54 protein-coding genes, 2 tRNA genes and 1 pseudogene (2 of these 57 cut by a window edge) are annotated in these 56079 nt (G+C 67.1%); 26 read left to right on the forward strand and 31 right to left on the reverse strand.

Annotated features, from left to right (window positions below; translation table 11 throughout):
- Positions 1 to 179, reverse strand: the 5' portion of a protein-coding gene (gene gluQRS / locus BW38_RS00770) for a tRNA glutamyl-Q(34) synthetase GluQRS (RefSeq protein WP_032978691.1). 742 nt of this gene lie to the left of the window's left edge; 179 of the gene's 921 nt are visible here — the first part of the coding sequence; it begins with the start codon at positions 177 to 179; the stop codon falls past the left edge of the window.
- Positions 180 to 272: 93 nt separating this feature from the next.
- On the opposite strand from gluQRS, the gene htpX reads away from it, so the two are divergent.
- Positions 273 to 1139: a protease HtpX gene (gene htpX, locus BW38_RS00765; protein WP_032978694.1), complete on the forward strand. Its 867-nt coding sequence runs from the start codon at positions 273 to 275 to the stop codon at positions 1137 to 1139.
- A 227-nt stretch (positions 1140 to 1366) separates the two neighbouring features.
- Here htpX and BW38_RS00760 read toward each other — a convergent pair whose 3' ends face one another.
- Complete coding sequence (locus BW38_RS00760) at positions 1367 to 2194, reverse strand: inositol monophosphatase family protein (RefSeq protein ID WP_025876387.1); 828 nt, start codon at positions 2192 to 2194, stop codon at positions 1367 to 1369.
- Between the two features lie 120 nt (positions 2195 to 2314).
- On the opposite strand from BW38_RS00760, the gene BW38_RS00755 reads away from it, so the two are divergent.
- Genes BW38_RS00755 through BW38_RS00745 form a run of 3 tightly spaced genes read left to right on the forward strand, consistent with a single transcriptional unit; the run spans position 2315 to position 5626 of the window.
- The gene (locus BW38_RS00755) at positions 2315 to 3085 is read left to right on the forward strand and encodes an RNA methyltransferase (RefSeq protein ID WP_032978697.1); all 771 of its coding nucleotides are present in this window, start codon (positions 2315 to 2317) and stop codon (positions 3083 to 3085) included.
- A gap of 46 nt (positions 3086 to 3131) precedes the next feature.
- Entirely contained in the window at positions 3132 to 3503 is a 372-nt protein-coding gene (locus BW38_RS00750; RefSeq protein ID WP_032978699.1) for a hypothetical protein, read from the forward strand.
- A complete protein-coding gene (locus BW38_RS00745; protein WP_025876393.1) occupies positions 3500 to 5626 on the forward strand; it encodes an EAL domain-containing protein in 2127 nt (708 codons plus the stop codon). The genes BW38_RS00750 and BW38_RS00745 overlap by 4 nt, the downstream gene beginning before the upstream one ends.
- A gap of 4 nt (positions 5627 to 5630) precedes the next feature.
- Here the strand turns inward: BW38_RS00745 and epmB are convergent, their stop codons facing one another.
- A complete protein-coding gene (epmB, locus tag BW38_RS00740; RefSeq protein ID WP_032978700.1) occupies positions 5631 to 6671 on the reverse strand; it encodes an EF-P beta-lysylation protein EpmB in 1041 nt (346 codons plus the stop codon).
- Positions 6672 to 6768: 97 nt separating this feature from the next.
- Here epmB and efp point away from each other — a divergent pair, with 97 nt between their 5' ends.
- The 5 genes from efp (at position 6769) to BW38_RS00715 (ending at position 11084) form a co-directional block, all read left to right on the forward strand.
- Positions 6769 to 7335 carry an elongation factor P gene (gene efp, locus BW38_RS00735; protein WP_006379771.1) on the forward strand — a complete coding sequence of 189 codons (567 nt, stop codon included), beginning with the start codon at positions 6769 to 6771 and terminating at the stop codon, positions 7333 to 7335.
- 254 nt (positions 7336 to 7589) lie between these two features.
- Positions 7590 to 8933, forward strand: a complete 1344-nt coding sequence (locus BW38_RS00730; RefSeq protein ID WP_025876398.1) for a TRZ/ATZ family hydrolase — start codon at positions 7590 to 7592, stop codon at positions 8931 to 8933.
- Positions 8934 to 8959: 26 nt separating this feature from the next.
- Complete coding sequence (gene ubiG, locus BW38_RS00725) at positions 8960 to 9676, forward strand: bifunctional 2-polyprenyl-6-hydroxyphenol methylase/3-demethylubiquinol 3-O-methyltransferase UbiG (protein WP_032978702.1); 717 nt, start codon at positions 8960 to 8962, stop codon at positions 9674 to 9676.
- Entirely contained in the window at positions 9673 to 10368 is a 696-nt protein-coding gene (locus BW38_RS00720) for a phosphoglycolate phosphatase (protein WP_032978705.1), read from the forward strand. Before ubiG ends, BW38_RS00720 begins: the two co-directional genes overlap by 4 nt.
- Positions 10369 to 10379: 11 nt before the next feature.
- Positions 10380 to 11084, forward strand: coding sequence for a phytoene synthase (locus tag BW38_RS00715; protein ID WP_032978708.1), 705 nt, complete (start codon positions 10380 to 10382; stop codon positions 11082 to 11084).
- 89 nt (positions 11085 to 11173) lie between these two features.
- On the opposite strand, the gene BW38_RS00710 is transcribed toward BW38_RS00715, so the two are convergent.
- From BW38_RS00710 to yidD, 3 genes are read right to left on the reverse strand one after another with little or no spacing between them, the layout of a single operon-like run.
- Positions 11174 to 12022, reverse strand: coding sequence for a M23 family metallopeptidase (locus BW38_RS00710; protein WP_032978712.1), 849 nt, complete (start codon positions 12020 to 12022; stop codon positions 11174 to 11176).
- The gene (locus BW38_RS00705) at positions 12022 to 13368 is read right to left on the reverse strand and encodes a dihydroorotase (RefSeq protein ID WP_032978714.1); all 1347 of its coding nucleotides are present in this window, start codon (positions 13366 to 13368) and stop codon (positions 12022 to 12024) included. The genes BW38_RS00710 and BW38_RS00705 overlap by 1 nt, the downstream gene beginning before the upstream one ends.
- A gap of 1 nt (position 13369) precedes the next feature.
- Positions 13370 to 13624 (reverse strand): membrane protein insertion efficiency factor YidD, encoded by a 255-nt coding sequence (yidD, locus tag BW38_RS0121040; RefSeq protein ID WP_014037867.1) that lies wholly within the window; start codon positions 13622 to 13624, stop codon positions 13370 to 13372.
- Between the two features lie 273 nt (positions 13625 to 13897).
- Here yidD and dksA point away from each other — a divergent pair, with 273 nt between their 5' ends.
- Positions 13898 to 15118 (forward strand): RNA polymerase-binding protein DksA, encoded by a 1221-nt coding sequence (gene dksA / locus BW38_RS00700; protein WP_032978717.1) that lies wholly within the window; start codon positions 13898 to 13900, stop codon positions 15116 to 15118.
- A 559-nt stretch (positions 15119 to 15677) separates the two neighbouring features.
- Here the strand turns inward: dksA and BW38_RS00695 are convergent.
- Genes BW38_RS00695 through cysS form a run of 3 tightly spaced genes read right to left on the reverse strand, consistent with a single transcriptional unit; the run spans position 15678 to position 18806 of the window.
- On the reverse strand, positions 15678 to 16925 hold the full coding sequence (locus tag BW38_RS00695) for an MFS transporter (RefSeq protein WP_032978720.1): 1248 nt from the start codon (positions 16923 to 16925) through the stop codon (positions 15678 to 15680).
- Complete coding sequence (locus BW38_RS00690) at positions 16922 to 17374, reverse strand: SufE family protein (RefSeq protein WP_032978723.1); 453 nt, start codon at positions 17372 to 17374, stop codon at positions 16922 to 16924. Before BW38_RS00690 ends, BW38_RS00695 begins: the two co-directional genes overlap by 4 nt.
- Positions 17375 to 17429: 55 nt before the next feature.
- On the reverse strand, positions 17430 to 18806 hold the full coding sequence (gene cysS / locus BW38_RS00685; RefSeq protein WP_025876418.1) for a cysteine--tRNA ligase: 1377 nt from the start codon (positions 18804 to 18806) through the stop codon (positions 17430 to 17432).
- A 187-nt stretch (positions 18807 to 18993) separates the two neighbouring features.
- Here cysS and BW38_RS00680 point away from each other — a divergent pair, with 187 nt between their 5' ends.
- The 11 genes from BW38_RS00680 to BW38_RS00630 all read left to right on the forward strand — a co-directional run bounded on the left by BW38_RS00680 (position 18994) and on the right by BW38_RS00630 (position 30373).
- Positions 18994 to 19557, forward strand: a complete 564-nt coding sequence (locus BW38_RS00680) for a hypothetical protein (RefSeq protein ID WP_025876420.1) — start codon at positions 18994 to 18996, stop codon at positions 19555 to 19557.
- Positions 19558 to 19886: 329 nt separating this feature from the next.
- A complete protein-coding gene (locus tag BW38_RS00675; protein ID WP_025876421.1) occupies positions 19887 to 20897 on the forward strand; it encodes an N-acetylornithine carbamoyltransferase in 1011 nt (336 codons plus the stop codon).
- A 71-nt stretch (positions 20898 to 20968) separates the two neighbouring features.
- On the forward strand, positions 20969 to 22162 hold the full coding sequence (locus tag BW38_RS00670) for an argininosuccinate synthase (protein WP_025876423.1): 1194 nt from the start codon (positions 20969 to 20971) through the stop codon (positions 22160 to 22162).
- Positions 22163 to 22295: 133 nt separating this feature from the next.
- Complete coding sequence (locus BW38_RS00665) at positions 22296 to 23384, forward strand: acetylornithine deacetylase (RefSeq protein ID WP_032978726.1); 1089 nt, start codon at positions 22296 to 22298, stop codon at positions 23382 to 23384.
- A 74-nt stretch (positions 23385 to 23458) separates the two neighbouring features.
- Entirely contained in the window at positions 23459 to 24787 is a 1329-nt protein-coding gene (locus tag BW38_RS00660) for an acetylglutamate kinase (RefSeq protein WP_025876427.1), read from the forward strand.
- Positions 24788 to 24792: 5 nt separating this feature from the next.
- Positions 24793 to 25392, forward strand: coding sequence for a GNAT family protein (locus BW38_RS00655; RefSeq protein ID WP_025876429.1), 600 nt, complete (start codon positions 24793 to 24795; stop codon positions 25390 to 25392).
- 10 nt (positions 25393 to 25402) lie between these two features.
- Positions 25403 to 26359 (forward strand): N-acetyl-gamma-glutamyl-phosphate reductase, encoded by a 957-nt coding sequence (gene argC, locus BW38_RS00650; protein WP_032978728.1) that lies wholly within the window; start codon positions 25403 to 25405, stop codon positions 26357 to 26359.
- A 19-nt stretch (positions 26360 to 26378) separates the two neighbouring features.
- Positions 26379 to 27674, forward strand: a complete 1296-nt coding sequence (gene argH, locus BW38_RS00645; RefSeq protein ID WP_032978731.1) for an argininosuccinate lyase — start codon at positions 26379 to 26381, stop codon at positions 27672 to 27674.
- On the forward strand, positions 27674 to 27937 hold the full coding sequence (locus BW38_RS00640) for a YciI family protein (RefSeq protein WP_025876435.1): 264 nt from the start codon (positions 27674 to 27676) through the stop codon (positions 27935 to 27937). The genes argH and BW38_RS00640 overlap by 1 nt, the downstream gene beginning before the upstream one ends.
- A gap of 10 nt (positions 27938 to 27947) precedes the next feature.
- Positions 27948 to 29105 (forward strand): glutamate 5-kinase, encoded by a 1158-nt coding sequence (proB, locus tag BW38_RS00635; RefSeq protein WP_032978734.1) that lies wholly within the window; start codon positions 27948 to 27950, stop codon positions 29103 to 29105.
- Positions 29102 to 30373, forward strand: a complete 1272-nt coding sequence (locus BW38_RS00630; RefSeq protein ID WP_032978737.1) for a glutamate-5-semialdehyde dehydrogenase — start codon at positions 29102 to 29104, stop codon at positions 30371 to 30373. The genes proB and BW38_RS00630 overlap by 4 nt, the downstream gene beginning before the upstream one ends.
- A 527-nt stretch (positions 30374 to 30900) precedes the next feature.
- On the opposite strand, the gene pgaD is transcribed toward BW38_RS00630, so the two are convergent.
- From pgaD to BW38_RS00580, 10 genes are all read right to left on the reverse strand, one after another.
- Positions 30901 to 31392 (reverse strand): poly-beta-1,6-N-acetyl-D-glucosamine biosynthesis protein PgaD, encoded by a 492-nt coding sequence (gene pgaD / locus BW38_RS00625; protein WP_032978740.1) that lies wholly within the window; start codon positions 31390 to 31392, stop codon positions 30901 to 30903.
- Positions 31389 to 32642: a poly-beta-1,6-N-acetyl-D-glucosamine synthase gene (gene pgaC, locus BW38_RS00620; protein ID WP_032978743.1), complete on the reverse strand. Its 1254-nt coding sequence runs from the start codon at positions 32640 to 32642 to the stop codon at positions 31389 to 31391. The genes pgaD and pgaC overlap by 4 nt, the downstream gene beginning before the upstream one ends.
- Position 32643: 1 nt before the next feature.
- Complete coding sequence (pgaB, locus tag BW38_RS00615; RefSeq protein WP_025876446.1) at positions 32644 to 34551, reverse strand: poly-beta-1,6-N-acetyl-D-glucosamine N-deacetylase PgaB; 1908 nt, start codon at positions 34549 to 34551, stop codon at positions 32644 to 32646.
- A 1-nt stretch (position 34552) separates the two neighbouring features.
- Positions 34553 to 36592: a poly-beta-1,6 N-acetyl-D-glucosamine export porin PgaA gene (gene pgaA, locus BW38_RS00610; protein ID WP_032978746.1), complete on the reverse strand. Its 2040-nt coding sequence runs from the start codon at positions 36590 to 36592 to the stop codon at positions 34553 to 34555.
- A 371-nt stretch (positions 36593 to 36963) separates the two neighbouring features.
- On the reverse strand, positions 36964 to 38169 hold the full coding sequence (locus BW38_RS00605) for an MFS transporter (protein ID WP_032978749.1): 1206 nt from the start codon (positions 38167 to 38169) through the stop codon (positions 36964 to 36966).
- Between the two features lie 227 nt (positions 38170 to 38396).
- Positions 38397 to 38473 (reverse strand) — tRNA-Pro (locus BW38_RS00600).
- Positions 38474 to 38611: 138 nt separating this feature from the next.
- Positions 38612 to 38688, reverse strand: a tRNA-Pro gene (locus BW38_RS00595).
- A 56-nt stretch (positions 38689 to 38744) separates the two neighbouring features.
- Positions 38745 to 38858 carry a cytochrome bd-I oxidase subunit CydX gene (gene cydX / locus BW38_RS00590; protein ID WP_025876452.1) on the reverse strand — a complete coding sequence of 38 codons (114 nt, stop codon included), beginning with the start codon at positions 38856 to 38858 and terminating at the stop codon, positions 38745 to 38747.
- Between the two features lie 54 nt (positions 38859 to 38912).
- The gene (gene cydB / locus BW38_RS00585) at positions 38913 to 40067 is read right to left on the reverse strand and encodes a cytochrome d ubiquinol oxidase subunit II (RefSeq protein WP_025876453.1); all 1155 of its coding nucleotides are present in this window, start codon (positions 40065 to 40067) and stop codon (positions 38913 to 38915) included.
- Positions 40068 to 40082: 15 nt separating this feature from the next.
- Entirely contained in the window at positions 40083 to 41666 is a 1584-nt protein-coding gene (locus BW38_RS00580) for a cytochrome ubiquinol oxidase subunit I (protein WP_032978752.1), read from the reverse strand.
- A 228-nt stretch (positions 41667 to 41894) separates the two neighbouring features.
- On the opposite strand from BW38_RS00580, the gene cydD reads away from it, so the two are divergent.
- Both cydD and cydC read left to right on the forward strand, forming a co-directional pair.
- Complete coding sequence (gene cydD, locus BW38_RS00575; protein WP_032978754.1) at positions 41895 to 43640, forward strand: thiol reductant ABC exporter subunit CydD; 1746 nt, start codon at positions 41895 to 41897, stop codon at positions 43638 to 43640.
- On the forward strand, positions 43637 to 45316 hold the full coding sequence (gene cydC / locus BW38_RS00570; protein WP_032978757.1) for a thiol reductant ABC exporter subunit CydC: 1680 nt from the start codon (positions 43637 to 43639) through the stop codon (positions 45314 to 45316). Before cydD ends, cydC begins: the two co-directional genes overlap by 4 nt.
- Before the next feature lie 50 nt (positions 45317 to 45366).
- On the opposite strand, the gene BW38_RS00565 is transcribed toward cydC, so the two are convergent.
- From BW38_RS00565 to ccmA, 12 genes and pseudogenes are all read right to left on the reverse strand, one after another.
- The gene (locus BW38_RS00565; RefSeq protein WP_032978760.1) at positions 45367 to 45711 is read right to left on the reverse strand and encodes a DUF1294 domain-containing protein; all 345 of its coding nucleotides are present in this window, start codon (positions 45709 to 45711) and stop codon (positions 45367 to 45369) included.
- Complete coding sequence (locus tag BW38_RS00560) at positions 45711 to 46823, reverse strand: homoserine O-acetyltransferase (RefSeq protein ID WP_032978763.1); 1113 nt, start codon at positions 46821 to 46823, stop codon at positions 45711 to 45713. Before BW38_RS00560 ends, BW38_RS00565 begins: the two co-directional genes overlap by 1 nt.
- A gap of 153 nt (positions 46824 to 46976) precedes the next feature.
- Positions 46977 to 47966: a cytochrome c biogenesis protein gene (locus BW38_RS00555; RefSeq protein ID WP_051585177.1), complete on the reverse strand. Its 990-nt coding sequence runs from the start codon at positions 47964 to 47966 to the stop codon at positions 46977 to 46979.
- Complete coding sequence (locus BW38_RS00550) at positions 47960 to 48388, reverse strand: cytochrome c-type biogenesis protein (RefSeq protein ID WP_223497280.1); 429 nt, start codon at positions 48386 to 48388, stop codon at positions 47960 to 47962. Before BW38_RS00550 ends, BW38_RS00555 begins: the two co-directional genes overlap by 7 nt.
- Before the next feature lie 34 nt (positions 48389 to 48422).
- Complete coding sequence (locus tag BW38_RS00545) at positions 48423 to 49040, reverse strand: DsbE family thiol:disulfide interchange protein (protein ID WP_025876469.1); 618 nt, start codon at positions 49038 to 49040, stop codon at positions 48423 to 48425.
- Between the two features lie 9 nt (positions 49041 to 49049).
- Positions 49050 to 50969 carry a heme lyase CcmF/NrfE family subunit gene (locus BW38_RS00540; protein WP_025876472.1) on the reverse strand — a complete coding sequence of 640 codons (1920 nt, stop codon included), beginning with the start codon at positions 50967 to 50969 and terminating at the stop codon, positions 49050 to 49052.
- Complete coding sequence (gene ccmE / locus BW38_RS00535; RefSeq protein WP_025876474.1) at positions 50970 to 51431, reverse strand: cytochrome c maturation protein CcmE; 462 nt, start codon at positions 51429 to 51431, stop codon at positions 50970 to 50972.
- Positions 51428 to 51577 (reverse strand): heme exporter protein CcmD, encoded by a 150-nt coding sequence (locus tag BW38_RS00530; protein ID WP_327083168.1) that lies wholly within the window; start codon positions 51575 to 51577, stop codon positions 51428 to 51430. Before BW38_RS00530 ends, ccmE begins: the two co-directional genes overlap by 4 nt.
- Positions 51546 to 51629, reverse strand: a pseudogene (locus BW38_RS22215) (hypothetical protein); the annotation flags it as partial. The pseudogene BW38_RS22215 and the gene BW38_RS00530, both read right to left, overlap by 32 nt.
- Positions 51610 to 52374, reverse strand: coding sequence for a heme ABC transporter permease CcmC (gene ccmC, locus BW38_RS00525; protein WP_025876477.1), 765 nt, complete (start codon positions 52372 to 52374; stop codon positions 51610 to 51612). The pseudogene BW38_RS22215 and the gene ccmC, both read right to left, overlap by 20 nt.
- Before the next feature lie 43 nt (positions 52375 to 52417).
- Positions 52418 to 53113 carry a heme exporter protein CcmB gene (gene ccmB / locus BW38_RS00520; protein ID WP_032978766.1) on the reverse strand — a complete coding sequence of 232 codons (696 nt, stop codon included), beginning with the start codon at positions 53111 to 53113 and terminating at the stop codon, positions 52418 to 52420.
- The gene (gene ccmA / locus BW38_RS00515) at positions 53110 to 53811 is read right to left on the reverse strand and encodes a heme ABC exporter ATP-binding protein CcmA (protein WP_088101762.1); all 702 of its coding nucleotides are present in this window, start codon (positions 53809 to 53811) and stop codon (positions 53110 to 53112) included. Before ccmA ends, ccmB begins: the two co-directional genes overlap by 4 nt.
- Before the next feature lie 143 nt (positions 53812 to 53954).
- Between ccmA and BW38_RS00510 the strand changes: the two genes are divergently transcribed.
- The 3 genes from BW38_RS00510 to BW38_RS00500 form a co-directional block, all read left to right on the forward strand.
- Positions 53955 to 55103, forward strand: coding sequence for a pyridoxal phosphate-dependent aminotransferase (locus tag BW38_RS00510; RefSeq protein ID WP_032978768.1), 1149 nt, complete (start codon positions 53955 to 53957; stop codon positions 55101 to 55103).
- Between the two features lie 14 nt (positions 55104 to 55117).
- Positions 55118 to 55924, forward strand: a complete 807-nt coding sequence (locus BW38_RS00505; protein ID WP_032978771.1) for an amidohydrolase — start codon at positions 55118 to 55120, stop codon at positions 55922 to 55924.
- A 105-nt stretch (positions 55925 to 56029) separates the two neighbouring features.
- Positions 56030 to 56079, forward strand: partial view of a hypothetical protein gene (locus BW38_RS00500; RefSeq protein ID WP_032978774.1) — the beginning only. Its footprint extends 388 nt past the window's final position; only the first 50 of its 438 coding nucleotides appear in the window; the start codon lies at positions 56030 to 56032; the stop codon falls past the right edge of the window.

Below are 56079 nucleotides of genomic sequence, written 5' to 3' on the forward strand. Positions count from 1 at the left end.
TGCGCCTGTGCGGCGCCGGCCACCGTGCGGGGTGGATCGACGTCTTCGATGCGCAACCGCCACAGGCCGCCATGGTGGCGCGCAAGCAGCCAGCTGCCGAAGGCGGCAAGCAGCGAGCCGGGATGCAGCAGGCCGGTGGGCGAGGGCGCGAAGCGGCCGCAGGAGAGGGAGGAGGTCATGCAGCTGAATCGTCGGTCAGGTTGGCGCTTGAATTCAAGCTGACTGCACCGCAGATTGACGGATATCAACCCCCTTCCAAGCCGGAAATTCCCATGTTCACCCGTATTGCGCTGTTCCTGGCCACGAACTTTGCCGTGCTGATCCTCGCCAGCATCGTGATGTCGCTGATAGGGGTCGACCCCAGCCGGATGAGCGGCCTGCTGGTCATGGCTGCCATCTTCGGTTTTGGTGGTTCGCTCATCTCGCTGCTGCTGTCCAAGTGGATGGCCAAGCGCTCCACCGGTGCGGTGGTGATCACCGAGCCGCGCAACCAGACCGAGCGCTGGCTGCTGGCCACCGTCGAGCGCCAGGCCAAGGCCGCCGGTATCGGCATGCCGGAAGTGGCGGTGTATGACGGCCCGGAGATCAACGCGTTCGCCACCGGTGCCAACCGCAACAACGCGCTGGTGGCGGTGTCCACCGGTCTGCTGCACAACATGAGCGAGGACGAAGCCGAAGCCGTGCTCGGCCACGAGATCGCCCACGTCGCCAACGGAGACATGATCACCATGGCACTGCTGCAGGGCGTGCTGAACACCTTCGTGATCGTGCTGGCCCGCGTAGTCGGCGGCATCATCGACAGTGCTTTGTCGGGCAACCGCGAAGGCGGCGGCCGTGGCTTTGCGTACTACATCATCGTGTTCGTGCTGGAGATGGTGTTCGGCCTGTTCGCCACGATGATCTCGATGTGGTTCTCGCGCCACCGCGAATTCCGTGCCGATGCCGGCGGTGCATCGCTGGCCGGCCGTCAGAAGATGATCTCGGCGCTGGAGCGGCTGCAGCTCAACCACGGCCAGAGCACCCTGCCGACGCAGATCGCCGCGTTCGGTATTGCCGGGTCGACGGCGAAGAAGCTGTTCATGAGCCACCCGCCGCTGGAAGAGCGCATCGCCGCGCTGCGGGCGTCGACGGTGGCATAAGCCTCCGCTTGTAGAGCAGTGCAGGAACGCCTGGCCTCGCGCCGGGCGTTTTTGTTTGCTCGCCCACGCGTCGGTAGCGCCGGGCCATGCCCGGCGGATCGTTTCCGCGCCTGCGGAGGCGCGTCACTTTCTTTGCACGAGCAAAGAAAGTGACAAGCACGATCACTGCGGATACGAAAACGGCACCTTCGCAGGTGCCGTCTCCATGAACCGCTTTACGCGCGAACTCAGAACTTCGCGTCGAACTCGGCAGCGTAACCCGTGTTGACCAGCACCTTCTGCAGCGACTCGGCCACCTTCAGGTTGCCAGCCACGATCTGCTGGGTGTCCGGGCCACGGTTGTCCATGCGGGCCGGGGTCGCGCCCTTGAAGTCGCAGACCTTGCCACCGGCTTCGCGCACCAGCAGCACGCCGGCAGCGATGTCCCAGGCCTTCACGCCGGCCTCGAAGTAGGCGTCGGCGCGGCCACAGGCCACGTAGGCCAGGTCCAGCGCGGCCGAACCCGAACGGCGGATGTCCTCGGCGTGCACCAGCAGGGCGTCCAGCGACTTCAGCTGCGCACTGGCGCGGGCACGCTCGCGCGGGGCGAAACCGGTGTGGATCATGGTGCCTTCCAGATCCTTGCGGTCGGCCACGCGGATGCGGCGGTCGTTGAGCACGGCGCCGGCACCACGGCTGGCAGTGAACAGTTCATTGCGCAGCGGGTCGAAGATCACCGCGTCGGTCGGCTCGCCGTTCTCGACCAGGGCGATCGACACGCAGTAGTGCGGCACGCCGCGCAGGTAGTTGCTGGTGCCGTCCAGCGGGTCGATGACCCACATGTGGCGACGCTCGCTCTGCACGCCACCTTCTTCACCGAAGATGCCGTACTCGGGGTAAGCGCGCTTGAGTTCCTTGACGATCACCTTTTCCGCGTCCGCATCGACTTCGCTGGCGTAGTCCATGCGGCCCTTCTGGACTACATTCAGTGCCTCGAGCTTGTTGATGTTGCGCAAGAGGACGTTGCCGGCGAGGCGGGCGGCCTTGACCATGACGGTGACGGCGGGTTTCTGCATGGCATGGGCTCCCGGAAGGGCAGAAGAGAAGGGCTGGCGGGGGAAAAGAGCGGGTCCGGCGCAGTGGCCGGCCGCACAGTTTACCATTGGTCTTCGTCCAGCTCGACATTTTCCCTGTTCATGTCCCAGTTTCCTGTCGCCACCCGTCTCCGATTCGTCCTTGTCGGCACCCAACACCCCGGCAACATGGGGGCCGCCGCCCGTGCCCTGAAGACCATGGGCCTGGCCCGCCTGGTCCTGGTGGCGCCGGAGAAGCCGCTTGATGAAGAGGCCTTCCGGCGCTCGGCCGGTGCCGAGGACGTGCTCGGCGACGCACCGGTGGTGGCCACGCTAGCCGAGGCCGTGGCCGACTGCCGCTTCGTGCTGGGGTGCACCGCACGTGCGCGCCGGGTCCAGCTGGAGGAGTTCCTGCCGGCAGATGCCGCCGCCCGCGCAGTGGCCAAGGCCAGCGAGGGTGCCGAGGTGGCGCTGGTGTTCGGTCGCGAGCGTACCGGCCTGACCAACGAGGAGCTGCAGCTGTGCCATGCCGCTGTGCACATTCCGTCCGACCCGGAGTTCAGCTCGCTCAACCTGGCCGCCGCAGTGCAGGTGCTGGCCTATGAAGTGCGCATGCAGCTGCTGGGCGCACAGCCGGTGGCTGCGACCGAGCCGGACAACCGCGAGCAGGTTGCCAGCCACGATCAGATGGAGAGCTTCTTCGCCCAACTTGGCGAGACTCTGGACGAGATCGATTTCCACAAGGGACGCGCGCCCGAGTCGGCGATGCGCAAGCTGCGCCGCCTGTTCCTGCGCAGCGAACCCAGCGAGCAGGAAGTGCGCCTGCTGCGCGGCATCCTGGCCGATACCCAGCGCATGGCGCGGCTGGCGCAGAAGAACGGCAAGGACAGCTGACGACGGTCTCATTTTTTCGGGTAGTCTGTCCGGATACCCCGGGGGGATGATGCTTGTGTCGGGTCTGCGTAGGGCAATGCAGGGGGAACTGCTGCGCCTGGCCTTGGCCCTGCTGGCCGGGACGGCGCATGCTGCGCCCGGTTCACAGAAGGGGGCGTTGGGCAGCGATGAGGGGCAACTCGCGATGACGCAGGATCATGCGCCTGGCAGTGTGGACCGGGAGGGTGCCGGACCGGCGCCGACGGTGCCCGGCCGCGCGTCCGGCGTGCTGCCGCGTGTCGTCTGTCTTCGGCGGGTGCAGCGTGCGTTGCAGAAGGTGTTGGGGGCTTCCGGTTTCCGCCGCGTCGATGCGCATGCGCAGCCGTGGCGGGATGATTTGAAACAAGGGTCGACGCGCGTGCGGATGGAAGTGGAATGAAGTTGCTCGGCTCGGGGATGCAGGCCCGGTTCCTGCTTGCGATGGGCGGGGCGATGCTGGTGGTGGTGGCGATCCTGGCCGTGCTGCTGGGGCGGCAGGCTGCGATGCAGGGCGAGGTGAGGTCGCTCAGCAACGGCGTCATCCACGAACTGTTCGACCGCAGCGTGCGCAGCCGTGGCGAGGCCATGGTGCGCGAGCTGTCCGATGCGCTTGCCGGTCCGCTCCACAACAACGACCTGGACCAGGTCGGGGCGCTGGTGCGCAGCATTTCGCGGCAGCCGGTGGTGCGCTACGTACTGGTGTTCGACGACCGCGGGCGGCTGGTCCACGACGGCTCGGCCGGAGTGCCCGGATCCGGGCGGCCGATGACCGATCCATTGGCGGCCGGGGCGGTTGCCGCGCAGTCGCTGGTGGTGCAGCAGTCGCCCACGGTGCTCGACAACGCGATGCCGATCAGGGTGGGCAAACAACGCATCGGTGGTGTCCGCGTCGGCATGGCGCTGGATGAAGTGCTGCAGCGTGAGCAGGCGGCCAACGCGACCCTCGGCGAGCGGCTGCAGCAGATGGGAAGCCGGCATCTGGGCTGGCTGCTGCTGATGCTTGGCCTGCTGGTGGTGATCGGCGTGGTAGTGATCCTGTACGTACAGCGCACGCTGGTGGCGCCGATCCGCGAGCTGGCCGCGGCCGCCCGGCGCATCGAAGCGGGCGACTACCAGGCGCCGCTGCGGGAAAACACCCGCGACGACGAGGTCGGGGAACTGGTGCGCGGTTTTGCCCGCATGCGTGATGCGATCGCCCGCCACGACCGCGAAGTGCGGCGCATGGCCTACACCGACGCCTTGACCGGGCTCACCAACCGCCTGGCCTTCCGCGAGGCGCTGGACCATCGATTGATGGCCGCACGTGCGTCCAATCACCGGTTGGGTCTGCTGTTTGCCGATATCGATGATTTCAAGCGGGTCAATGACACGCTGGGCCATGAGGCCGGCGACGAGGCGTTGCTTCAGTTCGCCCAGCGCATCGGCCGCGCAGTGACCGAGGCCGGCGGCGACGATGCCGTGCTGGCGCGGTTCGGCGGCGACGAATTCGTGATCCTCGTTGGTGATGGCGATGTTGCGGCCAATGCGCGGTTGCTGGCCGAAGTGCTGGTGCGCGAGCTGGGCAAACCGCTGGTGGTGCAGGGCAGGGAACTGTTCCTGGGCACCTCGATCGGCGTGACCCTGTTCCCCGACGATGCCGCGGATGCGACGACGCTGCTGAAGAACGGCGACATCGCGATGTACCAGGCAAAGATGGCCGGCAAGAACTGCTATCGCTATTACAGCCGGGCCATGGATCACGCGGTCGAGCGGCGCGTGCACATGGAACAGGAACTGCGCGGCGCCTGGGAGCGCGGCGAGCTGCGGCTGGCCTACCAGCCGATCTTCCGCATGCGTGACCGCCGCATGGTCGGTGTCGAAGTGCTGCTGCGCTGGCAGCACCCGACGCTGGGCACGATTCCGCCATCGGTGTTCATCGAGGTGGCCGAGCAGAGTGGCCTGATCGAGATCATCGGCCCGAAGGTGCTGCGTGCCGCCTGCATGGAAGCGGTGCAGTGGCCGCGGGGCGTGGCCGGTGACGAGTTGTTCGTCTCGGTCAATGTGTCGCCACGGCAGTTGCGCGGCGGGGAGCTGCCGGCGTTGGTTGCACAGTGCCTGCAGGAGTCGGGCCTGCCGGCCTCGCGCCTGCACCTGGAGCTGACCGAGACGGCGGTGATCGGCGATGAGATGCTGGCCGCGCAGCTGTTGGACCGCCTGCACCGGGCCGGGGTGAAGGTGTGGCTGGACGACTTCGGCACCGGTTTCTCCGGTCTCAGCCACCTGCGGCAGGTGCCGGTGGACGGCGTCAAGATCGACAAAAGCTTCGTCGCCGACATGCAGCGCGACCCGGACGACCTGGCCCTGACCACGGCGATCATCGCCATGGCCCACGCACTGGGCATCACGGTGGTGGCCGAGGGTATCGAACAGGAGGCCCAGTTCGAGCTGCTGGCCCAGCGTGGCTGCGACCTGGGTCAAGGCTACCGGCTGAGCCACCCGGTCACCGCCACCGAAGTGGTGCGGATGATCGAATCGGGCGCGTGAGGCGCTACAGCGGGCGCTTGCTCGGGTCGCCGGGCAGCTCGCGGACCAGCTTGGGGACCAGGTAGCCGGACAGCCGGGCAGTGAGGCCGGCAATCAGGGACTTGGCCTGGATGTCGTCCACTTCGAAGTGGGCCACGCCCTCGACGCGATCCAACTGGTGCAGGTAATACGGCAGCACGCCGGCGGCGAAGCTGCGTTCGCTCAGGTCCTGCAGCGCCTGCACGCTGTCGTTGACTCCGCGCAGCAGCACCGCCTGGTTCAGCAGCTGGGCGCCGATGCCACGCAGGCGGGCCATCGCCATGTCGACGCTGGCGTCGAATTCATTGGCGTGGTTGGCGTGGACCACGATCGCCAGTGGCCACGGCAGGCTGCCCAGCCAGGCCAGCAGTTCCTCGTCCACGCGCTCGGGCAGCACGATCGGCAGGCGCGTGTGGATGCGCAACCGGCGGATGTGCGGGATCTGGCGCAGCGCATCGGTCAGCTCGGCCAGCTTGTGCGTGGCCAGCGACAGCGGGTCGCCGCCGGACAGGATCACCTCATCGATGTCCGGGTCTGCGGCGATGGCCTCCACTGCCTCCTGCCAGCCCCCCTTGGCGGCGTTCTCGGCGCCATAGTCGAAATGCCGGCGGAAGCAGTAGCGGCAGTTGATGGCACAGCTGCCGGTGGCCACCAGCAGGGCCCGGCCACGGTATTTCTGGATGACCCCGGTGGCCTTTTTGGCCGCGCCGTCGCCCACCGCGTCAAAGCTGAACCCGGGCGCCGGGCGCATCTCCGCGTCGATCGGCAGTACCTGCCGCAGCAGCGGATCGTGGGCGTCGCCACGGCGCATGCGGGCGACGAAACCCTCCGGCACGCGCAGCGCGAACTGGGCGATGGCCGCCTCCGATACGCCCAGCGCCGCGGCATCGAGATCCAGGCGGGCCAGCAGCGTCTGCGGGTCGCGCAGGGCCTGCCGCCACAGCTGCTGCCAGCGCGCGGGCGCGCCTGGCGACTGGGTCCGGGGGAAGGCGGAAAGCTGCATGGAGAGGGGGCCTGCGGTTATCATGGACACATAAACAGTTGCCCGCCGGGGTTCCGGTGGGCTTTCCATTCTATCCGGCTCGCCGCACGCGCGGCGGTTTCGCCATTTGAGGAGCTTGAGCATGGCCACTGCGGGCATGAACGATGTCAAGAACGGGATGAAGATCCTGGTCAACAATGAACCGGCCGTCATCTCCGAGACCGAGTTCATCAAGCCGGGCAAGGGCCAGGCCTTCACCCGCGTGCGCTATCGCTTCATCAAGTCGGGCCGCACGGTCGAAATGACCATGAAGGCGACCGACGACGTGGAAGTGGCCGATGTGGTCGATACCAACATGGACTACATGTACAGCGACGGCGAGTACTGGCATTTCATGGACCCGGAGACCTTCGAGCAGGTGCAGGCCGACAAGGCCGGCATGGGCGGCGCCGAGAAGTGGCTGAAGGGCGAGGAGTCCTGCATCGTGACCCTGTTCAACGGTTCGCCGATCTTCGTGCAGCCGCCGAATTTCGTTGAACTGAAGATCACCGAGACCGATCCGGGCGTCCGCGGTGACACCTCGGGCGGCGGCGGCAAGCCGGCCACCCTGGAAACCGGCGCCGTGGTGCGCGTGCCGCTGTTCGTCAACCAGGATGAAATCATCAAGGTCGACACCCGTTCGGGCGAGTACTCCTCGCGCGTCAAGTAATCCGGCGCAGCCGGATTACGGTAGTGCCGGCCGCTGGCCGGGTACGCGCCATCGCATTCGCGCTGGCGCTCCCACGATCCGCCATGGCGGATCGTGGGCCCCCACTCAGCAGCATCCACACCCCGCCGCTTCGCGGCCGCCCCTGACTCAGGGGCTTGCCTTCCAGAAGCCCAGCGGTAGCCGTTTGACCGGTGATCAGTCGCCAGGTCGGAGCCAAGGCTACGTATGGTCCTTCCCCCAGCCAGTGAGCCCGCATGAGCGATAGCCCGCACCTCCCCGAAGCCTGCGACCTGCTCATCGAAGCCGGTTATGTCGTTCCGATCGAGCCGCATGCGGTGGTGCTGGAAGATCATGCTGTGGCCATCCGTGGCAGCGAGATCGTGGCCATCCTGCCGCGCGCCGAAGCGCGTGCGCGGTTCCGCGCCACCCAGGTTGTCAGCCGCCCAGAGGCGGCGCTGATGCCGGGCCTGGTCAACGCACATACGCACAACCCGATGACCCTGCTGCGCGGCGTCGCCGACGACCTGCCGCTGATGACCTGGCTGCAGCAGCACATCTGGCCGGTGGAAGCGGCGGTGATCGGTCCCGAATTCGTGGCCGACGGCACCACCCTTGCCATCGCCGAGATGCTGCGTGGCGGCACCACCTGCGCCAACGAGAACTATTTCTTCGGTGACGTGCAGGCCGCCGTCTACAAGAAGCACGGTTTCCGCGCGCTGGTCGGCGCGGTCATCATCGATTTCCCCACCGCCTGGGCCAAGACCGACGACGAGTACTTCGCCAAGGCCGGTGAACTGCATGACCAGTGGCGCACCGACCCGCTGATCGGCACCGCATTCGCGCCGCATGCGCCGTACACGGTCAACGATGCCAATTTCGAGCGGGTGCGGATGCTGTCCGACCAGCTGGACATGCAGGTGCATCTGCATACCCATGAAACCGCGCAGGAAATCACCGATTCGATCAAGCTGCACGGCCAGCGTCCGCTGGCGCGGCTGGATCGCCTCGGCCTGGTCAACGACCGCCTGATCGCGGTGCACATGACCCAGCTGACCGAGGCCGAGATCCACTTGTGCGCCGAGCGCGGCGTCAGCGTGGTGCATTGCCCGGAATCGAACCTGAAGCTGGCCTCTGGTTTCTGCCCGGCCTGCGCCCTGCAGCGCGCCGGCGTGAACCTGGCCATCGGCACCGACGGCTGCGCCAGCAACAACGACCTGGACATGTTCAGCGAGAACCGCACGGCGGCGATCCTGGCCAAGGCCGTGGCCGACGATGCCACCGCGCTGGACGCGGCGACCACGTTGCGCGCCTCCACCCTGGGCGGCGCCCGCGCTTTGGGCTTCGGCGAGCGCATCGGCTCGATCGAGGTCGGCAAGCAGGCCGACCTGGTCTGTGTTGATCTGTCCGCGCTGGAGACCCAGCCGCTGCACAACGTGCTGTCGCAGCTGGTGTACGCCACCGGCCGCCAGCAGGTCAGCGACGTCTGGATCGCCGGCAAGCCCAAGCTGGTGCAGCGCGAGCTGGTCGGCATGGACCTGCCGGGCATCATCGCCAACGCGCGCCAGTGGCGCGAGCGCATCCGTCATATCCGCGCCTGAGTGCAGGCGCCGCAAGGACAACCGTCATGACTGCCCCCCACGCTTCTTCCAATTTCGATCAGGCCGAGCTGGACAAGTTCGCCGCGCTGGCCAACCGCTGGTGGGACGCCGACGGCCCGCAGAAGCCGCTGCACGCACTGAATCCGGTGCGCCTGCAGTACGTGGCCGACCGCGCGCCGCTGCGAGGTGCGCGTGTGCTCGACATCGGCTGCGGTGGCGGGCTGCTGAGTGAAGCGCTGGCCCAGGCCGGTGCCGAAGTGACCGCCATCGACCTGGCACCGGAGCTGGTCAAGGTTGCGCGCCTGCATGCCCTGGAAAGTGGCGTCAGCGTCGACTACCGGGTGCAGGCCGCCGAGGACCTGGCCGCCGAACAACCGGGCAGCTTCGATGTGGTGACCTGCATGGAAATGCTCGAGCACGTGCCCGATCCGGGCGCGATCATCGAGGCCTGCAAGCGCCTGCTGAAGCCGGGTGGCCATCTGTTCCTGTCCACCATCAACCGCACCGCAGCCGCATTCGCCGTGGCCATCGTCGGTGCCGAGTACGTGGCACGGCTGCTGCCGAAGGGCACCCACCACTACCAGGAATTCATCAAGCCGGCCGAGCTGGCGCGTTGGCTGCGCGAGGCCGACCTGCAGCTGGCCGATGTCAGCGGCATGGCCTATGAGCCGTGGCGCAACCGCGCCCGCCTGAGCGGCCGCACCGACATCAACTACCTGGCCCACGCGGTCAAGGCGCCGTGACCGCGGCCGTGTTCCCGCGTGCGGTGCTGTTCGACCTGGACGGTACGCTGCTGGACAGCGCCCCGGATTTCGTCGCCACCCTTGATGCGATGCTGGCCGAGCGCGGCCGCGCACCGATCGATCCGGCGCAGTTGCGGCCAGTGGTGTCCAAGGGTTCACGGGCGATGGTGTCGGCCGCGTTTCCAGAGCTGGAAGCAGCCGAGCGCGATGCACTGATTCCCGAGTTCCTGCAGCGCTACGAAGCCTCGATCGGCCAGCATGCCGTGCTGTTCGACGGCGTCGCCGGCATGCTCGATGCGCTGGACGAAGCCGGCACCGTGTGGGGCATCGTCACCAACAAGCCCGAATACCTGGCGCGGCTGATCGTGCCGCAGTACGGCTGGCAGCAGCGCTGCGCCGTGCTGGTCGGGGGTGACACCCTGGCCGAACGCAAGCCGCATCCGTTGCCGCTGCTGCACGCCGCGCAGCTGATCGGCATCGCAGCGGAAGACTGCGTGTACGTCGGCGACGATGAGCGCGACATCATCGCCGCGCGTGCCGCCGGCATGCCGTCGGTGGCGGCGCTGTGGGGCTACCGGCTGCACAGTGACGACCCCTTGGCCTGGCAAGCGGACGTGCTGGTCGAGAATGCCGAACTTCTGCAACTGGCCAGTCTCTGGCCGAGCCGGCCGGCGACCCCGGCCCAGCCGTAAGGAACAACGTAGTGAGCAGTACCGCGCTGGATAGTTTCCTCGACAAGTGGCGCAGCCGCTGGCCGGAATGGTCGGTGGCCGAGCCGTTCGTGGCCGAACCGCAGCGCCATGTGGCGCTGGCGTGGTTCGCCCTGCTGCAGGAATTCGACGACATGCTCAACACCGCTGGCGACCCGCTGCCGGCGGACGCCAAGCTGGCGTGGTGGGGCGAGGAACTGCGGAGCTGGGCCGCGCAGCGTTCGCGGCATCCGCTGGGCCGCGTGCTGGAGCCGGTGCGGGCACCGTGGGTGCAGCTGGCCGAGGCGCTGCCGGATCTGGTCGAGGCGCGCACCGTAGCGCTGGACTCTGCCGGCGCCGAACGTGCACTGGGCAACTATGCCGACGCGGTGGCTGCGGTCGAAGCCGTGGTGTTTGCCGACAAGCCGCGCAAGGGTGCTGGCCATGCCGTGCTGCTGCAGACCCTGGCCCAGCGCCTGCAGGACGCTGGCGTGGCCGGGGTTCCGCGCAGCCTGCTGGACGAAGATGCCGGCAACGCTGCACAGCGTTGGGCGCAGCAGTTGCTGAAAGGGTGGGGCACCCGCGTGCCCGGTCCACGTGCACGCCGGGTGTGGTCGAGCCTGGCGCGTGCACGTCTGGCGGCGCAGGCCGCCGGCAAACCGATTGAAGCCACGCCCGTGCGCACGTTGCTGCGCGTGTGGTGGGCCGCGCGCGGCTGAACCATCACATGGTAGTGCCGGCCGCTGGCCGGCAATCCGCATAGGTCGCTGAACACCATGAGGTTGCCGGCCAGCGGCCGGCACTACCGTTACTTGCGCTCCAGCACCAGCAGCGGATCGATGCGGGTGTCGAACCAGTTCATGCCCCAGTGCAGGTGCGGCCCGGTGGCACGGCCGGTGGCGCCGACGGCGGCGATCACCTGGCCCTGTTCGACGCGATCACCGACCTTCACGTCGATGCGCGACAGGTGCAGGAAGTTCGAACTGACACCGAAGCCGTGGTCGAGCAGCAGGGTGCCACCGGTCAGGTACAGGTCCGGACCAGCGAACGTCACCACACCGGCCGCCGGTGCCTTCACCGGGGTGCCGGTCGGCACTGCGATGTCCATGCCGGAGTGGCCGGCGCCGGGCTGGCCGTTGTACACGCGGGCGTTGCCGAAGCGGCCGCTGATGCGGCCCTGCACCGGCCAGATGAAGGTCTGGGTGAAATCGGTACGGTTGTCGTCGCGCGCACGCGCAGCGGTGACCTGCGCCTGTTCGCGCTTGATGCGCTCGGCGATGGCCGGCGGCGGATTGACCGTCTTCGGCGGTACGCCGTTCACCCGCTCGGTCGGCCAGTCGCGTGGGGTCACGGCGATGGCGGCCGTCTCGCTGCTGCCATCCGGTCGGCGGATCTGCACCTGCAGCGGGCCCTTCTCATCGCGACCGATGCCGAACACCACGCTGCCGTAGCTGCTCACGCGCAGGTCGCGGCCTGCATAGCGCACGCTGCTGCCGGCGGGAACCTTGCCGATCACCAGCGCGCCCTGCGACGCGCTGGCCGGGAACACCACGCGGCTGTCGATCAGGTCGCCGATGCCGTCCTGTGCCTGGGCCGCGGGTGCGGAGAACAGGGGCGCTGCCAGCAGCAGTGCCGCGAACATGAGTGCCGGACGCATCAGCGGTCGTAGGTCATGCGCTGGCCGGCGGGCTCGCCCACCAGCGTACTGCCGTCCCAGACCAGCTGGCCGTTGACCCAGGTGGAGGCCACGCGCGAACGGAACGTGGTGCCCTCGAACGGCGACCAGCCGCACTTGGACAGCACGTCCTCGCGCTTGACCGTGAACGGCACATCCTCCACCAGCACCAGGTCAGCGAAGTAGCCTTCGCGCAGGAAGCCACGCTCTTCCACATCGAACAACTGGGCCGGGGCATGGGCGAATTTCTGCACGACCTGCTCGCGGGTCAGCTTGCCTTCGTGCACGCGTTCCAGTGCGGCGACCAGCGCGTACTGCACCAGCGGCAGGCCGGACGGCGCCTGCGCATAGGGCTTCTGCTTCTCTTCCCAGGTATGCGGGGCGTGGTCGGTGGCCAGCACGTCCAGCACGTCGTCAGCCAACGCGGCGGTGATCGCCTCGCGATCGGCCACGTCCTTGATCGCCGGATTGCACTTGATCAGGTTGCCCTTGGTCGCATAATCCGGGCGGGCGAAGTGCAGGAAGTGCACGCAGGTCTCGGCGGTGATCTGCTTGCGGCTGCCGTCGGCGCGGATCAGCGGGCCCTTCTCGAACAGCGCCAGTTCGTCGGCGGTGGAGATGTGCAGCACGTGCAGGCGGGTGCCGTGCTTGCGCGCCAGCGACATGGCCAGCCGCGTCGACTTGATGCAGGCTTCGCGCGAACGGATGTCCGGGTGCATCTCCGGGGTCAGTGCGTCGCCGTACTTTTCCTGGAACGCTTTCAGGTTGGCATCGATCATAGGCGTGTCTTCGCAGTGCGTGATGATCGGGGTGGGGCACTCGCGGAAGATCGCGTCCAGGGTTTCGGGGTTGTCGACCAGCATGTTGCCGGTGGACGCGCCCATGAACACCTTCACGCCCGGCGCCTTCTTCGGATCGAGCGCACGGATGGCGTCGAGGTTGTCGTTGCTGGCACCGTGGTAGAAACCGTAGTTGGCCCAGGCACGGCCGCGCGCCAGCTCGTACTTGGCTTCCAGGATGGTCGAATCCAGGGTCGGCGGGTTGGTGTTGGGCATGTCCATGAAGCTGGTCAGGCCACCGGCCACGGCCGCGGCCGATTCGCTGGCGATGTCACCCTTGTGGGTCAGGCCGGGTTCGCGGAAATGCACCTGGTCGTCGATCATCCCGGGCAGCAGCCAGCGCCCGGCCGCATCCACCACCTGTTCGCCATCACGCGGAGTCAAACCCTTGCCGATCTGCGCGATGCGGTCGTTCTCGATACGCAGGTCGCCTTCGAAGGTGCGGCCTTCGTTGACCAGGCGGGCATTGGTGATGAGCGTGGAGGACATGTCAGTGTTTTCCTGTGCAACGGCAAGAGGGGGCGTTGGGAGATTCGGGCACTGGATCGAAGCCGCCGGGATGGAATGGATGGCAGCGGCCCAGCCGTCGCGCCGCCAGCCAGCTGCCGCGCAGCGGGCCGTGCCGGGAGATGGCATCCATGGCGTATTCAGAGCAGCTCGGCACGAAACGGCAGCGAGGCCCCAGCAGCGGGCTGATGAAGCGCTTGTAGAAGCGCAGCAGGGCGATGAGCAGGCGCGAGATCACGCAGTCATCTTAAGCCAGTTGGCATGAAGGCCGCATTTGTGCAGGATGGGCCGTTGGTCGCATGTCGTAGATGGCCTGCGACCGCTAGCGGCACCCCTCCAGGTGCCGGACAGGTTCCGTACCGCGCAAGGCGGTCCGTGTTCGTCGGACCGCACCTTGGACCCGTTGACTCCTGGACTGAATGGAGCGGGCCCCCAAGGTTGCTGCTGCGGGTCGGGTAGGCTATAAAGGCCCGCTTTCCCGGGCCCCGGGGAATCCAAGGAAGAGCGTTTCGTGGCTGCTAAAAAAACTGCAAAGAAGGCCGTCAAGGCCGCCAAGAAAACCGCCAAGCCTGTTGTGAAGAAGTTGGCGGCCAAGCCCGTTGCCAAGAAGCCGGCCAGCAAGCCGGCGACCAAGGCGGCATCCTCACAGCCGGCGGCCAGGAAGGCCACCGCAAAGAAAGCGCCGGTGAAATCCGGCAAGCCGGCAGTGGCGAAGAAGCCCGCTGCGCCGGTCAAGGCCAAACCTGCCGCTGCCAGCAAGAAGGCGCCGGTGGTGAAGAAGGTTGCCAGCAAGGCTGCGCCGGTGAAGAAGGCCGCTGCCAAGCCGGCACCGAAGAAGGCAGCAGCCAAGCCGGCGCCGAAGGCGGTGGTGAAGAAGTTTGCCGCCGCGCCTGCTGCCAAGCCGGCAGCAAAGAAGGTGGCGCCTGCCAAGCCGGCACCGGCCAAGAAGGTTGCCAAGAATGTCGCCCCGCCGGCCGCCAAGCCGACGCCGGCCCCTGTAGTGAAGTCCGCACCGAAGCCAGCTGCGAAGCCGGCCCCGGCCAAGTCTGTCCCGGCCAAGACCGCGGCAGTGGCGGCAGCCAAACCGGCCCCCAAGCCGGCCCCGGCCGCCGCTTCTGCAGCATCGACCGCCCCGCAATCCAAGAATCCCGTGCCCGTTTCGAAATCGCCTGCCAAAACCGCCGTGAAATCCGATTCCGCTCCGAAGACCGTGACCCGCCCCGTGGGCAAGGTCGCCGTGGCCGTTGCCGCCCGTTCGACGGCACCTGCGCCGCGCAGCAAGTACAAGGTCGTCGAATACAAGACCGACGAGGCCACTGGCCGCCCGATCCTGCCGGCAGGCTACAAGCCGGCCTCGGACGAGGAGTACATGAGCCCGCTGCAGCAGGAGTACTTCCGTCAGCGCCTGCAGAACTGGCGCGCCGACCTGGTGGAAGAGTCCAAGCAGACCATCGAGAACCTGCGTGAGGAAGTGCGTGACATCGGCGATGAAGCCGAGCGCGCGACCCGCGAAACCGAGAACTCGCTGGAGCTGCGCACCCGTGACCGTTACCGCAAGCTGATCGGCAAGATCGACAGCACCCTCAAGCGCCTGGAAGCAGGCGATTACGGGTACTGCGTGGACACCGGTGAAGAGATCGGCCTGGAGCGCCTTGAAGCGCGCTTGACCGCCGAGCGCACCATCGACGCCCAGGAGCGTTGGGAGCACCTGCAGAAGCAGCAGGGCGACTGATTCCGGTTCGTTGTGATGTCATGCAGAAAGCCCGGCTTCGGCCGGGTTTTTTGTTGGGTTCGAGTTGGCTGCGTAGAGCGGCGCTTTGCGGGTATCGGGGTGAGCCTGCGGGTGGGGCCAGGCAGGACACGCTGCAAGTACATCCCTGTAAGCTCGGCCGCGGCATCCATGCCGCGGACGGTCCTGCCCGGCCCACCCGCAGGCTCTCGACGCCTCCCTGCGCGCCGTCGCTGGAGAGCCGAACCACGCTCGGCTCCGGCCGGAGCCGGAGATTGGATGGAAGGGCAAGAGCAGCCAAGCATGGCTTGGCTCTACCAGCGGCGAAGAGGCGCCGCTGTTCTGTAGAGCCGACTGTTGGTCGGCTGGCTTTCCGCGCCTTCCCCCTGATTCACCGAGGAGCGCAGGGCACCGGTGCGCAGCACCGGCTCGCGGATGGCGGCGCGTTTCTTTGGTTACTTTCTTTGCGCGCGCAAAGAAAGTGACACCCCGCCGCGGTCGCGGAAAGCGCCCGCCGGGCATGGCCCGGCGCTACCGGCGCGTGTGCGCACGGAAATCCGCTCTATTGCAGATCGCGCAGATTCAATTTCCGCAGCGTCGGGTTCTTCCATGCAGTGACCCCGGCCACGCTCAGCACCGCGAATCCGCCCAGTACCACCGCCGGTACCAGCCCCAGCACCTTGGCCATGGTGCCGGCATAGAACGCGCCCAGTTCGTTGGACGAACTGATGAAGATGCCGTTGATCGACGATACCCGGCCGCGCATCTCTTCCGGCGTGGCCAGCTGCAGGATGGTGGAGCGGATCACCACCGACACGCCGTCGAAGGCGCCGTAGAACAGCAGGATCAACGCCGACAGCCAGAAGTGCTGGGACAGGCCGAAGCCGATCACGCACAGGCCGAAGCCGGCGACCGCGAACAGCAGCACCCGACCGGCATTACGGTGCAGGGGGTGGCGCGCCAGCCACAGGCCAACGCACACCGAACCCAGTGCCGGCGCCGCGCGCAGGATGCCCAGGCCCTCCGGGCCGTGATGCAGGATCTCGTGCAGGAACGCCGGCAGCATCGCCACCACACCGCCCAGCAGTACCGAGAACATGTCCAGCGCCATGGCGCCGACCATGATCCGGTTGCCGACCACGAAGCGCGCGCCTTCGGCAATGCTCTTGAAGATCGGGGCGGCTGGGCCGGCATGCACCGGTTCTTCCACCTTCAGCGTGGCCAGGCAGCCCATCGCCACCAGCGCGAAGGCCGTGGCCACCGCATAGGACAGGCCCTTGCCACCGAAGCCGACCAGTACGCCACCCAGTGCCGGGCCGGCGATCATGCCAGCCTGGAACACCACGGCGCCAAGGCCGGCGCCACGGGCGAAGTGCTCGCGTGCCAGCACGCGGGCGAACAACGCGTTGTAGATCGGCGACAGGAAGGCACGGACCATGCCGGTCAGTGCGATCGCCGCATAGATCGGCCACACGCCCTCAACCGGCAGCCAGCCCTTGGCCACGCTGGTCAGAACCAGCGCGGTGGCGACCAAGCCGGAACAGGCGACCATGCCCAGCTTGCGGCGCGGCAGATGATCCACCAGATAACCGGCGAACGGGGCCACGCAGAAGAACGGCAGCACCTCGGCCAGGCCGATCAGGCCCAGCGAGAACGGATTGCGGGTGACTTCGTAGATGTGCCAGCCGACGGTGACCGCGACCACCTGGTAGGACAGCATCGCGAAGATGCGATACGCCAGCAGCCTGGCGAAACCGGGCCGGGACAGCAGGCCCAGCGCGGTGTCTTCGGCCGTGGCGGGCTCGCTCACGACGGATCGCGCTGCAGCTGGGCCTGCGCGGTCTCGCGGATGAACGCCAGCATCGCCGCCAAGCCGTTGCTGCGGGTCGGCGACAGGTGGCGGGCCAGGCCGATATCCTGGATATAGCTGGGTTCGGTGGCCAGGATCTCCTGCGCGGTGCGCCCGGAGTACACGCGCAGCGCCAGGAAGATCAGGCCGGAGACGATGGCCGAATCGCTGATGGCGTGGAAGCGCAGCGACTGCGCGTTGCCTTCCGGCACGATCCAGACCATCGACTGGCAACCGAGCAGGCGGTGCTCTTCGGTCTTCCACGCGTCCGGGAAGGCGGGCAGCTTGCGGCCGAGGTCGATCAGGTACTGGTAGCGCTCGGACCAGTCGCCGAAGAAACCGAATTCCTCGGCGATGGCCGTCTGTGCCTCGGCGGCGGTGGGTTCAAGCGGGAACGGGGAGTCGATCACAACAGTCTCTACAGTAGGGAGCGTGGCCGGCTGACCGGCCACGGGGCAGGGCAGGTCAGCCGCGCTTGCGCGACCAGCGCACGCCCTGCGGGGTGTCTTCCAGCACGATGCCTTCGGCGGCCAGCTGGTCGCGGATGGCGTCGGAACGAGCGAAGTCACGTGCCTGCTTGGCTGCCGCGCGTTCGTCGATCAGGCCCTGGATACGCGCATCGTCGTCGCTGTCGCCGGCGGCGTTGCCGAACCATTGCGCCGGATCGGCCTGCAGCAGGCCCAGGGCGAGGCCGGCGCCAAGCAGTTCACTCTTCAACCGTGCGCGTTCGCCAGGATCGGTGGCGCGGCGCGCTTCACCGGCGATACGGGCCACTTCGGCCAGCGCCTGCGGCGTATTGAGATCGTCATCCAATGCCGCTTCGATCTCTGCCGGGATCACTGCGGTGGCGGCAACGTCGGCCAGCTCGCGCAGGGTGCCGTACAGGCGGTCGAGGGTGCGGCCGGACTGTTCGATCAGCGCATCGGACCAGTCCAGCGGCTGCCGGTAGTGGGCCGACAGCAACGCCAGGCGCAGCGCCTCGGGGGCATGCCTGCGGACCAGGTCGTGGACGCGCTCGATGTTGCCGATCGACTTGCTCATCTTGGCGCCGCCGAAGTTGAGCATGCCGTTGTGCAGCCAGAAGCGCGCGAACACCTTGCCGCCGTGCGCGCACTCGCTCTGTGCGATCTCGTTTTCGTGGTGCGGGAACTGCAGGTCGACGCCGCCGGCATGGATGTCGATGGTCTCGCCCAGGTGCGCGGCGGCCATCGCCGAGCATTCGATGTGCCAGCCCGGACGGCCGCGGCCCCAGGGCGATTCCCAGCCCGGCAGGTCGTCGCTGGAGGGCTTCCACAGCACGAAGTCGCCGGGGGCGCGCTTGTAGGGAGCGACCTCGACCCGGGCGCCGGCCAGCATCTCGTCCGGATCGCGGCGCGACAGCTTGCCGTAGCCCTCGAAACTGCCGACGGCGAACAGCACGTGGCCCTCGGCGGCGTAGGCATGCCCGCTGCTGACCAGCTGCTCGATCATGGTGATGATCTGCGCCATGTGCGCGGTCACTTCCGGCTCGATGTCCGGCGGCACCACGCCCAGCGCGGCCATGTCTTCACGGTAGGCAGCAGCGAAACGGTCGGTGATGGTGCTGATCGGCACGCCCTGCTCGCGCGCGGCGGTGTTGATCTTGTCGTCCACGTCGGTGATGTTGCGGGCGTAGCGCAGGGCACCGAAGCGCCGCCGCAGCAGGTCGGCCAGCACCCCGAACACCACCGGCCCACGGGCGTTGCCGATGTGCACGTAGTTGTAGACCGTCGGGCCGCACACATACAGGGTCGGACAGGCCGGATCGAGCGGAGTGAACGGTTCGAGCTGGCGAGTCAGGTTGTTGTGCAGGCGCAGGGTCATGGGTCTGTGACTGGGGGACAAGCCTGTGATTTTAGAACGTGTCGGGGCCCTTTGGGGGGACCGTTGCCACCGGTGGACGTCACCGGCGGCCGGGGTGGGGTGGGCAGGAACGGCGCGGACGGGTAATGTTCAGCCCCTTGCGGTCACCACTGCCTACACTATTGCCGTGTCCCTGCTCCCTTCGCCAATGAAAACCACCGCGTTGCTGACCCTGGCCTGCCTGTCGGCGCTGCCCGCCGTGGTCCTGGCCCAGGAGGCCGAGCCCCGCAACCGGGTGGTGATCGTGGAGAACGTGAAGTTCGACTACGCCCAGGTGCTCAACGTGGAGCCGGTGTTCCAGACCCTGCGTGCCACCCGCACCGAGGAGCACTGCGAGCCGGTCTCGACCCGTACCCTGGCCCCGGTCAACGTCACTGGCGAGGAGCCGGTGGAGGACAAGGGCCGCATCGGCCGCCTCTGGGATTCGGTTCGCTCGATGTTCAAGCGCAGCGACGAGGAAGTGCTGGAGGAACTGCCGGCCGAAGCCCCCGCCCCGGCGCCGGCCAACACGGGCCCGATGCTGACGCGGGACTGTCGTATCGTGCCCGTCGGACGCGAGTTCCGCCGCCCCATCGCCTATGACGTGGACTATGTCTACAAGGGCACCAAGTACCGTTCACGGCTGCCCGAAGACCCGGGCAACCGGCTGAAGATCCGGGTTTCGATCACCCCCTGGGTGGGCCCGGAGCAGGCTGCCGCCGGCACCCCCTGATTCTGCGACGCCGGCCTCTTGCGCCGGCCCCGGCCGCATGTAAAGATTGCCGGCCAATGAAGCTCACCGACTTCCAGCACGACAGCAGCGCCGCCCGCCAGGCCACTGGCATGACGTCGCGTGCCCGTCGACCGGAACCCCACATTCTCGCTGGGTAATCCGGAGCTTTCTGCTGTTCGTCCGAAAAAAACCCAGCCCGCCGGCTGGGTTTTTTCGTTTCCGCGTTCTGAAAGCTTCATCTGCAACCTTTTCGCACCACCCTGGTTTCCGGTTTTCCCTTCCACCTTCCACCGCGTCGACCCTCGGCGCCGCTCATGCAAGGAATGATGATGTCCCCCAAGCACTTCCTGAACACCCAGGACTGGAGCCGCAGCGAACTTGACGCGCTGCTGACCCAGGCTGCGCTGTTCAAGCGCAACAAGCTCGGCGACCAGCTCAAGGGCAAGTCGATCGCGCTGGTGTTCTTCAATCCGTCCATGCGCACCCGCACCAGTTTCGAGCTGGGTGCGTTCCAGCTCGGTGCCCACGCAGTGGTGCTGCAGCCGGGCAAGGATGCATGGCCGATCGAGTTCAACCTCGGCACGGTGATGGACGGCGATACCGAAGAGCACATCGCTGAAGTAGCCAAGGTGCTCGGCCGCTACTGCGACATCATTGCCGTGCGCGCGTTCCCGAAGTTCGTCGACTGGGCCTACGACCGCCAGGACGTCGTGCTCGAGAGTTTCGCCAGATACTCGCCGGTGCCGGTGATCAACATGGAGACCATCACCCATCCGTGCCAGGAACTGGCGCACGTGATGGCCCTGCAGGAGCATTTCGGTACCCAGGACCTGCGCGGCAAGAAGTACGTGCTGACCTGGACCTACCACCCCAAGCCGCTGAACACCGCAGTGGCCAACTCGGCGCTGACCATCGCCACCCGCATGGGCATGGACGTGACGCTGCTGTGCCCGACCGCCGACTACATCCTCGACGAGCGCTACATGGGCTGGGCCGAGCAGAACGTGGCCGAGAGCGGCGGTTCGCTGAAGATCAGCCATGACATCGACAGTGCCTATGCCGGTGCCGACGTGGTCTACGCCAAGAGCTGGGGCGCGCTGCCGTTCTTCGGCAACTGGGAGCCGGAGAAGCCGATCCGCGACCAGTTCAAGCACTTCATCGTCGACGAGCGGAAGATGGCCCTGACCAACAACGGTGTGTTCAGCCACTGCCTGCCGCTGCGCCGCAACGTCAAGGCGACCGACGGCGTGATGGATTCGCCGCAGTGCATCGCCATCAACGAAGCCGAGAATCGCCTGCATGTGCAGAAGGCGATCATGGCTGCTGTTGCCGGCCGCTGATTTTCGTACGTCGTTCAAGCACTCCAGACAATCCGCCGGGCATGGCCCGGCGCTACCAGGACATACCCCCCATGAGCAACAAAGACGTCGTTCTCGCCTTCTCCGGCGGCCTTGATACCAGCTTCTGCGTGCCGTACCTGCAGGAGCGCGGCTACAACGTGCATACCGTGTTCGCCGATACCGGCGGCGTGGATGACGAAGAGCGCGATTTCATCGAGAAGCGTGCCGCCGAGCTGGGTGTCACCAGCCACCAGACCGTCGATGGCGGTCCGGCCATCTGGTCCGGCTTCGTCAAGCCGTTCGTGTGGGCCGGCGAGGGCTATCAGGGCCAGTACCCGCTGCTGGTGTCGGACCGTTACCTGATCGTCGATGCCGCGCTCAAGCGCGCTGCCGAACTGGGCACCAACATCATCGCCCACGGCTGCACCGGCATGGGCAACGACCAGGTGCGCTTCGACCTGGCAGTGAAGGCCCTGGGTGACTACCAGATCATCGCGCCGATCCGCGAGATCCAGAAGGAACACACCCAGACCCGCGCCTACGAGCAGAAGTACCTGGAAGAGCGTGGCTTCGGCGTGCGCGCCAAGCAGCAGGCCTACACCATCAACGAGAACCTGCTGGGCCTGACCATGTCCGGCGGCGAGATCGATCGTTGGGAAGCACCGGGCGAGGGCGCCCGTGGCTGGTGCGCACCGCGCGCCGAGTGGCCGGAACAGGCGCTGACCGTCACCCTGAAGTTCGTCGAAGGCGAAGCTGTCGAGCTCGACGGCAAGGCACTGCCGGGCGAGCAGATCCTGGCCCAGCTCAACAAGCTGTTTGCCCCCTACGGCGTCGGCCGTGGCGTGTACACCGGCGACACCGTGATCGGCCTGAAGGGCCGCATCGTGTTCGAGGCACCGGGCCTGGTCTCGCTGCTGGCCGCGCACCGCGCGCTGGAAGATGCGGTGCTGACCAAGCAGCAGAACCGCTTCAAGCCGGACGTGGCGCGCAAGTGGGTGGAGCTGGTGTACGAAGGCTTCTACCACGACCCGCTGAAGACCGACATCGAAGCCTTCCTGAAGTCTTCGCAGGCCAAGGTCAACGGCGAAGTGGTGCTGGAAACCCGTGGCGGCCGCGTCGACGCCGTTGCGGTGAAGTCGCCGCACCTGCTCAACACCAAGGGCGCCACCTATGCGCAGTCGGCCGACTGGGGCGTGGAAGAAGCCGAGGGCTTCATCAAGCTGTTCGGCATGAGCTCCACCCTCTACGCGCAGGTCAACCGCTGAGCGGTTGACCACGCTTTCCACCTCAACCCCGCGCCGTTGGCGCGCCCCCTTCAACAAGAAGGGGGCTCTCCACCAGACGCGTTCCGGTAGCGCCGGGCCATGCCCGGCGGAATTCCACAGGAACTGTTGATTCATGCTTGAACAGACGCTCGATCACCTGCAGGCACTGGTGTCCTTCGACACCCGCAACCCGCCGCGTGCGATCACCACCGGTGGCATCTTCGATTACCTGCGCGACAACCTGCCCGGGTTCAATGTGGAGGTGATCGACCATGGCGCCGGCGCGGTCAGCCTGTATGCCGTGCGCGGCACGCCGAAGTACCTGTTCAACGTGCATCTGGACACCGTGCCAGACTCGCCGCACTGGAGTGCCGACCCGCACGTGATGCGCCGCCTGGACGACCGCGTGGTCGGCCTTGGCGTGTGTGACATCAAGGGCGCGGCTGCGGCGCTGGTGGCGGCCGCCAATGCCAGTGATGGCGACGCGGCCTTCCTGTTCTCCAGCGATGAAGAAGCCAACGATCCGCGCTGCATCGCGGCGTTCCTGGCCCGGGGCATTGCGTACGAAGCGGTGCTGGTGGCCGAACCGACCATGAGCGAGGCGGTGCTCGCGCATCGTGGCATCAGCTCGGTACTGATGCAGTTCGCCGGCCGTGCCGGCCATGCGTCGGGCAAGCAGGATGCAGCCGCCAGTGCGCTGCACCAGGCGATGCGCTGGGGCAACCGCGCGCTGGACCATGTCCAATCGCTGGCCTCGGCACGCTTCGGTGGATTGACCGGCCTGCGCTTCAACATCGGGCGCGTGGAAGGTGGCATCAAGGCCAACATGATCGCACCGGCGGCGGAAGTGCGTTTTGGTTTCCGGCCGCTGCCGTCGATGGATATCGATGCGCTGCTGGCGACCTTCGCCGGCTTCGCCGAACCGGAAGCGGCGCTGTTCACCGAAACCTTCCGTGGCCCCAGCCTGCCGGCAGGAGATATCGCCGAAGCCGAGCACCGCCGCCTGCTGGCGCGCGACGTGGCCGACGCGCTGGACCTGCCGATCGGCAACGCGGTGGACTTCTGGACCGAGGCGTCGCTGTTCTCGGCCGGTGGCTACACCACGATGGTGTTCGGTCCGGGCGACATCGCCCAGGCCCACACCGCCGATGAGTTCGTGACGCTGGAGCAGCTGCAGCGCTACACCGATGCCGTACACCTGATCATCGCCGCCGGCGCCTGATCGACCCACAACGCCGCTGCGCTTCTGCGCGGCGGAACTGCAACGCGGCGACCGCCGCCTGTGACGAAACCGAAATGTCTCCTGCCCTCCAGCCCCACCGCCAGACCCGCCAGACCATCGTGCGCCTGCTTTCGAGCATGGCCAGCGCGAAGGAGATCAGCCAGTACCTCAAGCGCTTTTCGCAGCTGGACGCCAAGCGCTTCGCCGTGGTCAAGGTCGGCGGCGCGGTGCTGCGCGACGATCTCGACGCGCTGACCTCCTCGCTGTCGTTCCTGCAGGAAGTCGGCCTGACCCCGATCGTGCTGCACGGCGCCGGCCCGCAGCTGGATGCGGAACTGTCGGCCGCCGGCATTGAAAAGCAGACGGTCAACGGCCTGCGGGTGACCTCGCCGGAAGCGCTGGCGATCGTGCGCCGGGTGTTCCAGCAATCCAACCTGCGCCTGGTCGAAGCGCTGCAGCAGAATGGCGCGCGCGCCACCTCCATCACCGGCGGCGTGTTCGAGGCGGAGTACCTGGGCCTGGACACCTACGGCCTGGTCGGCGAGGTGAAGAAGGTCAACCTGGCGCCGATCGAGGCCAGCCTGCGTGCCGGCTCGATCCCGGTCATCACCAGCCTGGGCGAGACCGCCGGTGGGCAGATCCTCAACGTCAATGCCGACTTCGCCGCCAACGAACTGGTGCAGGAGCTGCAGCCGTACAAGATCATCTTCCTGACCGGTACCGGCGGCCTGCTGGACGAGCAGGGCAGCGTGATTGATTCGATCAACCTGTCCACTGAGTACGACCACCTGATCGCACAACCGTGGATCCACGGTGGCATGAAGGTGAAGATCGAACAGATCAAGTCCCTGCTGGACCGGTTGCCGCTGGAATCGTCGGTGTCGATCACCCGGCCGGCCGACCTGGCCAAGGAACTGTTCACCCACAAGGGCTCGGGAACGCTGGTGCGCAAGGGCGAGAAGGTGCTGCGTGCAACCGCCTGGAGCGAGCTGGACCTGCCGCGCCTGAAGGGCCTGATCGAATCCAGTTTCGGCCGCACCCTGGTGCCGGACTATTTCGAGAGGACCACGCTGCTGCGCGCGTATGTCAGCGAGAACTACCGCACGGCGGTGATCCTCACCGATGAGGCCGAGGGCGTGTACCTGGACAAGTTCGCCGTGCTCGATGATGCCCAGGGCGAAGGCCTTGGCCGCGCGGTCTGGAACGTGATGCGCGAGGAAACCCCGCAGCTGTTCTGGCGCTCGCGCAACGGCAACCCGATCAACCACTTCTACTACGCCGAGTCCGATGGCTGCTACAAGCAGGGTCATTGGAAGGTGTTCTGGTACGGTGCCGATGGCATCGACCGGATCAGGACCTATGTCGACCACTGCGCGGTGCGTGCGCCGAGCCTGGAGGGCTGAGCGCGATGAACCATGCAGACTGGACCCGGGTACCCACGTTGACCGGCACGCATGCGCGGCTGGAACCGCTGCAGATGAGCCACATCGACGGCCTGCGCGGCGCGTTGGGCGAAGGCGCGCTGTCCAGGCTCTGGTACACCCAGGTGCCCGATGCGAAGGCCATGACCGGCTATGTGCAGGCGGCGCTGCAGGCACAGGCCGAAGGCAAGGTGCTGCCGTTCGTGGTGTTCGATGCCAACGACCAGATCGTCGGCACCACCCGTTACTACGATCTGCAGCCGGACGTACCGCGGCTGAGCATCGGCTACACCTGGTATGGCGAATCGGTGCAGCGCACCGGGGTCAACTCCGAAACCAAGCTGATGCTGCTCAGCCATGCCTTCGAGCGGCTGGAATGCCTGAGCGTGGTGTTTGAAACCAGCTGGTTCAACTTCACCTCGCGCACCGCGATCGCACGCCTGGGCGCCAAGCAGGATGGCGTGCTGCGCAATCACCGCCGGCATCCCGACGGCACGCCGCGCGACACCGTCATCTTCTCCATCATCGATGCGGAATGGCAGGGCGTGAAACGCCACCTGCAGCACCGCCTCGATTCGCACGCATGAGCACGCACGCATGAGCACTTCCTCCTCGTTCACCGTCGGCATCGTCGGCGCCCGCGGCCATACCGGCGCCGAGCTGATCCGCCTGGTGGCAGCGCATCCGAACCTGCAGCTGGGCTTCGTGTCCTCGCGCGAACTGGCCGGGCAGCGCGTGTCCGACCACTACCCGCAATGGCAGGGCGAACTGCAGTTCGAGAATCTCGACGCCGACGCCGTTGCCGCCAAGGGCGTGGACGCGGTGGTCCTGGCCTTGCCCAACGGCCTGGCCGCGCCGTTCGTGGCGGCGCTGGAAACGGCGAAGCCGGACACGGTGATCGTCGACCTGTCGGCCGACTACCGTTTCGACAACACCTGGTACTACGGCCTGCCAGAGCTTACCCGCAGCCGTTACCGCGGACAGAAGCACATCAGCAATCCCGGCTGCTATGCCACCGCGATGCAGCTGGCGATCCATCCGCTGCTGGATCTGCTGGCTGGCCCGCCGCAGTGCTTCGGCGTGTCCGGCTACTCGGGTGCGGGCACCTCGCCGTCGGACAAGAACAACGTTGAACTGCTGGCCGACAACCTGATGCCGTACGCGCTGACCAACCACGTGCATGAGCGCGAGGTTTCCGTGCAGCTGGGCGTGGCGGTCGAATTCATGCCGCACGTCGCGCCGCATTTCCGTGGCATCACCCTCACCGCCAACCTGTGGTTGAACCGCGTGCAGACCCGCGAGCAGATCGTCGAGCGCTTCCAGCAGGCCTACGCCGGTGAAGCACTCATCGAGGTCGTGGACGAGGCGCCGTGGGTGAGCCGCATCGCTGGCCGCCACGGTGCCCAGGTCGGCGGCTTCACGCTCGCCCCGGGCGGCAAGCGGGTGGTGGTGGTGGCGACCCTGGACAACCTGCTCAAGGGCGCGGCCACCCAGGCCATGCAGAACCTCAATCTTGCGCTGGGCATCGACGAACTGACGTCGATCCCGCACTGAAACCGTACAGGAGCTCCCCATGGCAGACCTTCTTTGGCAGAAGCCAGGCGTCGCTGTCGATGCCCAGATCCAGACCTTCCTCGCCGGCGACGACGTGATCCTCGATCGCGAGTTCTTCCTGCATGACATTGCTGCCAGCGCCGCGCATGCGCAGGGCCTGCAGCACATCGGCATCCTCAGCGCCGACGAACTGGCCGGGTTGCTGCGTGAACTTGAGGTGCTGGCGCAGGACTTCCGCGAAGGCCGCTTCGTGCTGGATACGCAGTATGAGGATGGCCATTCGGCGATCGAGGCACGGTTGACCGAACGCCTGGGTGATGCCGGCCGCAAGATCCACACCGGCCGCAGCCGCAACGACCAGATCCTGGTCGCCACCCGGTTGTGGTTGAAGGAAAAGCTGCAGCGCGTGGCGCAGGTCAGCGCCGAAGTGGCAAAGGTGGCACTTGACCGTGCGCAGGCCGAGCAGCATCTGCCGATTCCCGGTTACACCCACATCCAGCGTGCCGTGGTGTCCTCGGCCGGCATGTGGTGGGCCGGTTGGGCCGAAGCCTTCATCGACAACGCCGTGCGTGCCCGCGATACCAATGCACTGGTCGATGCCAATCCGCTTGGCACCGCCGCCGGTTACGGCGTGAACCTGCCGCTGGATCGCGAGCACACCACCGCCGCGCTCGGCTTTGCGCGCATGCAGATTTCGCCGATCTACGCGCAGCTGTCGCGTGGAAAGTTCGAACTGGCCGCGCTGGAAGCGCTGGGCGGTGCCACCCTGGACCTGCGCCGCATTGCCTGGGACCTGTCGCTGTTCACCAGCGCCGAATTCGGTTTCGTCGCGTTGCCGGCGCAGTACACCACCGGCAGTTCGATCATGCCCAACAAGCGCAATCCGGACGTGATCGAGCTGATGCGCGCGACCCATGCCAGCGTCGCCGCTGCACGCACCGAAATCGAGCAGCTGCTGTCGCTGCCGTCGGGCTACCACCGCGACCTGCAGTCGTCCAAGGGCGCCATCTTCCACGGCTTCGGGCGCGGCCTGGCCGCGCTTGAACTGCTGCCGGCGCTGCTGGCCAACCTGGAATGGCGCGATGACAAGCTGCGTGCAGCGATCGATTCGGGCATGTATGCCACCGATGTCGCGGTGGAAGCTGCGGTAGCGGGCGTACCGTTCCGCGAGGCCTACAAGGCTGCTGCTGCCGGTGCCGACAGTGCAGGGCAGGGGCGCACGCCGGAAGGCAGCCTGGCGGCGCGCGTATCACCGGGTTCGGCGTCGGACCTGCGCCTGGATGAACTGCGCGCGCGCTGGCAGGCGCTGTCCTGATGGCCGGCACCGTCTACCTGGTGCTGGCGATGCGCCTGCCGGGCTTCACCGACGCCGTGGTGCAGCCGCACCGCGACTTCCTCGATGCGTTGCAGGCCGAGGGCCGGCTGCAGCTGACCGGCGGCTTTGCCGACGGCAGTGGTGGCGCCTATGTGCTGTGCAACCTCGACAGCCTCGCGCAGGCGCAGGCCATCGTCGCCACCGATCCGCTGGTGACGATGCAGGCATCGGCGCTGAGCGTCCATGAATGGAATACCCGCTGAGGCGCCCCTGATGACTGTCCACGCCGCCCACGTTGCATCGCCGTTCCCCGAACAAGCGCTGCCGTCGTGGCGGCGCGCCGTGCTCAAGGTCGGCAGCAGCCTGCTGGCCGCCGACGGTGGTGGCCTGTCGCCGCGCCACGCGCTGGGCCTGGCCCAGTTCGTTTCGGCCAACGTGCTGGCCGGGCGCGAGGTCGTCATCGTCTCCTCCGGCGCGGTCGCTGCCGGCCGCGCGATCCTGCCCCGGGCCGATGAACCCGGTGCGGCGATGGCGGCGCGGCAGGCGTTGGCGGCACTGGGCCAGGCGCAGCTGATCGGTCTGTGGCAGCGCTTCTTCGAGCGCCCGGTGGCGCAGGTGCTGCTGACCCATGACGATCTGCGCAACCGCCGCCGCTATCTCAATGCGCGGGCAACCCTCAACGAGCTGCTGCGGCTGGGCGCGCTGCCGGTGGTCAACGAGAACGACACCGTTTCGGTGGATGAGCTCAAGCTCGGTGACAACGACAACCTGGCCGCGACGGTGGCAGCGCTGGTCGATGCTGATGCACTGTTCATCGCCACCGACATCGACGGTCTCTACAGTGCAGATCCGCGCACGCATGCCGATGCCCGGCCACTGCATGAAGTGGCCGAGTTGAACGATGCCGTGCTGGCGATGGCTGGCGGCGCCGGTTCGGTCGCCGGTACCGGCGGCATGCGCACCAAGCTGGAGGCCGCAGCCAAGGCCGGCCGTGTCGGCATTGAAACCTATCTGTTCAATGGCCGCAGCGGCGAGGTGGTGCGCGCGCTGGCGCAGGATCGCCTGTTCGGCACCCGTATCCATGCAGCACGCAGCCGTGAGGCGGCCCGCAAGCACTGGCTGCGCCACGCTCCGCTCGCCGAAGGCGCGATCCTGGTCGATGCCGGCGCCGCCCAGGCGATGCGCGAGAAGGGGGCATCGCTGTTGCCCGGTGGCATCACCGGTGCCGACGGCGCGTTCCGGCGCGGTGACATGGTGCAGGTATGCTGGAACACCGACGCCGGCCGGGTGTGCGTGGCCCGTGGAGTGAGCCAGTACGCCGCCGATGACGTGCGCCGCATTGCCGGCCGCCACACCCGCGACATCCAGACCGTGCTCGGCTACAACTACGGCGGTACCGTCGTCCATCGCGACGATCTGGTGCTGCCATGAACCTACTGCAGGATATGCCGATGAGTGAGATCGAATCGCAGGCCCGTGCCTGCCGCGACGCGGCCCAGGTGGTTGCCGGCCTGGACAGCGATGCGCGCAGGGCACTGCTGCAGGCGATGGCGCAGGCGCTGGAGGTCAATGCCGGACAGATTCTTGCAGGCAATGCACGCGACCTGGCCGCCGCCCGCGAAAAAGGTGTGGGCAGCGCGATGCTCGACCGCCTGGCACTTGACCCGGCGCGCCTGCTGGCGATGGCCGACGCCGTGCGCGAGGTGGCCGGCCTGCCGGACCCGGTCGGGCAGGTGACCCGCGACGACGTGCGTCCGAACGGCATCCGCGTACAGAAGGTGCGCGTGCCGCTGGGAGTGATCGCGATGATCTACGAAGCTCGCCCGAACGTGACCGCCGAAGCCGCCGCGCTGTGCCTGAAGGCGGGCAACGGCGTGATCCTGCGTGGCGGCTCGGAGGCGATCCATTCCAATACCGCCATCGCCCAGGCGTTGGCGGGGGCATTGAAGGCCAACGGCGTGCCCCCTGCCGCTGTGACGGTGCTGACCGACCTGCGTCGCGAAGCAATGCTGGAACTGCTGCAGCTGCACGAACTGATCGACCTGGCCATCCCGCGCGGTGGCGAAGGCCTGATCCGCTTCGTCGCCGAGCACGCACGGGTGCCGGTGATCAAGCACTACAAGGGCGTCTGCCACCTGTTCGTCGATGCCAGTGCCGATCTCGACAAGTCAGTCGATCTGCTGGTGGACGGCAAGTGCAGTCGCCCGTCCGCGTGCAATTCACTGGAAACCCTGCTGGTGCACCGGGGCATTGCCGCAGCGTTCCTGCCGCGTGCTGCACAGGCGCTGGCCGAACGTGGCGTGCAGCTGCGCGCAGACGAGCGCGCGCAGCCATTGCTGCCGGGGAGCACCGCGGCCAGCGAAGACGACTATGCCGCCGAATTCCTTGATCTGGTACTGGCGGTCCGCGTGGTCGACGATCTTGATGCAGCGATCGCGCACATCCGTACCTATACCTCCGACCACACCGAAGTGATCGCCACTGAAGACGTAGCCAGTGCCGAGCGTTTCGTCAGCGCATTGCGCTCGGCGGTGGTGATGGTCAACGCGTCTTCGCGTTTTTCCGATGGTGGCCAGCTTGGCCTCGGCAGCGAGATCGGCATCTCCACCACGCGCCTGCACGCCTATGGCCCGATGGGGCTGGAAGCGCTGACAGTCGAACGGTTCGTGGTGCGCGGCGAAGGCCAGGTCCGAAGGTAGGGTCACAGCCGGGCTGTGCCCGGCACCCGCAGAGGCCACGGCAACAGCCGAAGCAACAGCGGGGTTCCTGCGGGATGGCGGGGTGGGTCCGGTTGCGGGGGACGCCGTGAACCCGTCCATGGGGGCTTGGCCGCGGCATCCATGCCGCGGACACCCCCGCAACCGGACCCACCCCGCCTTGACAGATCTCCGCAATCTGTCGGGATGGCATGATTTGCTCTTGGTGGGTGTCGACCTTGGTCGACACGTAGATCCACGCCATGCGTGGATGCTTTTCGTTCAATTGTCGAAATATTCGATTTCGATTTCGATTGAGATGGACCCACCGTCACCGGGAATCTGTCGAAGGTGGGGCGGTGTCGGATTGCGGGGTGTCAGCCGCATGGATGCGGCTGCCAAGCCTACAAGGACGTACTTGCGGCGTCCCCGCAATCCGACACCGCCCCGCCTCCCACGGAATGCCAGCTGTTGCTGTTGCCTTGGCCGCTGCCTCTGCGGGTGCCGGGCGCCGCCCGGCCGAACCCCCGTTACCTCAACAGCTGCGCGGTCATGCCCAGCGGCCGTGCATGCTCATCCATGTGCAGGGTGATGGCCTTGGCACCGAACATCTGTTCGGCAAGCTGATCGCTGGCACCCAGCGAATGGGCGATCTCCGCACGACTTGCGTCCTCGTGCGGGCCGCGCCGTTCCTTGCCGGAGAAGCGGTAGCGGTTGTACTCGGCCCAGGCGATCAGCAGCAGCGCACAGCACGCCAGGATCACCGGCAGGGCGATGATCACGAACGGGTCCAGATGCTGCTTGCGCTCGTACAGCTGCAGCCACGCCAGCTGCCCACCGAGCAACCAGGACACCAGCGTGACCAGCGGTGCCCACAGGTAGAAGTAGAACCCCCAGAATGCCAGGGTCACAAAGCCCCAGGCGGTGCGCTGCAGGCGGGGCTGCTTGAGCGGCTTCTGGATCAGGCGCGAGTCGAAGCGGTTGGACGGCGTCCTGGCAGTCCTCTGGCGATGTGCGTTCATCGGATACCTCTGTCTGGGCTGACCCAGGTGGCTCGCTTGCCACGCCGCCGGAGAAGGGTCTTCGGCAGCGCCACCAGCGTGGTGAACAGGCTGATCAACCAGTACGCCATCGGGTACCAGATGACCCAGAAATAGTTGCGGCCGATATGCGTTTCGTAACGCCTGTCGATGATCAGGCTGCTGGCGAACTGCAGCAGGCAGACCAGGGCCAGGATCACGCCATGCCATTGCGGCAGCAACGTGTCGATGTACAGCGACGGCGGCATCGGGATGAACTTGCCCACTGCCCACAGCAGGATGATCACCAGCATGGTGTAGGCCCACAGCACGCTGAGGATGTATTCCAGCAGCACGCCCCACATCCGCCGCTTGCGCCAGCTGAACAACGAGGAGCCGTGGCGCAACAGGACTTCCACGCCGCCCTGTGCCCAGCGCAGTCGCTGCCGCCACAGGCCCTTCAGCGTTTCCGGCATCAGGATGAAGCACAGCGCATTGGGCTCGTAACGGATGTCCCAATGATCCAGCTGCAGCCGCCAGCTGATGTCGATGTCCTCGGTGACCATGTCATCGGCCCAGTAGCCGATGCGATGCAGGGCGGTGCGACGGAACGCGGCAATGACGCCGGACACGGTGAAGATGCGGCCGTACACGCGTTGGGCGCGCTTGATCATGCCGATGATCGAGGAGAACTCCGCCACCTGCAGGCGGCCGAGCAGGGTGGAGCGGTTGCGGATGCGCGGGTTGCCGGTCACCGCACCCACGCGTGGGCCGCTGGTCAGGTGCCAGACCATCCAGTGCATGGCGAACTCTTCCAGCATGGCATCACCATCGATGCACACCAGGTACTCCGATCTCGCGGCCAGCGCGCCCATGCGCAACGCGTTGGCCTTGCCCAGGTTGCGGTCCAGGTGGACCACGCGCAGGCGCGGATGAAGCTCTGCAAGCGCGTCCAGGCGGGTGCCGGTGTCGTCGGTGCTGCCATCGTTGATGGCGATCACCTCAAAGTCCGGATAGCGCTGGGCCAATGCCGCGCCGAGGGTGTCGTCCAGGTTCGCCGATTCGTTGTGGCACGGGATCAGCAGGCTGGCGAACGGATACTCCGCCATCGGTGGTGGATCGTTGCGCGGCCGCGACTTCCGCTCACGGCGGAAGAAGTAGTACAGGCCCCCGGACATCCAGAAGAACGCCATCACCATGGGGTAGAAGAAGGCGAACTGGAACATGGCGTTGAGCCACGGATTCATGTCCACGTCACTTCTCCGGATACGGGAAGTTGCGCGCGGACATCGCCGCGCGTGCATCCTGGGTCGACGGCTTGTCGGCGATGAAATCGTCCGGGTACCACGCGAAATGGCGCACGCCCTGTGCCTGCAGGCGGCGGATCTGCGCGCGCAGCTGTTCGCCGCTGATCGGCCGCTGCGTGCGCCAGTCCACGGTCTGCAGCTCGAACATCGTGTGCTTCAGCTCGGGGTCGTGCGCACGCACGGCCACCACCAGCTTGTCCAGCCAACGCTGCGGGCGGCGGCTGCCTTCCATCCACGGCATCGCCATCAGCGCGGTACGGTCGTAAGCCTTGTTAAACAGGTCCAGGCGCTGGGCGAACCACGCCGCGCTCTGCGGCTCCAGCACCGGCTGCGCGTACAGGTTGCGCACGGTGCCCAGCTTGGGGCGCCAGCGTTGTGCGCTGTCACGCAGTTCCAGGGTGAAATCAATCAGCGCCTGGGTGCGGCCGCCGTCGCTGCCTTCCTGCGGCAGCTGGGCAAGTTCGGTATCGCGCACGTAGCCGTCATCGTGGAACAGCAGGCCTTCGAAATACGAATTGATCGCCAGGTCTTCGTAGATGTCCTTGATGATCTGTCGTGCCTGCGGCTTGGTGAAATCCAGGCGGTACATGCCATCGCGTTCCGGGCTCTGGATGCCCAGCGCCGCACGTTGCGCAGCGTCGGGCAGTTCATAGCCCAGCACCGGCAACCACGCATACACCTTCACCCCGGCACGGGTTTTCAGCTGCCAGGCGACGCGGTTGAACAGGTCCGCGCGCATCGGCAGGTGGCGGTTCGGGAAGTACAGGGCATCGGCGGTGTTGTTGCCGTCCGGATCGGCGAAGGCCTGCAGGTAGACATGGGTCGGGCCGATCCGCTTCACCCGCTCGATCAGCGCATCCAGGTTGCGCGCCTGCTGTGCAGGGTCGCTGTCGTAGACCGAGTCCATATCGATCTGCAGTGCACGGGTGCCGTCCAGATTGACGTTGCGGCGCAGCTCGAAGGCCAGCGAGGTGATGTTCGGATTGCTGGTCACCAGCAGGCGTGCCAGGCCATGCAGGTCGGCCGTCACCGGCGTGCTGCGACCTTCCAGGTCGAAGGACACCGGCATGCCCAGCTGCTCGGCGATGTCGTTGCTCAACTGGTTGTAGGCGGCATACGGCCAGACGATCGCTTTCGGGCGTACACCCAGCTCCTTCTCGATGCGCTGTACGCTGCGGCCGAGATCGTCGCGCAGGCGCTTCTCGTACTCCTGCGCGCTTTCATAGCGCTGCGCCTTGGGGTCGTAGATGCGGGTGATCACCGCCGGGGTCTGGTTGCCCTGCGGGTTGGACTGCACGCCGTGGTGCAGGTTGTCGGTATGGCTGGCCAGTTCGATCAGGCCGCTGGCCTGCATCTCGCGCAGCTGGTCCCAGGTCAGGAAGTCGTCATGGCCGAAGGGACGGTAGCCGTAGTCGATGGTGCGGCCCGGTGCCATGTCCACGTAGTCGGTGATCACCGCCACCAGCGCCGGATAGTTGTACGCGCGCAGCAGCGGATAGACGCGGCTGTACACGCTGCGCAGGCCGTCGTCGAAGGTCAGCAGCACCGGTCGCGGCGGCAGCGTTGCTTCGCCGCGCGAGGCCTTGATCAGCTGTGACAGCGAGACCGGGTGATAGCCATGCGCGGACAGCCAGTCCAGGTGTGCGGCGAAGTTCTGCGTGCTGACCGCGTAGGCGTCGCCGTCGGATTTTTCCAGCACATCATCGCGCACGTCGTGGTAGCTGAGGACCAGCAGGCCGTTGTCGGCCGCGTCCAGTTCCGCGGCCGAGCTGGCGCGCTGGGCTGCGGCAGGCAGGGCGAGGGCCAGCAGCGCCAGCAGCAGTACGGTCGTCAGGTTGCGAAGCATCCGTTCCATCTCATTCTCCCCAGCGCAGCGCGGCATCGAAGCCGATATGTCGTTCACGTTGGCCGTCGTAGACCGGCCGCGACCAACTCACGCCGTACTCGAGGATCCGCCCTTGATCGAACTGCCATTCGTGGCGATAGGCCACGGTCGGAATGATTGAACTGCCAAAACCTTCCTGCCAGTAGTTGCCCACCGACACTGTCAGGCGATGGCGGAAGTGGCGCTCGTAATGGCGCCACAGCTGTTGGTCGATGCGCAGGCCCACTTCCACCGAGCGATCCCGCGAGGGGTTGAAGTAGGGCGCATCGTCGCGGCTGCCACGGCTGGTGTAGACGCTGCCCAGGCCATCGATCAACAGGCGCGGGCGGGTCAACAGCCGTTGTTCGATCGCACTGTTCAGCGTATCGCGGCGGTTGCCATCGTCGTAACGGAACTGGCTGCCACCGAAGCTCCAGTGGGTGCGCTCGTTGCGCGTGTAGTCCACTGCAACCGCAACGCTGTCGGCGGTGATGCCGGCCACGCGTGCCTGCATCGAGGCTTCCGGATCATTGCGGGCAGCGGTCACGCCGGCGTGCCAGCGATCATTGAACTGCCAGCCGAAGCCGCCGCGCAGGCCGGTGTCGCCGATGCTGTCGTTGGGGCGCATCACCGCTGCCTCGGCATCAAGGCGGTCGAAGCGGTAGCGCACGCCGGCACCGATCCACAGCGGATCGATGTCCTGGTCCTGGAAGCTGACCGAACGGCGGTCGGCGAAGGCAAACAGGCGCCAGCGGTCGTTGAGAACCGGCGAGGCCACTTCCACGCCGTAGTGCAGGTCGTCGTTGCCCAGCGGCGAGGTGCCGCCACCGCCGGAACTGCGGCCACCCTCGACCTTGGCCAGCAGCTGCCAGCCGCGATGGGCGCGCCAGTCGCGGTCCATGCGTTGCAGCGCCGGCTGGCTTGGATAGCGTGCCAGCAGGTCGTCATGCAGCGGCCGCGCCAGGTCGTCGCGTTGCAGCTGCACGTAGGATTCGTACATGCCCAGGCGCGGCGCGATGTCACGCGGGTCCAGGGTATAGGCCATCTGGTGGCGCTCAAGCGCCCGCCGTGGCCAGCCGCGCATCTGGTAGACGCTGCCCAGTGAAGTCTGCAGGCTGCCATTGCCCGGGCCGACCTCGACCAGGGCTTCCAGTTCGCGCTGGGCCGTGGGCAGGTCGCCGCTGTAGGCCCGCACCATCCCCAGGTTCAGGTCGGCCTCGTAACGCGCCCAGTTCTGGAAGGGGGTCTTGCCGCCGCCCCAGCGCCAGGCCGGTTCGTCCTTCTGCCAGGCCTGCAGGTAGCCCACCGCCTTCTCCGCCTGCTCGGTTTCCAGATAGGCATAGGCCAGCTCCGAGCGTGTCTCGAAGCGTGAGGGATCGTTCTTTGCGGCGGCCTCCAGCAAGGGAATGGCCTCCTCCGGGTTCTGGGTGGCCATCAGCGAGTCGCCTACGGCTGGCAGCACGTAATCGGGCAGGGCATGGCCTTCGCGCTGCAGCGCCCGCGCCTCGTCGCGCACCTGCGCGTGGCGGGCCAGGCGGTTGAGCAGGATCAGCCGGTCCATGCGGATACGCAGCGGCGCCTGCGCCTGCGTTGTGCCATCGCGCTCGACGTACTGCTCCATTTCCGCCAGCGAAGCCTCGGCCTCGTCCAGCCGGGTGTCTTCGCTTTCCCCGTAGGCCAGGCTCCAGTTGACCAGCTTGGCCACGTAGTTGGCCTCCAGCCGCGCTTTCTGGTCCTGGTCGAACAGGTTGGGCCGGGCCTGGTAAAGCCGCCAAGCGCGATGGGCGTTGCCGATGTCGCCCAGGGTCAGGACCTGCAGCTTGTACAGCAGGTCGTCGTTGGGCTCGCGCAGCTGCGCCCGCTCGATCGCTGCCAGTGCATCGACCCAGCGTGCCTGGTCACGGTAGTGCCCGATCTCGGCGAGCCGGTCGGCGCGCGTGATGACGGTGGGCGGCGAGGCCGCGTGGGCCCAGCACGCCAGAGTGGCGCAGGCCAGGCCGACGCACAGCGCCAGCGGACGATGAACAACCATGAGACCCCCTAAGCATCCATTGCTGAACGATGTGCTCAAAAGTGTGACGCACATCACATGCCAACTATAGCTGACGCTCTGCCAAAGCGCCTACTTCCTATCCGTACCTTGTTGACGGAGAGTCCTTGGATGACCGGCCAGCCCTGTCGCAACGCGTTGTCGCGCATACACTTTTCTGCCGTCCACTGGAACGGCACGGGACAGCCAGGGGCCGCCCTGTGGGGCGATCCTGCTGGCAAGGCCAGTTCTGGACGCATAACGGGTCAGCTTCGGACACGCTACGTCACCTGCTGCGGCGGCGGTGTGTAGATCGCGGTAGTGGGGTGTGTGGGTCCAGCTTCACGGCGGCGGGCGTCAGCCCGCCGGTCCGGTCACCACAGGTCTTCCAGCTTGCGCGGCTTGCAGGCCACCCACGAGGCGCACAGCATCAGCAGTGCGCAGCCGAACAGGAAGGCGAAGGGCAGGGTCCAGCCCTCGCTGACGGTATGCAGCCAGCCGACCAGGAACGGGCCCAGGCAGCTGAAGCTGTAGCCCACGCCCTGCATGAAGCCGGACAGGGCCGCCGAACCGGTGGGGGTGCGCGTGCGCAGATTGATCAGGGTCAGCGCCAGCGGGAACGTGGACGGCCCGACGCCCAGCAGGCAGGCCCACAGCAACGGCGCCTTCATCGGGGCGAACAGCAGGCCGGCGAAGGCGATGACGAAGGCGGAGAAGCCGATCAGCACCAGCGGGAAGGGATTCTGCAGGCGCACCGCCAGCGATGGGATCACCAGCGATGGCAGCAGGCCCAGTGCCGAAAACACCGCGACCATCACCCCGCCGAAGGCGGGCGTGGCGCCGGCTTCGACCACGATGCGCGGCAGCCAGGTGAACATCGAATAGGTCATCAGCGAGGTCATGCCGAACATCAGCGTCATGCTCCAGCCCAACGAGGTACGCCAGACCTTGCCGTGCGGCTGCGCGGTGGGATCGCTGCTGTCCAGCACCGGCCTGGGCGCACTGCGTGCCAGCAGCATCCATGGCAGGGTCGCAGCCAGCGCCAGCAGCGCCCACATGCCCAGCGACACCCGCCAGCCTGCGGCGTTGGCCACCGGCACCGCCAACAGCGCCGGCATCATCGTGCCCAGCTGCAGCACGCTGATGTACAGCGTGCTCATGGTGCCGACCTTGTTGGCGAAGTAGCGCTTCACCAACGGCGGCACCACCACGTTGCCGATGCCCATGCCCGCCAGTGCGATCACCGAGCCCAGCAGCAGCGTGCCGACATTGCCGGCGCTGGAGCGCAGCAGCAGGCCGGCGGCAGCCATCAGCATCGCCAGCAGGGTGGTGCGCTCAAGGCCCAGGCGTCGTGCCAGCGCCGGGGTGGCGACGCCGAACAGTGCGAACGACGCGGTCGGCAGCATGCCCAGTACGCCGGTCATGGTGGTGCCGAAGCCGAACTGCTGGCCCAGCACGTCCAGCAACGGGGTGATGGAGGTGACGGCGGTACGCAGGTTGACCGCCGCCAGCAGGATCGCGGCGAACGCCAGCACGCGCCCGTGCAGCAGTGATGGCGAAGGGGAGGTGGGCGAGGTCATGCGGTGTTCCTTGCAGGTGGCGCACGCCATGCAGAATGACGTGCCGCGCCCGCACCGGGCGCGGCCGGTGTGGCAGGTGGGGGAGTGGCGGCCATTGTACGTGGCCGGGCCGGGTCAGGTCCCCGGCGGCATCTGCTGATGGCGGCGTAGCCGGGTGTCCCGGATTCCAGGTACAAAAAAACCCGGAGGACACTGATGTCTTCCAGGCTTCTTGGTGACCACCGGAGTGGTCGGGGAGACAGGATTCGAACCTGCGACCTCTACGTCCCGAACGTAGCGCTCTACCAGACTGAGCTACACCCCGAAGGGAGCCGCCTATTCTAGCCATTTCCCCCGGTGGCGGCAAGGGGGAAGACCGTTCTGCTTCGCTGCCGTGGCAGCGACTCCTGCGGGAACAAAAAAGCCTGGAAGACTTCACCAGGCTTCAATGCGACCACCGAAGTGGTCGGGGAGACAGGATTCGAACCTGCGACCTCTACGTCCCGAACGTAGCGCTCTACCAGACTGAGCTACACCCCGAAGGAGCCGCCAAGAATACGGTGTGAAGGCCGTATCGGCAACCCTTTTTTACAGTTTCAACGCACTTCCTTGTCGGCGCGGGCGCTTTCGCGCGCTTCGAACCACATCCCGTTGAGGATGGCCACGACCGAAGCCAGGCCGGCGCCGAGAATCCAAGCGAAATACCACATGGTCAATCTCCTGTGTGCGAGGGGTGTGCCGACCCTGGGCCGGCACACGGGCAATCAGTACGCGTTGGGGTTGTCGTCCATGTCCTCGACCGTCGTCTTGCCCTTCAGCACGCGGTACACCCAGGTGGTGTAGGCGAGGATGATCGGCAGGAAGATGGCCGTGGCCAGCAGCATGACCCACAGCGTGAGGTGGCTGGACGAACTGTCCCAGACGGTCAGGCTGGAGGTGGGCTGGCTGGAGGACGGCAGCAGGAACGGGAAGATCGCAAAGCCGACGGTGAGGATGATGCCGGCAATGGACGCGCCCGAGGCGATGAAGGCCAGGCCGCCACGACGCGCGCGCAGCAGCACCGCGCTGGCAAGCGCACCCAGCAGGCCCAGCACCGGGAACACCAGCGTTGCCGGCATGCTGCTGTAGTTGCGCAGCCAGCCACCTGCGGCGGACCCCAGTTCGGCGGTCTTCAGCAGCGGATTGGTCGGCCCGTCGGTCACCACCTGCGAAGTGATCTGGTAGCCCGGCAGGCCGAAGGCCACCCAGGCGCCGGCAGCGGCGAACAGCACGAAGCTGATGATGGCGGCGATGCTGCCATAGCGCGCTGCACGTTCGGCCACCGGGCCGTCGGTCTTCAGCACCAGCATGGCCGCACCGTGCGACACCAGCATGGCCACGCTGATCAGGCCGGCGATGAGCGCGAACGGTGTGAGCAGGCCGAAGAACGAACCGGTGTAGGTCACGCGCAGGGTGTCATCGAAGTGGAACGGCACACCCAGCAGTACGTTGCCCACCGCGACGCCGGCAATCAGGCCCGGCAGCAGGCCACCGACGAACAGCACGCGGTCCCAGTTGTCGCGCCAGCGCTTGGACGGCAGCTTGCTGCGGTACTTGAAGCCGACCGGGCGCAGGATCAACCCGAACAGCATCGCAAACACCGCCAGGTAGAAGCCGGAGAAGCTGACCGCGTACAGCGGCGGCCATGCGGCGAAGATCGCGCCGCCACCCAGCACCAACCAGACCTGGTTGCCTTCCCAGACCGGGCCGACGGTGTTGATCACCAGCCGGCGTTCTTCATCGGTCTTTGCCACGAACGGCAGCAGCGTGCCGACGCCGAGGTCGAAACCATCCATGACGGCCCAGCCGACCAGCAGGATGCCGAGCAGCAGCCACCAGATCACGCGGAGCGTGGTGTAATCAAGTGCAATGAATTCCATCTGGATTCTCCTGCCTCAGGCCTGGCCGGGGGCAACGGCATTGGGGGAAACAGGGCGGATGTCGGCCTGCAGCGTCGGCAGGATGTCGTCCGGGCCCTTGCGGACCGCCTTCAGCATCAGCTTGATTTCGATGATCAGCAGCACCGTGTACAGGCTGGTGAACACCGCCAGCGTGGTCAGGATTTCATGCAGTGCCAGGCCCGATGCCGCGTAGAACGTGGGCAGCACGCCATCCACCGCCCACGGCTGGCGGCCGTACTCGGCCACGAACCAACCGCATTCGATCGCGATCCACGGCGCCGGCAGGCTCCACACGGCCAGCTTCAGGAACCAGCGCTTGTCCTGGAAGTTGTTGCGGCACGAGAAGTAGAAGGCCAGCGCGAAGAAGGCGATCAGGTAGAAGCCCAACCCGGCCATGATGCGGAAGGTCCAGAACAGCGGCGCCACGCGCGGTACGGTATCCATCGCGGCCTTGGAGATTTCCTCCGGCGTCGCGTTGAGGATGTCCTCGCGGTAACGCTTCAGCAGCAGGCCATGGCCGAGGTCCTGCCAATGGCGATCGAACATTTCACGCGCTGCAAGATCGGTCTTGTCCTTCTTCACCCGTTCCAGTGCGCCATAGGCGATCTGGCCACCGCGGATGCGGTGCTCCGCACGCTCCACCAGTTCCAGGATGCCCGGAATCGGCTGGTCCAGCGAACGGGTGGCGATCAGGCCCATCAGGTATGGGATCTTGATCGCGTAGTCGTTGGTGTGGGTGTCCTGGTTGGGAATGCCGAAGGCGGTGAAGTCGGCCGGCGCACGCTCGGTCTCCCACATCGCTTCGATCGCCGCCAGCTTCATCTTCTGGTGCTCGCTGGCGGCATAGCCGCTCTCGTCACCCAGCACCACCACCGACAGCGAGGACAGCAGGCCGAAGGCCGCGGCGACCGCGAACGAACGGCGGGCCATGTCCCTGTGCTTGTTGCGCAGCAGGTACAGGGCGCTGATGGACATCACGAAGATCGCACCGGTCACGTAACCGGCACTGACGGTGTGCACGAACTTGGCCTGCGCCACCGGGTTCAGCAGCACCGCGGCGAAGTCGACCACTTCCATGCGCATGGTTTCCGGGTTGAACACCGCACCGGTCGGGTTCTGCATCCAGCCGTTGGCGATCAGGATCCACACCGCCGACAGGTTGGTGCCCAGCGCCATCAGCCAGGTCACGGTGAGGTGCTTGACCGGGCTCAGGCGCTTCCAGCCGAAGAAGAACAGGCCGATGAAGGTCGCTTCCAGGAAGAACGCCATCAGGCCTTCGATGGCCAGCGGCGCACCGAAGATGTCACCCACGTAGTGGCTGTAGTACGACCAGTTCATGCCGAACTGGAACTCCATCACCAGGCCGGTGGCCACGCCGATGGCGAAGTTGATGCCGAACAGGGTGCCCCAGAACAGGGTCATCTGCCGCCAGACCTGCTTGCGGGTCATGACGTACACGCTTTCCATGATGGCCACCATGAAGGACAGGCCAAGCGTGAGCGGTACGAATAGGAAGTGGTACATCGCGGTCAGAGCGAATTGCAGCCGCGACAGTTCTACGACTGTCTGATCAATCATGGCCTGGCTACCTCGTTGGATAGTGCCGTTGCAGGTGGCGGGAAGGGTGGTCTACGGGGTGAATGATGTGACCGACTACTTCAAACAGCCTTGATCCAGATCAATGTATGAACAGGTATTCAGGAGGATCGTATGCCAACCCGATGAAGACTGCGACCGCCGGCCGCAGGGGAAGGCTGTTGCCTGCGCCTACAATGCCGTCCATCCCCCTGCTGCCTGTGAAGAGCCTTGAGCGCTGCCGAACCGACCGCTGACGCCCCTGATCGGGATGAAGAATCGACCCGCCTGCGGCGTGTGCGTACCGCCTGGCTGGCCGATCTGGCCCGTGCCGCGAAGGGGCGGCAGCGGCTGGCGTCGCTGTGCATCAGCGTGTCCGGTGCGCTGTTGATCGCTCAAGCTGCCGCCATCGCCTGGCTGGTGCAGCAGGTGCTGGTCGAGCGCGTGCCGCTGGCCCAGGGCCTGCCGGTGCTGGCCGCGCTGGCGGTGATCCTTGTCGTGCGCACCCTGCTGGGCAGTGCCACCCAGGCCGCGGCCGGTGACGTTGCCGATGCCGCACGCCTGTCCCTGCGCGAGCGTGTCTTCGCGCGTCTGCTCGGGCACGGCCCATTGTGGCTTCGGCAGCGCCGTACCGGTGAACTGGGCGAGTTGATGCTGCATCACGGCGATGCGATCGAGAACTACTACAGTGGTTTCCTGCCGGTGCGTACCGAAGTGGTGGTGGTGCCGTTGTTGATCCTGGCTGCTGTGGCCTGGGTCGATTGGGTGGTTGCACTGATCCTGCTGTTCACTGCACCGCTGGTGCCGTTTTTCATGATGCTGGTGGGCTGGGGCGCCGAAGCCGCCGGGCGCGCGCAGCTGGGCGAGCTGGCGCGGATGAGCGGGCACTTCGCCGATCGCATCAAGGGCCTGGGCCTGCTGCGCCTGTATGGCCGTGGGGAAGCCGAACTGGCCGGCATCGAGGCCGCGGCAGAAGGTGTGCGCGTTCGCACGATGAAGGTGCTGCGCATCGCCTTCCTGTCGTCCACCGTGCTGGAATTCTTTGCCTCGGTCAGCGTGGCGATGGTCGCGTTGTATCTGGGCCTGAGCTATCTGGGCCTGATGTCGCTGCATGCGGCCGTGCCGACGCTGGGGGCGGGCCTGTTCTGCCTGCTGCTGGCACCGGAGTTCTACGCGCCGTTGCGGCGCCTGGCCGCGCACTATCACGACCGCGCCAATGCACTGGCCGCCGCCGCCGAGGTGGAGCGCCTGCTGCAGGCGCTGCCGGAAGAGGAGGTCAGCACAATCGACGGCACTGTGCCGTTGGCGCCAGAGCCTGCCGAGGCCGCCCTGCCGCCACTGCAGGCGCACTGTCTGGTATTGCGTCCGTTGGGCGCTGCGCACGATGTGCTGCAGAACCTGGACCTGCAGCTGGAACCGGGCCAGCGTCTGGCCCTGGTCGGCCCCAGTGGCAGCGGCAAGAGCACGTTGCTGGAAGCGCTGGCCGGTTGGCTGCCGCCGCGTGCTGGCCGGGTGCAGCTGCGGCCGGGGCTGCAGGTGGCCTATGCCAGCCAGCGTCCCTATCTGTTCCACGGCACCATCGCCGAGAACCTGCGCCTGGCCGATCCCGGTGCCAGCGACGCGCGCCTGCGCGCCGTTGCCGAAGCCGCCCAGGTGCTGCAGTTCGCACAGCGCCTGCCGCAGGGGCTGGATACGCTGATCGGCGAGCGCGGCTTTGGCCTGTCCGGTGGCGAAGCACGTCGCATCGGCCTGGCGCGCCTGCTGCTGCGCGATCCGCAGGTGCTGCTGCTGGACGAGCCGACCGCGTTTCTCGATGCCGAAACCGAAGCAGCGCTGCTGCGCAGCCTGGCCGCCTATGCGCGCGGACGCAGCGTGGTGGTGGCCACCCACAGCCCGGCGGTGATCGCCTGGGCCGACCGCTGCCTGCTGTTGCCCGAAGGGCGCCTGGTTGAGCCGGCGCAGGCGGTACGCGCATGAGCCGCTCTGCCGATTCGCTGCGCACGGTATTCCTGCGTCATCGCCCGCGCCTGCTGCTGGCAGTGCTGCTGCTGTGGACCACGATGCTGGCCGGCACCGCCCTGCTGGGCCTGTCTGGTGGCTTCCTCACTGCTGCAGCGCTGGCCGGTGCAGCGGGCCTTGGCCAGGGCTTCAATTTCTTCACTCCGTCGGCCGGCATCCGCGGCCTGACCATGGCGCGCATCGCATCGCGCTACTTCGAAAAGCTGGTGGGGCATGACGCCACCCTGCGCATCGCCCGCGACCTGCGCGTATGGTTCTTCCGCCGCGCGCTGCCACTGGCCCCGGCACGGCTGGGTGCAACCCGCACCGGCGATCTGCTGGCGCGGCTGCTGGGTGACATCGGCGAAATCGATGGCCTGCTGGTGCGTGCCATCGGCCCGTTGCTGGCGCTGGGCGCGTTGACGTTGGTGGGCGTGGGCTCGGCAGCGTTGATCCTGCCATCGGCAGCGGTGCTGCTGGCGGTACTGGCGTTGCTGATCGGCATTGGCGTGCCGTGGCTGGGCGTGAGGGGCCATGACAGCGAAGAGGCCGACCGCGCCGCACATCGCGCAGCGTTGCGCACGGCGGCATTCGAGGGGCTGGAAGGGGCGGCTGATCTGGCCGCGCTCAACGCTGGCAATGCCTGGCAGTTGAAGGTGCGGGTGGCGGCCAAGCAGGTGGCCTCGCGCGATCGTCGTCGACGCCTGCGGCTGATCGCTGCATCAACGCTGCATGGTGTGCTGGCCGGGCTCGGCCTGGTGGCGATGCTGGCACTGGCGCTGCATGCGGCCGAACAACAGCGCATCGCGCCGGAAATGGCCGCCGGGCTGGTGTTCCTGACCGTGGCGATGATCGAACTGTGGGCGGGCATGGGCCTGGCCTGGCAGTCGCTGCAATCGGGCCGCATTGCGGCCGCGCGCCTGCAGGGCATCGTCGAGCAGGCACCTTCAGTGCAGGAGCCGGTGTCGCCGCAGCCGCTGGCGCCGGCGGCGACCGTGCATTGGGACGATGTGCACTTCCAGTGGCCGGGCGCCGCACGGCCGGTGCTGCGTGGCCTGCAGCTGACGCTGGCACCGGGCGAGCGCATCGCCATCCGTGGCGACAGCGGCAGCGGCAAGACCACCTTGTCGAGCCTGCTGCTGCGGCTGTGGGATCCGCAGCAAGGGCGGCTGACCTACGGTGGCCAGGACCTGCGCGATGTCGCCCAGGCCGACTGGCACCGGCACCTGGCGTGGCTGCCGCAGAACGCGCCGGTGTTTGCCGGCAGCGTGGCCGCGAACCTGCGGCTGGGCGATCCCGAGGCCAGCGACGAAGCGTTGTGGGCGGTGCTGCAACGGGTACGGCTGGGTGAATGGGCCGAGCGCAACGGCGGCCTGCAGGCGTGGGTGGGCGAGAACGGCGCAACGATGTCGGCCGGCCAGGCGCGTCGCCTGGCGCTGGCCCGCGCGCTGCTGCGCAATGCGCCGATCCTGCTGGTGGATGAGCCCACCGAAGGCCTGGACGTGGATACCGCGCGCGCGCTGCTGCAGGACCTGCCAGCACTGCTGGAAGGGCGCAGCCTGCTGATGATCACCCACGATGACCTGCCCGCGGGTGTGGTGGATGTGCAGTACCGGTTGGTGGACGGGGTGCTGGTCCGCGAACCGCTTCGGTAGATGCCGACCTTGGTCGGCATATCCACGCGTGGCGTGGATCTACAGGGCAGCTACCGCGAAAACGCGCGCAGCATCACCGCGATCGAGGCCACGTTGGCCAGCACGCATAACCAGAACACCCACTGGAACGGCGCCTTGCGATGTTTATGGCGGAACAGCGCCTGGCCGAGCAGCGCGCCGGGCCAGCCGCCGGCAAAGGCCAGCAGCTGCAGCGTGCGTTCGGGCGTCCTCTGCTGTTTTCGCTGCGCGGCGCGCTTGTCGTGCCCATACAGGCCGAACGACACCGCACTGGCCAGCATGCACCATGCGCCCAGCCAGAGCGGAAACACGCCGGTTGCGGTCAAGCCGATCAACGCACCGAACGCGGCCAGTGCGAGATTGCGCCGCCACGCCACTACAGTTCGTCGAGGAAGCCGCGCACGGCCGGGCCGAAACGTTCGAAGTCGACCAGGAACGCGTCATGACCCTGGGGCGATTCCAGGCCGATGAAACGCGCGTCCGCGCCACCAGCGCGCAGGCCATCGGCGACCTGTTGCTGCTGCTGTACAGGGAACAGGATGTCGGTGTTGGCGCCAATCGCCAGTGCCTTGCCAACGCGGATGCTGGCCAGTCCGGCCAGCACATCGCCATCGCCATACTCGGCCAGATCGAACCAGTCCATCGAGCGGCTCAGGTACAGATAGCAGTTGGGGTCGAAGAAGCGCACGAACCGGCGTGCATGGCCTTCCAGATAGCTCTCGACCTGGAATTCCAGGCCGAATGGATCATCGTCGGTCTGGTCTGAATCCAGCCGCACGCGACCGAAGCGGCCATCCCATTCCAGTGCCGAGCGGTAGGTGATCACGCCCAGCTTGCGTGCCATGCGCATGCCCGATTCCGGGTACGCCTCATCGTCGTAGTGGCCACCGTTCCAGCGCGGGTCCAGGCGGATCGCTTCGCGCTGCAGCGAACGGATGGCGATCGAGAACGGCAGGGCCTGCGCGCTGCCGGAAATGTTGATATGGCTGCGGGCGATGCCCGGGTGCAGCAGCAACACCGCCAGCGCCGTCATCCCGCCCATCGAATTGCCGATCACGCAGGCGAGTTGTCCGATGCCCAGTGCGCGCACCACGTCGATCGCCGCGCGTGCGCCGTCTTCGATGGACAGTTCCGGGAAATCCAGGCGATACAGCTCGCCGTTGGCCGGATTGATCGAGGCCGGGCCGGTGGAGCCCTTGCAGCTACCCAGCGAATTCACGCACACCACGAACCAGCGGTCGGTATCGATCGGTTTGCCGGGGCCGAGCATGGCCTCCCACCAGCCTGGCGCAGGGTTGGCTTCGTTGGCCGCGGCATGCGCATCCGGCGACAGGCCGGTGACGATCAGGATCGCGTTGCTGGCCTCTTCGTCCAGCGCGCCCCAGGTCTCGTAGGCCACGTGCGCGCCGTGCAGGACACCGCCGCGTTTGCACGGAAAGGGCGAGGGCAGGGCATGGAAGCGGGTGCCCGGAGGAATGAATTCGGTCATGCGACCATTCTAGCGGGGCGGCGTGTACAGCTGGCGACACGCTGGTTTCCATCAACGGGCTGAGCGTGAATCCGCCGGGCATGGCCCGGCGCTACCGGTGGTGCGCGTGGGTAGCGCCGGGCCATGCCCGGCGAGCGCAGCGGCGCGTGTACGTTACGGGAACTGCAGCTCAACCACACCGTCATGCGGCAGGCTGACCTTGACCGGGGCGGTCTGCAGGTCGTCTTCGCTGCGGTTGGCGCTGCCGCTGCGCGAAATGCGCGCCAGTACTTCCACTTCGCGATGTGCCGACAACGGTGCGGTAGGCATCGGGCTGTCGCCGTCGCCGAGGCCGACCGTTGCAGGGAAGCCGGCCAGGGGCAGCTTGCGTGCAGCCACCGGCATCGGCGGGCCGCCCACAGCGCGCGCCAGCACGAAGACCTGGGTGCTGGCCGGCCAGTCACCCGCTTTCAATGATGCGGGCAGCTGCACCCGTACCTGCAGCAGCGCGGGAGCAGCTGCCGGTGCGTGCGATGGCTGGCCGGCCGCCTCGCGGGCGATGGCGATCTGTGCCTGCAGCGCCTGCGCGGCACCCGGCTCCAGGCGTGGCAGCAGCGTGCTCCAGAGTTCGGCGGCCTCGGCATTGCGGCCCCGCTGGCGCAGGGCAATGCCAAGCAGCCAGCTTGCGCGTTCGGCGTCGGGCGACAAGGTACGTGCGCGCTGCAGCCATGCCAGCGCGGTGTCATCGAACTGCTTGCCAGGATCGGCCTGGGCGCGTGCCTGCGCGGCCTCGACCAGCACGCCCGGTTCGTCCGGTGCCAGTGCTGCGGCGCGGTTGAAGGCGTCGGCCGCGGCGGCGGCATTGCCAAGCTCGGCCTGCGAACGACCCAGCAGCGCCCAGCCATCGGTGCGTTGCGGGTCACGCTGCAGCGCCTGCTGCAGCGCCTCTACACCGTCACGCAACGTGGCGACCGAAGGCGCAGGCTGCACCTGTGCGGCGCGGGGATTGCCGACCAGCAGATACAGGCAGGCACCGGCCACGCCCAGTGCCACCACCCCCAGCACGAAGCTGCGACGGCCATGCTGGCGCAGCGGCCACAGCACCACGGCCGCCAACAGCGCAGCGGCCACTGCGGCGACCATCGGCAACCAGTGCGTCACCAGTCCTCTCCCTCGGTTGGGTCCGCTGCAGCGGATGCATCCATCTGCCGACTACGGCGACGGACGATGCCCATCACCACCAGCGCGCCGCCACCCAGTACCAGCAGCGGGCCGCCCCACAGCAGCCAGGTGCCCGGTTGCAGTGGCGGTTGATAGAGCACGAACTCGCCATAGCGGGCGACCAGGAACTGCTTGATGGCCGCATCGTCGAGGCCCTGCTGCATCAACTGCAGCACTTCGCGGCGCAGGTCCTGCGCGATCTGCGCGTTGGAATCGGCCAGTGACTGGTTCTGGCACTGCACGCAGCGCAACTGCGCAGCCAGGTCGTGGAAGCGCGTCTCCTCGGCTGCATCGCGGAACATCAGCGGCCGCGCATCATGCACCGGTTGTTGGGCGAGGCCGGAGTTTGGCAGCGCCAGGGTCATCGCCAGCAGCAGCGGCAGCAGCCAGCGCATGCGCTTACGGCGAGGCGTGCAGGGTGTTGCCAGCATCGCCCTGGGCCTTTTCAAGCTTTTCCAGCGCCGGAATCAACTTCTCATCGACCACCTGCTGGGTCATCGCGCCGCTGTACTTCCAGCGCACGATGCCACTGCCATCGACCAGGAAGGTCTCCGGTGCTGCCGTCACACCCCAGTCGATGGCGGTGCGGCCTTCGATGTCGCTCAACACGACCATGAACGGGTTGCCCAGCTGTTCCAGCCAGTGCAGCGCGTCGGTCGGTTCATCCTTCCAGTTGTAGCCGATCACGCGTACGCGCTTGCTCTCGGCGAAGCGGGTCAGTACCGGATGTTCTTCACGGCAGGCCGCGCACCAGCTGCCCCAGACGTTGAGCAGGTACGGCGCGCCACGCAGCTCCTCGCTGCGCACGATCATCTGCGGGTCATGCAGCACCGGCAGCGCGAACGCCGGCGCCGGCTTGTCGATCAGTGCCGAAGGCAGCACGTCGCGCTGCGGATCGCCCGATTTCATCACCCCGTAGATCATCAGGCCAAGCAGGCCGAAGAAGAACAGGACGCCGATCACGATGGCTACCGGCGGCAGCGGGCGGGAAGGGCGTGGGGCGGGTGACTCGGACATGGGGAACTCCTACGGACGACGAAAGCGGCGATCGGCAGCGGTGATGAATCCGCCCAGGGCCATCAACAGCGCGCCCAGCCAGATCCAGCGCACGAAGGGCTTGATGTGCACCCGTACCGCCCATGCATTGTTGCCCAGAGGCTCGCCCAATGCCACGTAGACATCACCGCTGAGTCGTGCATCGATGCCTGCTTCGGTCATCACCTGGCCGCCGCTGGCGTACTGGCGCTTCTCTGGATGCAGCAGGGCCAGCTCGCGACCGTCGCGCAGCACCCGCAGATGGCCGCGATCAGCGATGAAATTGGGGCCTTCGCGGTGGTCCACGCCCTCGAAGCGCACTTCGTGCCCGGCGACCACCACCTGCTGGCCCGGCGACAGCGCCACTTCGCGCTGCACGTTCAACGCTTCCACCAGCAGCGCGCCGGCCAGGAACACCGCGACACCGGCATGGGCGACGATCATGCCAAGCATTTCGGCAGTGAAGCGGCCATTGCCACGCAGGCGCTGCCAGACGAACCGGGCGGTGCCCAGCCCAACCCAGGCCGCAGCCGCAACGCCGATGCCGGCCTTCCAGCCATTCTGCGGCGCCTGCCACCAGGCCCAGGCGCCAAGCAGCACAGCCAGCCCCGCCCATGGCAACAGCAATGCCAGTGCGCGCGAGGGTTGGTCGCGCTGCCACTTCACCAGCGGACCGAACGGCAGCAGCATCACCATCGGTGCCATCAGCAGCAGGAACAGGCTGCCGAAGTACGGTGGGCCCACCGAGATCTTGCCCAGCGACAGCGCATCGGCCAGCAGTGGGTAGAGGGTGCCCAGCAGGACCATCGCGCAGGCGCTGGCCAGCAGCAGGTTGTTGGCAAGCAGCAGGGTTTCCCGCGAGGTCGCGGTGAAGCCACGGCGCGGATCACCGGCATCCACGGCCAGCCGCGGCGCACGCAGCGCATACAGCAGCAGGCTGCCCCCCACCAGCACCGACAGGAAGATCAGGATGAACAGCCCACGCGAGGGATCGGCCGCGAACGAATGCACGCTGGTCAGGACGCCGGAGCGGACCAGGAAGGTGCCCAGCAGCGACAGCGCGAACGCCGCGATGGCCAGCAGCAGCGTCCAGCTGCCGAAGGTGCCGCGCTTTTCGGTGACCGCCTGCGAATGGATCAGCGCCGCGCCGACCAGCCAGGGCATGAAGCTGGCGTTCTCGACCGGGTCCCAGAACCACCAGCCGCCCCAGCCCAGCTCGTAGTACGCCCACCAGCTGCCCAGTGCGATGCCCAGCGTGAGGAAGCCCCAGGCGACATTGGTCCAGGGCCGCGTCCAGCGTTGCCAGCGTGCATCGACACGGCCTTCCAGCAGTGCCGCCACGGCGAAGGCGAACGGCACCGCGAAGCCGACGTAGCCCAGGTACAGCATCGGCGGATGGATGATCAGCCCCGGATCCTGCAGCAACGGGTTGAGGTCACGGCCTTCCAGTGGCACCGGGTTCAAGCGCAGGAACGGATTGGAGGTGAAGATCAGGAAGGCGAGGAAGCCGACGCTGACCACGCCCATCACCGCCAGCACGCGCGCCTGTACCGGTGCCGGCAGGTGGCGCGAAAACAGCGCCACTGCACCGGTCCACAGCGCCAGCACCAGCGCCCACATCAGCAGCGAGCCTTCGTGCGCCCCCCACACCGCCGAATAGCGGTAGATCAACGGCAGCAGCGAATTGGAGTTCTCGGCGACGTAGCGCACCGAGAAATCCTGTTGCACGAAGGCCGCCGTCAGTACGGCGAAGGCGCCGGCCAGCAGCACCAGCTGGGCAAAGGCCGCCGGGCGGGCAACGGCCATCCATGCGTCATTGCCGCGCTGCGCGCCCACCAGCGGCAGCACCGCCTGCAGCAGCGAGGCCAGCAGCGCGCACAGCAGGAGGATCTGACCGAATTCGGGAAGCACTCAGCGCGCCTCGGGCGCCGTGACCGGCACATCGTGCTTGCGATGCGCATCGCCCATCTTGTCGGCCACTTCCTTGGGCACGTAGTTCTCATCGTGCTTGGCCAGCACCTCGTCGGCGACGAAGGTACCGTCCTGCAGGCGACCGCTGGCGACCACGGCGGTCCCCTCGCGGAACATGTCCGGCAGGATGCGGTCGGTACTGACCGGGAGCGTTGCATCGCCGTCGGTGACCACGAAGTGGGCCTGCAGCGAGCCGCTGGGTCGATCGAAGGACCCCTTCACCACCATGCCACCCAGGCGGAAGCGGGACTGCGCATCCACGTCGCCGCGCAGCACTTCCGAAGGCGTGTACAGGTAGGCGATGTTGCGCTGCAGGGCGAAGGCCACCAGCGTGGTGGCCAGCCCGGAGGCCAGCAACAGCAGGAGCACCCAGATCATGCGGCGTCGCTGTACCGGCGTCATCGGCTGAGCTCGGTGGCAAGCGGCGCCGGTGCCGACGCGTTGCCACGCGCCTGCAGCCGCTGCTGGCGGCGTTGCGCCAGCTGTCGGGCGCTGCGCAGGCGCAGCCACGAGCCCAGCGCATCGCAGGCCAGCACCAGCAGGAACACCGCGAAGGCGGCGATGAGGTAGGGCAGGTGGGTCATCGCCGTGCCTCCCCATCCGCGGTGCCGAAGCGCTCGCCGATCCAGGCCTTGCCGGCCTCGCGCGCGATGTTGTCGGCGCGCGCCTTGGCCAGCAGCGAGCCGACGAACCACAGTTTGGTGGCCACCACCATCCACCACAGCGGGGCGATCAGTTCCGGCCGCACGGCGTTCTCGCCGAACACGTTGATCGACTGGCGCTGGTGCAGCGCGCCCCACCAGTCCACCGAATAGCGGATGATCGGCAGCAGGCCCACGCCGACGATGGCCAGCAGGCCGGCCGCGCGTGCGGCACTGCGGCGGTCTTCGATGGCGTGGTACAGGCCGATCACGCCCAGGTACAGGAACAGCAGGATCAGCTCGCTGGTCATGCGCGGGTCCCAGTCCCACCAGGTGCCCCAGGTGCCCTTGCCCCAGATGCTGCCGGTCAGCAGGGTGATCAGGGTGAAGCCGGCGCCCATCGGCGCACAGGCCATCGCCAGGATCTCGCAGATCTTGATGCGCCAGATCAGCGCGATGGCGGCGTAGGCGGCCATCAGCGCGAACACGAACAGGCTCATCCAGGCGCTGGGTACATGGATGTAGATGATGCGGAAGGCGTCGTGCTGGTTCTGTTCCGGCGGTGCCACGAACAGGCCCTGCCACAGGCCGATCAGCAGCACCGGAACCGCCGCAGCGTAGAACACGCGGGACCAGCGTGCGGCGAAACGATCGAAGGTCGGGGGCGAACCGAGTTGATGGAACCAGCGGACGATCGGATTCATGCGTGGCGGCTATCCAGCAGGGGTGGATTGGCTCTCAGCTCGGTCAACTCAGAGAAATACGGATCGCAGCAGCGGTGGCCAACGGTGCCAGCACCAGGGCGATCACCAGTCCAGCGCCCAGCATCAGCAGCGCACCGACCGGGTCCTGCCCGCGGCTGGCTGCCGCCAGGCTGCCGGCACCGAAGACAAGCACCGGTACGTACAACGGCAACGACAGCAACGCCACGAGAATACCAGAGCGCCGGATGCCGACGGTCAGTGCAGCGACCACGCCACCGATCAGGCTCAACAACGGTGTTCCCAGCAGCAACGATGCCAGCAACATCGGCAGCTGGTCATGCGGCAGATGCAGCATTTCCGCCAGCAACGGGCTCAGCAGGATCAGTGGCAGGGCGGTGGTCGCCCAATGCAGCAGCACCCGCACCAGCACCAGCCACGCCAGTGGCACCGGCGCCAGCAGCCATTGTTCGAGCGAACCGTCTTCGGCGTCGGAGCGGAACAGCGAATCCAGCGCCAGCTGCCCGGCCAGCAGTACCGCCAACCACAGCACCGCACCGGCGGTGGCGGCCAGCAGCTGCGGGTCCCGGCCCTGGGCCAGGGCGAACAGCACCACCACCAGCAGGGCGAACAGCACCGGCTGCAGGGCATCGCCGCGACGCCGCCAGAGCAGGCGCAGGTCGCGCGCAATCAGCGCGCGGGCGGTCTGCCACAGGCCCGGTTCGGTGCCTGGCGCGATCATGCTTCACCCCCCAGATCGAGCTGGCGGGTGCGTACCGGCGGGGCGGCATAGGCGCCATGCGTGGTGACCAGGGCGGCGCCGCCACTGCGCAGGTGTGCGGAAATCATCCGATTGACCAGGTTGATGCCTTCCAGGTCGAGGTTGGCATAGGGTTCGTCGAGCAGCCACAGCGGTGCCGGCGACAACCAGATGCGGGCCAGCGCAAGCCGCCGCTTCTGTCCGGCGGACAGGTGCCGCACCAGGGTGTCCTCGTAGCCGGCCAGGCCGACGATGGCCAGCGCATTGCCCGGCATCTGCCGTGCGCGGCGGCCGTGCAGGCCGCAGAGGAAATGCAGGTTCTCCAGCGTGTCCAGGTCCGGCTTCAGCGCCGGCAGGTGGCTGAGGTAGGCGACATAGCGCGCACGCTCGGCGTTGCTGGCCGGCCTGCCGTCGATCAGTACCTGGCCCGCGCCCGGGCGCGCCAGGCCCGACAGCACGCGCAGCAGGGTGGTCTTGCCGGCACCGTTGCCGCCCTGCACCAGCAGCGCCTCGCCGGCATCCACATGGAAGTCCAGCGGGCCGAACACCGGCTCGTCATTGCGGGAGAAGCTCAGGCCGCTGGCGGCCAGCAATGCAGGGGTGTTCAAGGCGCAGGGGTCTTCATGCGGGAGTGCGGCAGCAATTGTAGCGGTGAATGTGACCCGGTAGCGCCGGGCCATGCCCGGCGAGCGCGCAGCGCGGCTTGCCATCGGTGCGGCATGTGCAAAGAGCCGCCGGGTATGACCCGGCGCTACCGTCGGCGCCGCAGGCCGGGTCGGGATTTCGTACACTTCCAGCCCTTGTTTCCTCACAGCCCAGGCCGATGCAACCGAACACCAAGCTGCCCAAGGTCGGTACCACGATCTTCACCGTGATGTCCCAGCTCGCCGCCGAACACGGCGCGGTCAACCTCGGCCAGGGGTTCCCGGATTTCTCCGCGCCGCAGCGCCTGATCGACGAGACCAGCAAGGCGATGGCCGCCGGCCTGAACCAGTACCCGCCGATGACCGGCGTGGCACCGCTGCGCCAGGCCATCGCGCAGAAGTCGCTGGACCTGTACGGCGCGACGATCGATCCGGACACCGAGATCACCGTCACCAGCGGCGCCACCGAGGCGATCTTCAACGCCATCCACGCCGTGGTGCGTGCCGGCGAGGAAGTGATCGTGCTCGACCCGGCCTACGACTGCTATGAGCCGGCGATCGAACTGGCCGGCGCCACCGCCGTGCACGTGCCGCTGGACCCGCAGACCTTCGCGGTGGACTGGGACCGCGTGCGCGCGGCGATCACCCCGCGCACCCGCCTGCTGATGGTCAACACCCCGCACAACCCGTCCGGCGCGATGCTGGACGAGGCCGACATGCAGGCGCTGGCCGATGTACTGCGCGGCACGCAGATCTACCTGATATCCGATGAAGTGTACGAGCACATCATCTACGACGGCCGTCGCCACGAATCGGCGCTGCGCTACCCGGAACTGCGCGAGCGCACCTTCGTCATCTCCAGCTTCGGCAAGACCTATCACTGCACTGGCTGGAAGATCGGTTATGCGGTGGCGCCGGCGGCGATGACCGCCGAGTTCCGCAAGGTGCACCAGTACAACACCTTCACCAGCTTCGGCCCGGCGCAGTACGGTTTCGCTGCGATGATCCGCGACGAGCCGCAGCATCATCTGCAACTGGGCGCGTTCTATGAAGCCAAGCGCGACCGCTTCCGCGAGCAGCTGGCCGGTACCCGCCTGAAGGCGCTGCCGGTGCCGGGCGGCTACTTCCAGCTGGTCGACTATTCGGCCATCAGTGACCTGCCGGACCATGAGTTCGTGAAGTGGCTGACCATCGAGAAGGGCGTCACCGCCATTCCGCTGTCGCCGTTCTACGAAACCGCGCCGGTCGGCCAGCGCCTGGTGCGCCTGTGCTTCGCCAAGAACGAGGCCACCCTGGACGCGGCGATCGAACGCCTGCGCCTGCTGTGAGCGGAGGAGACAGCATGCAGGACCTGCGCATTTCCCTCGTCCAGGGCGACACCCGCTGGCACGACCCGGCCGGCAACCGCGAATACTACGGCGCGCTGCTGGCGCCGCTGGCCGGCACCACCGATCTGGTGATCCTGCCGGAAACCTTCACCAGTGGCTTTTCAAACGAAGCGATCGCCCAGGCCGAAGGCATGGACGGCCCGACCGTGGCGTGGGTGCGCGCGCAGGCCAAAGCCTTGAATGCGGCAGTGATCGGCAGCGTGCAGCTGCGCGATGGTGAGGGCGTCTACAACCGCCTGCTGTTCGCCACCCCCGATGGTGGCCTGCAGTACTACGACAAGCGTCACCTGTTCCGTTACGGCGGCGAGCACGAGCGCTACGCCGCCGGCCGCGACCGGTTGTGCGTGGAATGGAAGGGCTGGCGGATCAATCCGCAGGTCTGCTACGACCTGCGTTTCCCGGTGTTCTGCCGCAACCGCTACAACGTCGAGCGAGCCGAACAGCTGGACTTCGACCTGCAGATCTTCGTCGCCAACTGGCCTTCCGCGCGCGCCTACGCGTGGAAGACCCTGCTGCGCGCGCGGGCGATCGAGAACCTGTGTTTCGTCGCCGCAGTCAACCGCGTGGGCGTGGACGGCAACCAGCTGCATTACGCCGGCGACAGCGCGGTCATCGACTTCCTCGGCCAGCCGCAGGTGGAGATCCGCGAGCGCGAGCAGGTGGTGACCACCACCATCTCCGCCGAAGCGCTGGCCTCGCATCGTGCACGCTTCCCGGCCATGCTCGATGCCGATGCCTTCCATCTGGATGTGCAGGCCTGATACGGCGGCTGAACGCTTCCCGCCCCACCGCGCGCGCCTGCATCCAACGTGCACGCGCGCGCTGCTAGATTCGCCCACATTCCGACCGATGTGGATGTTCTGCCGATGAATACCAAGCCGTTTGCCCTGCTGCTGGCGCTCGCCGCAGCGACCCT

Source organism: Stenotrophomonas sp. RIT309 (assembly GCF_000632045.1).
Lineage (GTDB): Bacteria > Pseudomonadota > Gammaproteobacteria > Xanthomonadales > Xanthomonadaceae > Stenotrophomonas > Stenotrophomonas indicatrix.

What these genes read in the sequence shown, in the direction of transcription:
- cydX (WP_025876452.1), bottom strand. Translation starts at nt 38,858, where the DNA reads ATGTGGTATTTCGCTTGGATTCTCGGCGCCGGCCTGGCTTCGGTCGTG.
- BW38_RS00510 (WP_032978768.1), top strand. Translation starts at nt 53,955, where the DNA reads ATGCAACCGAACACCAAGCTGCCCAAGGTCGGTACCACGATCTTCACC.
- epmB (WP_032978700.1), bottom strand. Translation starts at nt 6,671, where the DNA reads ATGATAACCGCAGGCCCCCTCTCCATGCAGCTTTCCGCCTTCCCCCGG.
- BW38_RS00640 (WP_025876435.1), top strand. Translation starts at nt 27,674, where the DNA reads ATGGCCGGCACCGTCTACCTGGTGCTGGCGATGCGCCTGCCGGGCTTC.
- BW38_RS00675 (WP_025876421.1), top strand. Translation starts at nt 19,887, where the DNA reads ATGTCCCCCAAGCACTTCCTGAACACCCAGGACTGGAGCCGCAGCGAA.
- pgaA (WP_032978746.1), bottom strand. Translation starts at nt 36,592, where the DNA reads ATGGTTGTTCATCGTCCGCTGGCGCTGTGCGTCGGCCTGGCCTGCGCC.
- htpX (WP_032978694.1), top strand. Translation starts at nt 273, where the DNA reads ATGTTCACCCGTATTGCGCTGTTCCTGGCCACGAACTTTGCCGTGCTG.
- BW38_RS00505 (WP_032978771.1), top strand. Translation starts at nt 55,118, where the DNA reads ATGCAGGACCTGCGCATTTCCCTCGTCCAGGGCGACACCCGCTGGCAC.
- ccmA (WP_088101762.1), bottom strand. Translation starts at nt 53,811, where the DNA reads ATGGCCCGGCGCTACCGGGTCACATTCACCGCTACAATTGCTGCCGCA.
- pgaD (WP_032978740.1), bottom strand. Translation starts at nt 31,392, where the DNA reads ATGAACGCACATCGCCAGAGGACTGCCAGGACGCCGTCCAACCGCTTC.
- ccmC (WP_025876477.1), bottom strand. Translation starts at nt 52,374, where the DNA reads ATGAATCCGATCGTCCGCTGGTTCCATCAACTCGGTTCGCCCCCGACC.
- cydB (WP_025876453.1), bottom strand. Translation starts at nt 40,067, where the DNA reads ATGGAATTCATTGCACTTGATTACACCACGCTCCGCGTGATCTGGTGG.
- BW38_RS00730 (WP_025876398.1), top strand. Translation starts at nt 7,590, where the DNA reads ATGAGCGATAGCCCGCACCTCCCCGAAGCCTGCGACCTGCTCATCGAA.
- argH (WP_032978731.1), top strand. Translation starts at nt 26,379, where the DNA reads ATGGCAGACCTTCTTTGGCAGAAGCCAGGCGTCGCTGTCGATGCCCAG.
- cydC (WP_032978757.1), top strand. Translation starts at nt 43,637, where the DNA reads ATGAGCCGCTCTGCCGATTCGCTGCGCACGGTATTCCTGCGTCATCGC.
- BW38_RS00755 (WP_032978697.1), top strand. Translation starts at nt 2,315, where the DNA reads ATGTCCCAGTTTCCTGTCGCCACCCGTCTCCGATTCGTCCTTGTCGGC.
- BW38_RS00560 (WP_032978763.1), bottom strand. Translation starts at nt 46,823, where the DNA reads ATGACCGAATTCATTCCTCCGGGCACCCGCTTCCATGCCCTGCCCTCG.
- BW38_RS00605 (WP_032978749.1), bottom strand. Translation starts at nt 38,169, where the DNA reads ATGACCTCGCCCACCTCCCCTTCGCCATCACTGCTGCACGGGCGCGTG.
- BW38_RS00680 (WP_025876420.1), top strand. Translation starts at nt 18,994, where the DNA reads ATGAAAACCACCGCGTTGCTGACCCTGGCCTGCCTGTCGGCGCTGCCC.
- efp (WP_006379771.1), top strand. Translation starts at nt 6,769, where the DNA reads ATGGCCACTGCGGGCATGAACGATGTCAAGAACGGGATGAAGATCCTG.
- argC (WP_032978728.1), top strand. Translation starts at nt 25,403, where the DNA reads ATGAGCACTTCCTCCTCGTTCACCGTCGGCATCGTCGGCGCCCGCGGC.
- ccmE (WP_025876474.1), bottom strand. Translation starts at nt 51,431, where the DNA reads ATGACGCCGGTACAGCGACGCCGCATGATCTGGGTGCTCCTGCTGTTG.
- proB (WP_032978734.1), top strand. Translation starts at nt 27,948, where the DNA reads ATGACTGTCCACGCCGCCCACGTTGCATCGCCGTTCCCCGAACAAGCG.
- BW38_RS00710 (WP_032978712.1), bottom strand. Translation starts at nt 12,022, where the DNA reads ATGCGTCCGGCACTCATGTTCGCGGCACTGCTGCTGGCAGCGCCCCTG.
- BW38_RS00745 (WP_025876393.1), top strand. Translation starts at nt 3,500, where the DNA reads ATGAAGTTGCTCGGCTCGGGGATGCAGGCCCGGTTCCTGCTTGCGATG.
- BW38_RS00545 (WP_025876469.1), bottom strand. Translation starts at nt 49,040, where the DNA reads ATGTCCGAGTCACCCGCCCCACGCCCTTCCCGCCCGCTGCCGCCGGTA.
- BW38_RS00760 (WP_025876387.1), bottom strand. Translation starts at nt 2,194, where the DNA reads ATGCAGAAACCCGCCGTCACCGTCATGGTCAAGGCCGCCCGCCTCGCC.
- BW38_RS00665 (WP_032978726.1), top strand. Translation starts at nt 22,296, where the DNA reads ATGCTTGAACAGACGCTCGATCACCTGCAGGCACTGGTGTCCTTCGAC.
- BW38_RS00630 (WP_032978737.1), top strand. Translation starts at nt 29,102, where the DNA reads ATGAACCTACTGCAGGATATGCCGATGAGTGAGATCGAATCGCAGGCC.
- BW38_RS00705 (WP_032978714.1), bottom strand. Translation starts at nt 13,368, where the DNA reads ATGTCCTCCACGCTCATCACCAATGCCCGCCTGGTCAACGAAGGCCGC.
- cysS (WP_025876418.1), bottom strand. Translation starts at nt 18,806, where the DNA reads ATGACCCTGCGCCTGCACAACAACCTGACTCGCCAGCTCGAACCGTTC.
- BW38_RS00750 (WP_032978699.1), top strand. Translation starts at nt 3,132, where the DNA reads ATGATGCTTGTGTCGGGTCTGCGTAGGGCAATGCAGGGGGAACTGCTG.
- BW38_RS00670 (WP_025876423.1), top strand. Translation starts at nt 20,969, where the DNA reads ATGAGCAACAAAGACGTCGTTCTCGCCTTCTCCGGCGGCCTTGATACC.
- BW38_RS00580 (WP_032978752.1), bottom strand. Translation starts at nt 41,666, where the DNA reads ATGATTGATCAGACAGTCGTAGAACTGTCGCGGCTGCAATTCGCTCTG.
- ubiG (WP_032978702.1), top strand. Translation starts at nt 8,960, where the DNA reads ATGACTGCCCCCCACGCTTCTTCCAATTTCGATCAGGCCGAGCTGGAC.
- ccmB (WP_032978766.1), bottom strand. Translation starts at nt 53,113, where the DNA reads ATGATCGCGCCAGGCACCGAACCGGGCCTGTGGCAGACCGCCCGCGCG.
- BW38_RS00660 (WP_025876427.1), top strand. Translation starts at nt 23,459, where the DNA reads ATGTCTCCTGCCCTCCAGCCCCACCGCCAGACCCGCCAGACCATCGTG.
- BW38_RS00550 (WP_223497280.1), bottom strand. Translation starts at nt 48,388, where the DNA reads ATGACCCTGGCGCTGCCAAACTCCGGCCTCGCCCAACAACCGGTGCAT.
- BW38_RS00655 (WP_025876429.1), top strand. Translation starts at nt 24,793, where the DNA reads ATGAACCATGCAGACTGGACCCGGGTACCCACGTTGACCGGCACGCAT.
- pgaB (WP_025876446.1), bottom strand. Translation starts at nt 34,551, where the DNA reads ATGGAACGGATGCTTCGCAACCTGACGACCGTACTGCTGCTGGCGCTG.